Genomic DNA, 57,469 nt, shown 5'->3' with positions numbered 1-57,469 from the left:
TTTCAGAGCCCATTACGTGGCGTTTGGTGCTCACCTCAACGGCCATTCTTGGCGGCGTAGCGATGGTGATTTGGACAAAACAGCAACGCACCTCAAATCCGACAGCTCGGGGCACATAACCAAGGACTCAACATGAAGTTTCTCGATAAAATAACGAACGAATGGCAGCGGCAGTGGGCGGTGTCGTGGTTTCTGTGTGGTTCGTTGGCGTTGTTTGCAGGTTTTTGGTTTGCCACTGAGCGCGACACGCTCGATGTGGTAATGCTCGCGGTTGCGAATATTGGCTTGGTTTGTGTGGTGGCCTTGGCGTTTCGTAAAAACGTGACAGGAAATGGCCTTGGTATCATCGCAAATATCGGGGAGAGCGCGGTGCAGGGGCGGATGGGCGCTACGGGCCTAATGTTGGCACCTATGTTCTATTTGATGACCCATATTTATGGTTTGTTTTACTGGAAGAAGAATCAAGACAGTGATGGCAATATGCTTCCTCGTGAGGCCAGTAAAACGGTCTGGCTGATCACTTTGGTATTTATAACGATTGGTTTGGCAATTTTTCCGTGGTTAAACGAACAACTACAGGAATATAGCTTTATTGAGTCGGGCGGCGATGCCGCCATTAGCCTCCTCGGCATTGATATCAGCTGGTACACCATTAATGTGATTGCGTTTGTGTTGGGGGTAACGGCGCAAACAACCATGATTCTTCGCTATTCGTTTAGCTGGAGTATCTGGATTATCGTGAACTTTGTCTGGCTTTCAGTGAACCTAGCCAATCAAAACTATATCTTTGCTATTCAAACTATGGTCTATCAGGTGAACGCGTTTATCGGTCTGTACTCCTGGTGGCGATCTAGCAAATTATCCATTTCGCGCTAAACTAATTGCGCTTCGCCCGTTGTACTTGTTTTAGGTGAGCACCTAGGATAAGGAGACATGAGAAATGGGTTCTACGTCTAAAATAATAAATGCAAATGGCCGTTCGTTGATGTATTTGTGGGCTGGCATATTTGCAACACTCGTTGTTTTTGCAGGATTTGCAAAAACATTTTATCTGCACGGCATGTTCTTTAACTCGGCGTTATCAAATTTGTTAGTAATACACGGCATTACCATGACACTTTGGTTTGCAGTGTTTATTACTCAGGTTGGTTTAAACGTGCGCGGACGCAACGATTTGCATAGACGGCTTGGTGTGGCTGCAGGGGCATTAGCGGCATTAGTTGTTGTGCTGGGTATTGCGGTAACGATTGAGTCGGGTCGAAGGGGAGTTTCTCCGGCTCCAGATGTTCCCGTGTTGGCGTTTATGGCTGTTCCTTTATTTGATATTGCAATTTTTGCCGGCTTTGTTGCGGTGGCGCTTGCATATCGGCGACAACCTGAGGTGCATAAGCGGCTCATGTTGCTCGCGACACTGTCGATTTTAACGGCGCCCATTGCCAGAATTCCGTTGGACTTTATTCGAGAAGGGGGCCTGCCGGTATTTTTTGGAATCATGGTGGCGTTGGTATTACTTGCAGCAGTAATTGATACGATTCGATCGCGTAAATTACACAAGGTAATGGCTTGGGGCGTTGCGATTATTATCTTGTCGGTACCGTTACGGATTATGATTGCTACTACCGAGCCATGGATGCGAGCTATGGCCTGGTTAGTTGGCGGCTCTTAAGTTGAAATAGATGAAAGACAAGTGGTGAAGCATATAAAAACGGGAGCAATTCGCTCCCGTTTTTTCGGATAAATTCTATTAAGATCTGCGATTAGTACTCGAACATCGCCGAAATCGACTCTTCATTACTCACGCGGCGCAAGGCTTCAGAAAGCATTCCACTCAAACTTAATTGAGTTACAATTTCTAAAGATTTCATTGCGTCGGAGAGAGGGATTGAATCGGTTACGATAACTTGGTCGATAGCAGAGTTGCGAAGGTTTTCTACAGCGTTGCCTGAGAATACTGGGTGGGTGGCGTAAGCGAACACCCGTTTTGCTCCATTCTTCTTCAATGCTTCAGCTGCTTTACACAGTGTGCCGCCGGTATCAATCATGTCGTCAACCATTACACAATCGCGTCCGTTCACGTCACCGATGATATGCATCACCTGAGATTCGTTCGCTTTCGGCCGACGTTTATCGATGATAGCAAGGTCGGCGTCGTTCATTAACTTCGCCATGGCACGTGCCCTTACCACACCGCCGATATCCGGAGATACCATCACGGGCGAATCGAAACTTTGCAATTTCATGTGCTCAAGCAGTACTGGGCTACCAAACACGTTGTCCACGGGTACGTCGAAGAACCCTTGAATCTGTTCGGCGTGTAAATCGACAGTGAGTACGCGGTCTACGCCTACGCTGGAGAGGAAATCGGCAACCACTTTTGCAGTAATAGGAACGCGCGCTGAACGAACGCGACGATCCTGACGTGCATATCCAAAATAAGGAATGACGGCTGTGATCCGACCGGCAGACGCTCGGCGCAATGCATCAACCATAACAATGAGTTCCATAAGGTTGTCATTGGTAGGTGCGCATGTAGATTGGATAATAAAGACGTCTGAGCCGCGAACATTTTCGTTGATTTGAACACTGATTTCGCCGTCACTAAATCGACCAACATCAGCTTCTCCAAGCTTGATATATAGGCGATCAGCGATCTTGCGGGCTAGCTCGGGTGTTGCATTGCCAGCGAAGAGCTTCATGTCAGGCACGGTAAACCTCGACCAATTTGTATTTATGTGAGAGTAGGGCAGACGGATCAGGGGAGCTGTTTCAATGCATCCATTACCGGCGATTGATTCACTCCTCGTGCGACAAACCCCCGATAGCTATCGGGCAATGCGCGCAAAGCTTGCTGGGCCGCTGTTTCGGTGGAGAAACAGGCGAACACACAGGCTCCGGTCCCCGTCAATCGTGACGGTGCGTAGTTTAGCAACCACTTGTGTGCGCTGGCAACCTGTGGATACACAGAGCAGACCAAGTTTTCACAATCATTGTGAAACCCTTGCCAATTTTCTGGGGCGCTATCGATAGGCGCGGTGTCTCTCGGGAGATCCGGATGTTGGAAAATCTCAGCCGTACTGACATGCACACCGGGGTGCACCACCAGATACCAAGCTTCTTTGGGATAGGCTGGGGTAAAACTCTCTCCTACACCGCGTGCAAGTGCCGCTTGCCCATGCACGAAAATGGGCACATCAGCTCCCAATTGTAAGCCTAATTCCGCCAGTTTAGTTGGGCTCAACCCTAACTCCCACAACCGATTCAGAGCCAGTAACGTTGTCGCTGCATTCGATGAGCCGCCGCCAACGCCGCCGCCCATAGGTAAGTGCTTGTCGACGTGAATATGTACGCCCGAATTGTGTTTGCGATAGGGTACCAAGAGCTGCGCTGCACGATAGACTAAATGGGACTCGAGCGGAACATCATTGAGGGCAGGGGTTACATCAATGCTGTCGGCTGCAAGCACTTGAAAGTGGAGCTCATCCCCAAAGCTCAAGAATTGAAATAGGGTTTCGAGTTCGTGGTAGCCGTCGGCGCGACGACCAGTGATGTGTAAAAATAGGTTCAGCTTTGCTGGCGCCGGTAGCGTGTATACCTTGTTGGAACGCGTCATTCCACCAACACCTCGCGCCACTGGCTAATTTGGAAACGAATCCGCAACGGGTATTGCGTCGCTTCAATCATGTGCGGCATGGTAAACGAACGTCCATTGTGAACCACAACGCGGTAGTCACTCAGGGCAACTTGCCACACTTGTTGGTTCCAACTGGATTGACTGATATCCGCGCTATAACTGGCCAAAGCTCCGTTCTCATACCAACGGCGATTAGCGATTGATACTCCGGGTTCTAGTCCGATAATCGCTTCTGACATGAGGCGAAAGGGAATGGGCATGCCGGTATGGGTATAGAGCAGTTCATCGATATGTTCTGCGTTAAAAGTCTCACCTTCGAGATTGGTGAATACGCCACCGGCTTCGTTTTGTTCGAGGCGCGCAAGGGTGCCGCGCAACGGATGATACAAACGAAACGAGGTCGCTTCAGGGGTATGCTGTTGGCGCCACGTGTAGCGAGCTGCATCCCGTTCACCATCGGCATCATTAAAAAACGCAACGTTGCCTTGAATGTTCCAAAACACAATTTGTGATAACCAAGCTTGGTGGTCGGCATGTCGGGCTGGCTCTGCGGTATCCGTTGCCGGAGGTGTGGTAGCACAGGCACTTAGGAATGCGATACACAACGCTAAAAGCGGCAATCGAGACAACCGATACCATCGGCCAAAAGTTAAACGCATGTCGTTCGCCTGTTGATAAGAGTTTTAGGGATTTGTGGAGACATTTACCACAACCAATATTTAGTTGACCATGATTTCTAGTGTGCTTTCAATAGGCAGTCGCTTCGCTTACAATACGCAACCGGCGTTCGCCCTATTTTAGAGCGATTAAAGCCATCGATTCTTTAGTATAGACGCCGCCTATAGGCGTTTGGTTCCATACCGTGCAGCAGCATAAATTCGGTATGAGAGTCATCGTAGTTATTTACACAAGGGCATCGCACACAGCGTTCATGACAATTCTTGCGTTAGGTATTAATCACAAAACAGCGACCGTTGGAATCCGGGAGCAAGTTGCTTTTCAACCTGAGCAACTGGAAATGGCGTTGCAGTCATTAGTCCAGCAGGGGAAAGTGAGCGAAACCGTGATTGTGTCCACCTGTAATCGCACTGAGCTTTACTGTCACGCGGATGCTGCGGAATTGCAAAGCATTATTGAGTGGCTCGCGGCTTATCATCAAGTGTCTGCGGCAGAACTCAGTCAATATTTATATCATCATGCAGACGCGGAAGCTGTGGCACATCTGATGTCGGTGGCGTCTGGTTTAGATTCCCTCGTATTGGGCGAGCCGCAAATCTTAGGGCAAGTAAAACAAGCCTTTCAACAAGCGCGCCAAGCCGGTACGGTCGGCTCCGTTTTTGAACGCCTATTCCAGTCTGCATTTGCTACCGCCAAGGTCATTCGTACGGAAACCGATGTGGGTCAAAACGCGGTGTCTGTTGCTTATGCCGCGGTAAATCTTGCCAAGCATATTTTTAGTGCAGTGCAAGGCGCTGAAGTGCTACTCGTTGGGGCTGGTGAAACGGCCGAGCTGGTGGCACGCCATTTACGCGAACAGGGTGTGCGCAAAATTCGGGTGGCGAACCGCACGGTGGCACGGGCAGAGGAGCTGGCCCATCTGATTGATGGCGAGGCCTACGCGCTGAGCAGCCTGAAAGAGCTATTGCCGAAATCGGACATTATTATCTCTTCAACAGCAAGCCCAGTGCCGGTGATCGGTAAAGGGCTTGTTGAGTCGGCCTTGCGTCAGCGCCGTCATAAACCCATGCTGTTCATTGATCTTGCGGTACCACGAGATATCGAAGAGCAAGTGAACGATCTCGAAGATATTTATTTGTACACGGTCGACGATTTACAAAGCATTGTCAGTCGTAATTTAGAGCAGCGCCAACATGCTGCGACCGAAGCACGCGACATTATTTCGCGCTATGTGGACGAATTTACTGCGTGGATGCACAGTTTAAACAGCGTAGATTTGCTCCGTCAGTATCGTCAAACATGCGAGCAAATCGCTCATCGTCAGCGCGAGCGCGCCTTGGCACAATTGGCCGCTGGTAAAGCGCCGGAAGATGTGGTGAATGAGTTGACGCAACGTTTAACTAATACCTTGTTGCATTCGCCGACCTTGGCGATTCAGGATGCAGGCCGGCGCAAAGATTTTTCGGCGCTGGCGGCTTATCAGAAGCTATTTAACGAACCATCTCAGGATTAAACCATGCTTAAAGCATCTTTGGTCAGTAAGCTTGAAAGCTTGCTGGAGCGGCACGAAGAGTTGGAGTATTTACTCGGCTCGGCAGAGATTATTACCAATCAAGATAAGTTTCGGACGTTGTCCAAAGAATATGCGCAGCTAGAAGAGACGGTTACTTGTTTTCGTAAGTACCAAAAGGCGGGCGAAGATATCGAAGCCGCGCAAGAAATGCTTAAAGATAGCGATCCTGAAGTTCGTGAAATGGCGGCAGACGAAGCCAAAGAATCGAAAAAGTTGCAAGAAGAGCTTGCCGATCGCTTACAAATTCTATTGTTACCTCGGGATCCAAATGACGATCGCTCCTGTTATTTAGAGATTCGTGCGGGTGCTGGTGGCGACGAAGCTGCCATTTTTGCGGGCGATTTGTTTCGCATGTACAGCCGTTATGCAGAACGGAATGGCTGGCGCATGACGATGGTGAGTGCCAGTGAAAGTGAGCAAGGTGGATTCAAAGAAGTGATTGCCCATATTGAAGGTGACGGTGCGTATGGACGCATGAAGTTTGAATCAGGCGGTCACCGCGTGCAGCGCGTACCTGAAACGGAATCGCAAGGGCGAATTCATACCTCGGCATGTACCGTTGCGGTGTTGCCGGAAGTACCTGAAGCGGAAGCCATTGAAATTAATCCTGCTGATTTGCGTGTTGATACCTATCGCGCATCGGGCGCCGGTGGACAGCACGTAAACCGTACCGATTCTGCTGTGCGCTTAACGCACTTGCCAACCGGCGTTGTGGTTGAGTGCCAAGATGAACGCTCGCAACACAAAAACAAAGCCAAAGCGATGTCTGTGTTGCAAGCACGCTTACAGGCGGCAGAAGATGAAAAGCGGACGGCAGAAGAAGCCAGTACGCGTCGTTCATTGGTGGGCAGCGGCGATCGTTCAGAGCGCATTCGTACCTATAACTACCCGCAAGGGCGCATGACCGACCATCGAATTAACTTAACCTTGTATCGTTTGGATGAAGTGATCGCGGGAAATCTTAACCTCGTGCTCGATCCGATTGTGCAAGAACATCAGGCGGATCTCCTCGCTGCGCTTTCCGAGCAGGGCTAATGCCCATGCCGGCCCAGCAATTCACAATTGCAGAGGCACTGGCGCAGGGGCGAGCCCTTTGCGCCCAGTCGGGCACCGATTCAGCAGCATTGGATGCACAATTGCTACTGATGCACGTGCTCGATTGTGATCGCACCTATCTATACACCTGGCCCGATCGTGCGTTAACAGAGACGCAAGGGGCGCAGTATCAACACTTAATCGAACAACGTGGTCAAGGTGTGCCTGTGGCGCATCTTATTGGCATGCGTGAGTTTTGGTCTTTGCCCTTGCGCGTGAATAACAGCACCCTCATACCACGACCGGATACAGAAGTGCTGGTAGAACAAGCGCTGCAACACATTCATGGCGAACACGCAGACGTATTGGAGTTGGGCACAGGTACAGGCGCGATTGCCCTTGCGCTGGCCAGTGAACGACCACAGTGGTCAATTACTGCCGTGGATCGTGCTCAAGATGCGGTACGTTTGGCCGAGGATAACTGTAAGCGCTTAGGTTTTGCCAATGTACAAATAATGACGAGCGACTGGTTCTCTGCAATTGAGGCTTCGGCTCGTTTTCATCTGATTATTAGCAACCCCCCGTACATCGCCCATGATGATCATCATCTCAACGAAGGGGATGTACGTTTTGAGCCACATTCGGCGTTGGTGGCAGAACAGGGCGGATATGCAGATTTAGCCTATATTATTGAAACAGCGTGGGCTTTTTTACGGCCTGGGGGGTGGCTTATGCTCGAGCATGGGGTTTCCCAATCGGTAAAAGTTCGTGAATTTTTTCGCGAGCTTGGCTACGCTCACATATATACCGCACAAGATTATGCTAACTTGGACAGAGTAACCTGTGGTCAGCGACCGTCGAATGTTCCGAAGCCGTGAACGGACGCATAAAGGCAGACAATTCAGCGCAACGGAGCACGCGTCGGAAGGAGAGTAATAATTATTATGAACGACCATTTTTTGTTTGCTGATGAACCAGTGCAGGCGCAGGACGCGCTTAATGAGCGCTGGAAAATTATCATTGTCGACGATGAGCCGGAAGTGCATGCGGTAACGCGTCTGGCTTTAAGTGAATTTACCTTTCTTGGCCGCGGCTTGGAGTTTCATAGCGCGGAGTCGGGCGAAGAGGGCTGTAAACTAATGCGTGAGCATCCAGATGCCGCCATTATTTTGCTCGATGTGGTGATGGAAACCGACGACGCTGGCTTGCGCGTCGCGAAATTCATCCGCGAAGACTTGGATAATCATTTTACCCGCATTATTTTGCGCACTGGGCAACCGGGACAAGCGCCAGAACGAACGGTGATCATTAATTACGATATTAATGATTACAAATCGAAAACCGAGCTGACTGCGCAAAAACTCTTTACCGCTGTGATGTCGAGCTTGCGCTCGTACCGCGATATTATGTCGATTGAACATAGTCGTCGCGGGTTAGAAAAAATTCTCAATGCCTCTTCTGATCTGTTCTCCGAACAATCGATGGACCAGTTTGTTGCCGGCTGTGTACAGCAATTGGGCTGGCTCATTGGCGGCGCGCGGCAAGTGCTTTACGCGGAAGTAGACCCGGAGCATACCCACGAAGAATTTACCGTGCGAGCGGCGTTCGGTGAAGAAGCAGACATGGTGCTCAATCGCACCATTAAATCGGCGTTATCAAGAGAAGCCCTGATGCAACTAGAAGGTGTTGTTGAGCGCGGCATACCTTATTACAGCGACGATACGGTGATGATGTACTGTCCGAGCGGCTGTCGCCCTTGGGGCGGTTTGTTATGTTTAACCGGCTTAGCGCGACCGTTGGCAGATCGCGAAAAAGATCTGCTTCGCATGTTTGCCGAACATGTGCAGCTCGCGTTGAATAATGCGCTGCGCCAGGATGATCTGCGGCGTTTGTTGTTGGCTATGAACCGGCGCTTAATTCTTACTGAGACCGACATGCTTGAGCGTAATCCCGAGGATGCGCATCCAGCGGCACAAATTGCCGCGATGTTACTGCCGCACCTAGACGTGCGTGAAGATAAGCATGTTACTCTCGCTGTGGCGGCAAGCGTGATTGCGCGCATCGCTCGTCTGTTCTCCGTGCGGATTCGCCAAGGCAATGTAAACCCACGCGTGTGTTTTGAACGTGTCCGGCGTGCATTTGAAGGGCTTCGTGACAGCTCTAATTCGGTTACCCGCATGGTTGAGCAGGCGCTCGAAGAACGCTTTGAGCGTTTTGATGGTAGCGGCTTTCCTGAAGGCAAGCATGGCGAAGGTTTTGCCATTGACATGCAACTGATGGTGTTTGTTTCAGCGCTATATGGCGAATTACATCAAGGCGCAAAGCCCGAGCAAGCGTTAGCGAGCATTGAAGATGATGCCGTGGGTTGGTTTAGCCCACAGTTACGTGATGCGGTTCGTGCCCATCGCAAACCGATTATGGCCATTTTGCAAACGGAAGCGAGTTCCGACTTTTCCTGATTTTGATAAGAGAGCGTAGTACATGACAACTATTGATTCAGTGACTATTGGCGATATTCATGTGGCCAACGATGCCCCATTTGTTCTATTTGCGGGCATGAACGTATTGGAGAGCCGCGAGTTAGCCTTGGAAGTAGCCGAAGAGTTTGTGAGTGTCACGAAAAAATTAAACATCCCCTACGTGTTTAAAGCATCATTTGATAAAGCAAACCGCTCCTCTGTGCATTCGTTTCGTGGTCCTGGTATGGATAAGGGGATCGCGATACTTGCGGAAATAAAAGAGCGCTTTGGTGTTCCCGTGATTACCGATGTGCATGAACCCTATCAAGCGGCGCCAGTCGCCGAAGTTGCTGATGTGATTCAGCTGCCCGCTTTTTTGGCGCGACAAACAGATCTTGTGGTCGCAATGGCGAAAACTCAAGCTGCCATTAATGTGAAGAAGCCCCAGTTTCTCGCGCCTCATGAAATGCGCCATATCATCACGAAATTTAAAGAAGCCGGTAACGAGCGCATTATGTTGTGTGAGCGTGGCTCGTCGTTTGGTTACAACAACCTTGTTGTGGATATGCTCGGCATGGACGATATGAAGCTCATGGCACCGGTCATTTTTGATGCTACGCATGCCCTGCAGCGTCCAGGTGGTCGGGCTGATTCTGCCGATGGTCGGCGCGCTCAAGCGGCGCAATTGGCACGCTCAGGTATGGCACTTGGCATTGCGGGTCTATTTTTGGAAGCACATCCGGACCCAAATAAAGCCCTGTGTGATGGCCCATGTGCCTTGCCACTGTCCAAGTTGGAAGCCTATCTTAAACAAATGAAAGCTGTAGACGACCTTGTGAAGGGGTTTGACCAGTTAGATACATCTGCCTGATATTGCCCGACTTTGCTTGCTGATGCCCGTTGAGTAGGTTAAATTACGGCAGTGTATAAAACGACCGTTTAAAATAGAGGCGTCAGCATGGCAAAGGCACTGCGGACAAAAGATAAAATTATCGTTACGGCAGAAATGCTGTTTGCGGAACATGGTTTCGAGCAAACGTCGTTGCGACAAATCACCAGCGAAGCCAATGTGAATTTGGCGTCGGTGAATTATCACTTTGGTTCCAAAAAAGCCCTTATTCAAGCGGTTATGGCGCGTTATCAAGCGGTGTTTATGCCCGCCCTTGCTGCCCAATTGCAAGAATTAGCCCAGCGTTCTGAGCGCGCCGGTGTAACCTACCGTACCGCTGATGTACTCGCTTGCGTCAACGCCCCCTTATTTGCTCTAAAACAAGTTCGCGTGGATGGCCCGTTAATTTATTTGCGCTTACTCGGGTACGCCTACAGTGAGATACAGGGGCATCTTCGTCGCTTCACTATGACGCATTACGGTGATGTGGTGCATCAGTTCTTTGCCATGATTCAGTCGGCAAACCCGAATTTGTGTGCGAATACGCTATTCTGGCGCCTTCATTTTAGTCTGGGCGCTATGTTGTTTGCGCAAGTATCAGGGCAGGCGTTACGAGAGATTGCGGCCTCTGATTTCGGTGAAGATACCCACGCCGAAGAAACCCTCGCAAAACTACTTCCATTTGTAGCTGCGGGAATTGCCGCATCTGATCCACAGCCGTAGATTTAGACTATCTTTAATGGTGGAGACTGCTCGGATGCGTCTCTGCCTTTCCAATGGTTATTGTTCGGAGTGTCGCTATGTTGTTTTTGCTGATTTTACTCGTCGCCGCATTGGTCGTATTTGGCGTACCGGATATTCGCCGGAGCCTGATTTCGCGCCCAATTTTTAAGATTTTCAAGCGCATTCTTCCGCCTATGTCGGCAACAGAACGCGAGGCCATGGAAGCAGGCGATGTATGGTGGGATGCGGAGCTATTCTCCGGGCAACCTGATTGGCTTTCGTTGCTGGCCACCAAACCACCGGTTTTAAGTGCCGATGAGCAAGCATTTATTGACGGGCCGTTAGACGAACTTCTCACGATGCTGGATGATTTTGCCATCACCCAAGAGCATCGTGATCTCCCACCGCAAGTGTGGACATTTCTGCGCAAACATAAATTCTTTGCGATGATTATTGGCAAAGAATATGAAGGATTGGAGTTCTCGGCAGCCGCCAACTCTTACATCGTCACCCGAATAGCGACGCGTTCATTAAGCGCCGCGGTGACAGTGATGGTGCCAAACTCCCTGGGTCCCGGCGAGCTACTCAGCCACTACGGTACTCCCGAACAAAAGAAACGTTGGCTTCCTGCGTTAGCGCGGGGTGAAGAATTGCCATGTTTCGCTTTAACTGGGCCGGAAGCAGGCTCTGATGCAGGGAGTATTCCTGATCGTGGGGTCGTGTGTAAGGGCGAGCATGACGGTAAAGAAACCTTGGGTATTCGCTTGTCTTGGTCAAAACGCTATATCACCTTGGCCCCGGTTGCGACTGTCCTTGGATTGGCGTTTAAACTAGACGATCCCGATGGCTTGATTGGCGATAAAGAATCGCTCGGCATAACCTGTGCTCTCATTCCTACTTCCCATCCGGGCGTAAAGATTGGTGACCGTCATTGGCCATTAAATCAGGCCTTTATGAATGGCACGACATCAGGTAAAGACGTATTTATTCCGCTCGATTGGATTATTGGTGGACTTGATTATGCCGGTAAAGGCTGGCGGATGCTGGTGGAATGTTTGTCGGCAGGTCGCGGTATTTCGTTGCCTGCGTTAGCCACTGCAACATCTCATACCGCACAGCGTTATACCGGTGCCTATTCTTATGTACGGCAACAGTTTGGATTACCCATTGGTAAGTTCGAAGGGGTGCAAGAAGCTCTAGGGCGGATTGGTGGTTATAACTACAGCATGGAGTCTACTCGTCGATTAACGGTAATGGCTCTTTGCGAAGGGTACAGTCCGTCGGTGATTACCGCGATCACCAAATACCACCTCACGGAGATGGGTCGACAGGTGATGAACGACGCTCTTGATGTCCATGCAGGTAAGGGCATTCAAATGGGGCCGCTGAATTATCTCGCTTCGGGCTATCAAGGGATACCTATCTCCATTACCGTGGAAGGGGCGAATATTTTAACGCGTAACCTAATGATTTTTGGCCAAGGTGCCACGCGTTGTCACCCGTATGTGTTGAAAGAAATGGAAGCCGCAGCTCGGGAAGATGAAGAGCAAGGTTTGCGCGAGTTCGACGTGCTGTTGTTTAAGCATATTGGTTTTGCGGCGGGTAATAAAATAAGTACGTTCTGGCACGGAATTACCGGTGCCCGCTTTGCGAATGCCCCGGTGAGTGGTGAAACTTTGCGCTACTACCAACAACTCAGCCGTATGAGTCGTGCGTTGGCGCTTTGCGCGGATGTGTCGATGCTCACGCTAGGGGGCGATCTTAAGCGCAAAGAGATGATTTCGGCGCGTTTAGGCGATGTATTAAGCCATCTGTACATGGCGTCGGCGGTATTAAAACGCTTTGAAGATGATGGCCGTCAGCAAGCGGATCTACCCTTTGTGCATTACGCGGTGACCATGCACCTGCACCATATAGGTCAGGCATTTATGGGCTTCTTCCAGAACTTTCCGAAGCGATTTCTGGCGCTGAGTTTACAATTCCTCGTATTTCCTTTTGGCAATCGTTACAAAATGCCCGTAGACAGTATTACGCAGGAAATTGCCGATACCATGATGACACCGGGCATCACGCGCGAGCGTCATACGTTCTTGAGCTACTGGCGCGATGATGAAACTGACGTCACGGGTCACATGGAACTGGCGTTCATAGCAATGCACGAACTGGAACCTGTATATAAGCGCATTCAAAAAGCGCAGCGGGCAGGGGACCTCGATGGTGATCTGGCGGGCGACGCCTTAGCCGAGGCAGCATTAAAAAGTGAACTGGTGACAGAAGAGGAAGCGGAGAAATTGACGCGCTGTGAGCGTTTGCGTATTCGAGCAATTGCCGTGGATCGGTTCTGCCCAGAAGCGCTAAAAGAGGGTAAGTTCAAACCCCTTGATGCGCTTTCTGACGACTAGGCATTGGCGACAACATCATAAAAAAGCTCCCGACTAAGGGAGCTTTTTTGATCGAAATATCCGCTTTAATGACGGGTTTCGAATTTGGTTAGTATAGGATCTTGGGTTAACGGCAAACGCTCAGCCTCAATACTCATTAAGAGTTCATCGTGCGCGAGCGCGCCCATGGCACCACAACTACCGTTCTCGATATGGTGGAAGGCCGTTGCCAGCAATGGATCGCCACTATCGCCCCAGTCACCAACAATGGTATCGCTTGCCGCGCAGGTCACTGGCAAGCCATCAAAGTAATCGCCAAATCCCGCGGAGTTTACGGTTTGGAAGGTAATGGCGTAAATAATCTTGTCACAGATTTGAGTGGGCTGCTGACCTACGGGTTTACCGCAGGTAGGCGCACCAATGGTCACCACTTCGATATGGGGATCGAGTGAATTAATGACCAATTCTGATGAAGAACAGCTTTGTTGGGTTGTCAGTACGTAAACGCGATTCACGTTAAGACGTTCAATGCCTGGACCAAGATTAAATAGTACATCTTGATCATTGAAATTGTCGTTGTACTGGAAGGTGACAAAAACTTCGTTTTCCACCGTGTTCCATGCCGCTTGTGAGGCTAGCTGGTTGGCAACGCGCACCAAACCACCACTGTTGTAGCGCAAATCAATGACTAGTTCATCGACACCAATGAGTTGGTCAAAGGCGTTGTTCAGATCAACTTCAGAGCGTTGCAGGAAACTATCAAAAACGAAGTACCCTACGTCTTTGTTGTCTACTTGGAAGCGCTCGGTAGCCATAACGGTATTGGTTTCTACTTGGGTTTTACGCACAATTTCACTGCGCTCTGTGCCATCCGGCTCAACCCAATCAATACGCCGCTCAATGCCGTCTTCATTCGGACCGAATACATCGGTAAAGGTGGCCGTGCCGGCAGAAATACGGCTAAACCATTCCGCCATCGACACGTTTTCAACCGCTGTGATGCGATCGCCACGATTCAAACCGGCTTGTTCGGCGGGTGAGTTGGCATACACATACCGAATCTCAATCACCCCTTCATCGACATTGTCACGCCGTCCAAAACCAAACCCGAAAAACACCGCATCGACAAAGCGATCACGATATTCTTGTTCGGTTAAAATAAATGAAAATATATCTTGTGGCGCACGCAGAGCATCTAACATTGCGTAAATCGAGTTGTAGTTATTCGGATTCACATTTGTTGGCATATCCGTATTCCACAAATAGCTCCGCTCCATAAAGGTTTTCAAGCGCTGATTTTGCGCTGAAACAGAGCACTGGCCATTGTTTAGAAGTGGGCTTTCACCGGTAAATGCACTTTCTGTTCCACCGCAGGCCACCAGCAGAAACGGAAGGGCAAAAGCGAATCGTTGATAGTTACGCATAGGTCTACTCTCTACAGTACGGCTTTTTTAAGATACGATGCACAAACTTGCTCGGATTACTTTGAGCGCAAGACACAGCACCATACCTATTTGATAACGTCAGCTTAACATAAGTTCAGAATAGTTACTTTTATGCGGCTTGGGAATGCTTAATGTTGTCTTTAATTCGTAAAATTTTGTTTCAAAAAGAAGAATGTAACCAAGGAGAGCTCCCTAAATGGCCGGATTGATCATTGATATTCCCGGACTGCAATTGACCGAGAATGATAGAACCATGTTGCAGCATCCCGCGGTGGCTGGCGTGATTCTGTTTACCCGCAATTATGAGAGCCCAGCGCAGCTGATTGAGCTGACAGAATCGATTCGTAAAGCAGCGAATCGAGAACTCATTATCTGTGTCGATCATGAAGGTGGCCGGGTACAACGGTTTCGCGGTGAATTTACCCAAATTCCAGCGATGGCAAGCATACGCAAGGCCATTGCGAATCCTGCACAGCAATCAGTGATCGCCCGTGAATTAGGTTGGCTTATGGCGTCGGAGTTGCTCGTTTGTGGGGTTGATCACAGCTTTGCACCCGTCCTCGACATCGAAGGGGAGAGCACGGTGATTGGCGATCGGGCATTTTCAAGCAACCCTGACGAAGTGGTGCTTCTCGCCCACGCGTTTATTCGTGGCATGCACGAAGCGGGGATGAAAGCGACCGGGAAGCACTTCCCCGGGCATGGCACAGTGGTGGCCGATTCCCATGTGGACATCCCCGTAGACGAGCGCTCGTTAGATGAGATTTTGGCATTAGACGGCAAGGTGTTTGCCCACTTAGCGCCACACATTCAAGCGGTGATGCCAGCCCATGTCATTTATCCCCAGGTCGCCCCTGAACCGGCAGGATTCTCAAAACGTTGGCTGCAAGAAATCTTGCGCGAGCAATACGCCTTTGATGGTGTGATCATTAGCGATGATTTAATGATGGCCGGTGCCGTGGTAGCAGGAACCGTAACGCAACGGGCGGAAGTAGCAATCGAAGCCGGCTGTGATTTGCTATTGGTATGTAATGACCAAACGGCAGCACAAACGGTGCTTGATACGGTGACCTTCAGTGGCGACATTCAGCCCAGTATCGATGCGTTGCGCGGCAACGTAAGCAGCGACGGATTGGCACAACTACGTAAAAGCCAACGTTGGCAGGAAGCTACACAGCTGTTGGAACGCTTAAAAACACCTAGCTAAAACATGCGATGCACAAGCATAAAGCAGGCCCTTGGGCCTGCTCTTTAGCTATTCGCGGGCGTTTCGTATGGGATTGGATCTGTTAAACCAAGGGCAGCGAATGCTTGCAAGCGCTCCCGACAGGCGCTGCACTTGCCGCAGGCTTGTTCACGGCCGTTATAGCAGGTCCAGGTTTGGCTGTAGTCGAGCCCGAGGGATAAACCATCCCGTAGAATATCGATTTTTGATTGATACAGGTAGGGCGATACCACGGGGATGGCCTTGTAATTGGCAAGCTGGCTGACCTGATTCATAGCTTCGACAAAAACCGGTCGGCAATCAGGATAGATATCGTGATCGCCAGAATGAGCACCGTAATAGACCTCATCGGCGTCAATTGATACCGCATAACCAATTGCGAGCGATAATAAAATCATATTGCGATTCGGTACGACGGTTGCTTTCATATTGCCTTCTGCGTACTCCGCATCGGGCACATCAATGTCACTGGTGAGAGCGGAACCAGAAAGCAACTCGTTCACAGCGCGGATATCAACCACTTTATGGGATATACCTAGATTTTTGCAGACGTTCGCTGCGTAATCCAGCTCTTTGCTGTGGCGTTGACCATAATGAAATGAGAGAGCATGTACCTTTAATCCATCGGCAATGGCTCGGTTTAATACGGTAAACGAATCCATACCACCGGAGTAGATTACAACTGCAGATTTTTGCCCCATGCTTACACACTCTTGTATACTGTTGTCTTGCGCTCAGTGTACCCGAATCACCCAATTGAAAGAAAGAGCAGACCAACAGCGATAGGAGTTCCATGACAGATTTATCCCTTAGTTCAGCGGTGGCGAGCTACGCCTGCGGCGTATACCCGGTGAACGAGCTCTTTGAAACCATTCAGGGTGAAGGTGTGTACACCGGCCAACCGTCGATATTTTTACGCTTGCAAGGCTGCCCGGTAGGCTGCCCCTGGTGTGATACCCAACACACATGGAGCCTTGAGCAAAGCGACGCGGCTTCGTATGGTGAGGTGATTGCTAAGACAGAGCCAAGCCCGCGCTTCGTTGTGTTGAATGCCGACCAAATTCTTGAAAAATTCAAGCAGCGAGGCTTTACCGCCAAGCATGTCGTTATTACCGGTGGCGAGCCCTGCATGTACGATTTAAATCCGCTTGCAGAAGTACTCGAGGCGCAAGGTTATCAACTGCAAATTGAAACTAGCGGCACCTTTGCCATAAAAACCAGTGCCAATACGTGGGTGACTGTATCGCCTAAGCTCGATATGCCCGGCGGTTTAGTTGTGTTGCCTGAAGCGATGGCCCGCGCCAACGAAATTAAGCACCCCATCGCCATGGAAAAGCACATCGAAGCGCTTGACGAATTGCTTGCTCGTTGCCCGGTATCGAAAAACACGGTGATCGCGCTACAACCCATTAGCCAACGTCCTCGGGCCACCGAGCTAGCAATTAAAACCTGTATCGAACGCAACTGGCGCCTGTCAGTGCAGATGCACAAATATTTGGCGATAGAGTAAAAACAGCCTCGCTTATTGCGCTTTAAGCATGCGACACCTAGCCTAAGATATACCGATTTCATGGCGTTAACAGGGAGTGTGTCGCATGAATTTTTCATATCAACAGCGTCGTTCTATCCGTGGTCAGGGCATGACCGAATATATTGTGATACTCGCATTAGTAGTGGTGGCCGCTATTGGGGTCTATTCCTATTTTGGTAAAGCAGTGCGCCATCAAGTAGCGGGGGTCGCTCAGGAAATTTCAGGGCAATCTGCGTCGCAACAACTTAATCAAGCGCGCCAATCTGCCAATGCGGCGTCAAATCGAGCCAATCGCGAATACAATCTCAGCAACTATGATGATGCCACCAATTCGGGCAACTAAGGCTCAACATGGCTACATCTTGGTTGCCGCAGCCTTGTTGCTGACTGGCTTTGCGTGGGCTTTGTTTACGCTTACCAATCTTGCCCGAGGCACCCAGCAGCAAACCGAGATCCAACATGTGGCTGATCATACAGCCGCAGCTCTTGGCATTATTGCTGCTCGGGATCTTAATTTTAAGGCGGTGACCAACCGAGCCATGCTGGCTAATGAAGTTGCTATCGGACAGGCATTGGCGCTACTCAGTTGGTATGAGATGGCACGCATGACAAGTCAGCGATTGGCGGCATATAGCGCTTGGATACCCTATGTAAATACGGTTTCTGCGCATTTAGCTCGCACGATGCAACAATTGCGTGTACCGATCACGTCCGGCGTCAACGCTTATGTAAGATTTCAACAAATAGTGATTCAAGGGATTGAACACGCCCAATGGACATTTCATCAAGCGGCGTGGCTGAGTAGTGTGATGACTGCCCATCATATAGCCGAGTCGAGTCACTTGAAACTTGAGCTGTTCTTGCTAAATCACCAAACTTTAATTGACCTACAAACACTTTGGTTTCGTTTTCAGAGTCGAAAGGGCGGCACTGAGGCACAACAGGATTACCTGCGGATGGTACAAGATAGTCGCGATGGATTTACCCGAGCGCGCACCTATCGCTGGTTTGATACTGGGATGATTTACGCGCAGAAAGCCGGCGGTACGGACGCAAAGGCTAGGTTAGGTCAGGTTCATTGGCAATCTATCGATAGCTTGAGCCTACATCAACGCGCTTTATTCTGGCGCATCGAACACCGGCTCGGTGGCGGTGGTAGTTTTATCGGTAGTCGTCCGCCCATGAGTGGGCGCCCCGCGGGCTTTGGGGATAGTTATCAGCGCAATCGTCGAGCTAGTCATGAAGGAGCACGTCTGGCACGGAGTTCCGGAGGAGGCCATCGAATACCTCGTTACTATGAAATAAACGATGCGCGTGATACGCAGATTACGGTGGTCCTTCGCTCCCATGATGGAGATCTGAAGTGGGCTGCTAGTCGCGCCAAGGTTTATTTCTCTCGACCTCAGGCACTGTGGCCAAGGCCAGAGGGTATGCAGGAACGCGCAAATTTGTTTAATGCCTTGTGGCAATCGCGCTTATTGGCGGTGCCTGAATATGAGCTGCTTATTCTCGCTTCGCAAGTACATAGCCACAGTCCAAGGAGGGAAGAGGCGATATGAAACCAAGCCAAGGAGGGCAAGCTTTTATTGAACTGAGTGTCGTTATTAGCACAACGGGTATTTTGTTGGTGCTGTTTTTGCCACCTATCCATCAGGCGTTGCAGGAGCGCTACGTAGACGCTCAGCGCTTGCAGATCGAACTTGCTGAAGCGCCCTTACGCAAACGTTTTCAATTGCCTGCGCGCGATGAAACGTGGTGGCGCGAGCACAATTTAGAACCTTCTCAAGGTCGACTTAAAACACTCAGTAATGATGCAGATTACCCTTTTGCACAGGGGATTTCCCCAGTCTGGTCGCTGTTTGCGTGGCAATCAGAGTTCTCACTGCCCCTCGATACTGCGTATACAGCAACCCTCAGTGGTTTGGACAACGAGGGCTTGGCTAATGGTGAGGTATATCTTCAGTTTAGACGTATCCATCACGATTGGAGCCCCGAGCATGTAACGCAATTATCCGGCCGTCCACGTTCACTGACGGCCACTGCGGCATTACATGATCTCGGCTTTCATTACGTGCAACAGGTGGTGAGCTGGCTGCCTTTCGCTCGTGAGTTCGCGCCTAACCAACTTCAACTAGGGTATGTGAATTCCTTGGTAGTACCGAAGGATAGGACGTGTAGGGGGACTGAATGTTGAACCCGATATCCTACTTGGCCTGCTATCTCACCGGGCTTTCTTTGCTCTTGAGCAACGTGTCTTTGGCTGCGGACGAATACGCCGGATCGTCTCCTTATTATTTGCCAAACGGTAGCGCCTACGAGCAGGTACTAGCGCCAACCGAAACTTTTGGCCTATCGGTGCGCAGCTGGCGACTTCTCCAGCGCTGGGATGAAGCCGAGCGATTGCTGCGCAGTATCAAAGATTGTTTGACGGTATTAGACCAACAACTAAATCGACTCGATTGCATCACCGCGACCGATATTGTGACCTTGCAATACAGAGAAGGAGAGGTGCTTTGGAGTGAAAGTCATCTGGTCGATTCCGACGGTCTTTTTAGTAATGACCAGTCGCCATCGGTGGGCCTGCAAATGTGGCGCTCACAATGGCCGGGAACTGTGATGGAAACTCGTATTGAGAAGGGGCCGTTAATCTCCGTGTTTAAACGGTATGAGCGACTGTTTGATGATGCGAGTCCTTGGATGCTGTATGAGGTATTTCGCGGCGCTTTTGTGCTGCAAAATCGGCTTGTCAGCAATGGTCAGAAACTAACAGTACAAGGTTGGGCGTTAAGTTCGGGAATGATTCAATTGCTGATCATGTACGAGGACCTCCCATGAAGCTAGTGATGGGGAAAAAGTTTTGGTGGCCACTCGCGTTAGGCACGCTTGCTGCGCTCTTTGCGTGGTATTTGCTTGGCCAATATCGGACCGACTTAGAAACACGTTTTGTACAGCTTATGGACTCCCAAGAGCAGGGAACAGTTTGGATTGACGTCGTTGTCTCAAGAGTGCCGTTACAGGCCGGAGATACGCTGGAATTAGGCGTCCTACAATACCGAAGGATGGATGCGTCGATGGTGCCGGTAGGGGCTATTTATCCGGAAGAGCTGTCTATAGTGTTCGGGCAAACCATTACGCTTGCTGAGCACGAGCAGATTGCGCCGGGGCAGCCGTTGCAGTGGTATCAGCTTAGCGGCACGGACGATAATCCCGATGAGCTACTTCCGGCGAATCACACCCTACTTACCCTGGCCATTCAGCCAGAAGATAGTCATATCGGACTTTGGTCAGTCGACAACTATATCCAAGGGTATCAGCAATGGGATTCCCGTATGCGCAAAGTTGGCCGCCCCTTTCTTATCTACGCACTAGACGGCGAGCGGTTGCCCAGAGCAGATGAATCCATCACTCCTCGCCATGTCACTCTACTGCTTTCTATTCACGAGGCGTTGCAGCTTGCTAGTGCCGCGACTCAGGCGCCGTTGCGTTGGTTTCTAGTTCATCGGGATGAACAACACTTACCAACAATGGTGACACCACCTCAATATATTCAACGTTTGGTACCTCAGGGGGAAGCATGTTTAAACGCTTGCTAGCGAGCATGTATTACGTGGTCTGCATCAATGGGCTGATAGCAATCCTCCCCGCACAGGCAACCGAACTGGACACCACGATTTGGTTGGAACTGGGGCAAATTCACATCGAGGCTTTAGCGCATGAACCGTTGCGAATCGCTATTGCGGATCCTGAGGTTGTTGACGTTCAACTTAATGATGCAAACGAGTTCGTGTTTCTACCGACGGATTTAGGTCAAAGTGATGTATTTTGGTGGCTACCGACCGAACACATAGTAAAACGCCGCGTTCAAGTTCTCCCGGCTGGAAGTAAGGGGTTGGTAGACTTTCTACGCGCGGAGGGCGCACCTGAAAATCAACTTCAGATGGTTTGGCAGCAAGGGGCTTTGGTGCTGGAAGGGAGGGTAACCGAGCAACAATTTCAAGCGTTGCAGGGGTTACAAAATCGCTATACCTATTTAGATCTCAGTGCACTAACGGTGACAGCGGCAGCCATCGAAATGCTGGAACTTGAAGTTTATGTGGTCGAGCTGAGTCAGCGCTTCCTTCGTAACACGGGGATCGCGTGGGATGGCTCGATGCAGGGACCTAGATTCCGGATACTCTCAGATTTGTTCGGTCACGCTGAATTAGGTCCATTGCACAACGAGTTTCCTGCAACTTCAGCGCGTCAAAGAGGATATTTAGGGTGGGCAGGTAGCCTAGAATCGACGCTACAACTACTTCAAGAACGTGGTGAAGGACGTGTTCTGGCCAAACCACGGTTACGTGTTGAAAGTGGTGCCGCTGCAGATTTTCTTGTGGGAGGAGAACTACCGATTCCGCAAGTAAACGCACAAGGTCTAACCGATGTGACCTTTAAGCCCTATGGCATTCGCTTGCAGATTGCGCCCACACTTCTTTCATCCGGTTGGATTCGAACTGAAATTGCTTCCGAGGTCAGCCAACCGGATTCATCGGTTGCCGTGCAAGGAATTCCAGGGTTGCGCAGTCGAAGAGCATCGACGCAAGTTACAAGTGCGCACAACGACACCGCCGTGATTGCGGGTCTCATTAGCAGGGATGAGTTTTCAGGGGGACGAGGTTTACCCGTACCGAATTCGGCAGCCGCGCGGAGCGGGCTAACCGGTGAGCGTTCGACACAGCAGTTAGACACGGAACTCGTGGTGTTTGTGACCGCACGGCGTTTAGCCGCTTACGAAGCTGAACAAGCTGAGATGCGTGATGCGTGGCAAGAGTTAAGGCGGCGCTTCACCACGGTTGGCTGCAATGGAATGGTATTTTCGTCGGAGCAGGGAGCACTATGATGGAACCTTCTGAATCGATTTTAACGGCGATGTTAGCCCACATTGATCAGCATATTCAGCAGCATCATATTTCCTTGGAGCGCATGTCGGATGATGCAATTGCAACGCTTTTTACGCAGCTTATTGAACAACGTATGGGCGGGCACTCAGGGGCAGCGGATTTAGTGCAGCAAGTGTTGGATCAAATGTTAGGGTTTGGACCGATTTCACCGCTTCTAAGAGACAATTCGATATCGGAAATCATGATCAATGGTTATGAGCGAGTGTTTGTTGAATCGGCCGGACAGGTACGACAAATTCCCTCGGAGTTTACCGACGATCATGCATTGCGCCAGGTGATTGACCGTATGTTGCATCCGCTTGGAAAGCGAGTGGATGAGAGCAGTCCTATGGTGGATGGGCGGCTCCCCTGTGGCTCGCGAATCAATATAATTATTCCGCCGCTCGCAGTGTCCGGTGCTACCGTTACCATCCGTAAATTTAATCAGCAACAATGGGATCTTTCGGATCTTGTAGCGCTCAAGAGTATGTCGTCGGAAGTAGCTCAAATGCTGCAATGGGCGGTTCAGCATAAGCAAAATATCGTGCTTTCCGGAGGCACCGGTAGCGGAAAGACTACCCTGCTGAATGCGCTTGCCCAGTCGATCTCAAGCCAGACTCGGGTGATTAGTATTGAAGATGCAGCTGAACTTCTGCTTCCTTTGCAACACTGGGTTCGCTTGGAGTCACGTCCTGCAAATCAAGAGGGAATAGGGGCAATATCGATTCGACAACTGGTGATGAACGCTCTGCGCATGCGCCCCGATCGAATTATCATTGGGGAATGTCGAGGCGGTGAAGCCCTCGATATGCTGCAGGCAATGAATACGGGGCATGCGGGATCGATGACAACCTTGCATGCAAATTCGCCCAGGGATGCATTGCAGCGCTTGGAAACCATGGTTCTCATGGCCGGATTCGAATTACCTATTGCAGCCATACGTCAACAAATTAGGTCGGCAATACAGTTTGTTGTGCAAATTGAACGCACCGGAGATGGTGTGCGTCGCGTCACCTGTGTTACCGAGATCACCGGCATGATCGGTGATGTGATTCAAACATCGGAGATTGTCTGCTATCAGCCAAGACAAAATCGGTATGAGTTCAGTGGCGAAATGCCGAATTTCGCAAAAGAACTCAACCTAGAACAACGCCAGCAATTACAACGAATGCTCGCGATTGAAGATGCGCGAGAGCCCTGCGATGTTGCCTGAATCGGTGTTGGCATGGCTCACTGCCGGATTGTTTGCTCTTGCGGCTATCACGTGGGTGTATTGTTTTATTTTATTAAGTGCGCGTATTCAACATGATTATCAGCAGGAATATGTGCAAAAACTACAGCGTAATCTTACGGAGCTATGGCTCTTTATTCCTTTACAGCAGTTGCTGGCGCTATGGCTTCTCACCAGCCTGTGTGTTGTGGTCATTTTATTTGTTCTAAATGTGCACTGGGGATGGATTTGTGGTGCCTTGCTGCTGGTTACTGTGACGCCGGGGTTGCTTCTGCATGGGTTACGCCGCAGCCGGCGGCACACATTTTTAAAGCAATTACCCGACGCGCTGATGCTCTTGGCCAATTCGGTGGCCACGGGTGCCAGTTTACAGCGCAGTGTTGAGTTTGTGAGCCGTGAAATGCCGCCGCCGTTAGGGCAGGAGTTCTCACTGGTAGTTCGGCAATTGCGCCTCGGACAGTCTATTCCGCTGGCTCTACAGAGCTTGCACCAACGGATGCCAAATGGCGATGTGCAACGGGTTATTCTTACTCTGGAATTAACCCAACAAGTTGGCGGACAACAAGCGAGAATTTTGCGCCGTTGTGCGCAAAGCTTGCGCAAGAAGCTGAGCTTGCAGCAGCGCATTGAAAGCATTAGCGCACAAGGACGATTACAGGGCAAAGTCATGTCGTTTCTGCCACTCCTTTTGGTGGTTGTGTTCGCGTGGATGGAAAGTCATGCCATGAGCATGCTGCGGGAACACCCGGTTGGATGGGCGCTGATATTTTTATTAGTGCTGTTGCTAGTTCTAGGCCAATGGTGGATTGCCCGATTGGTGAAAATTACGGTGCCTTTATGATGACGCTGTTACTGATGACCGTGTTTGTGGGGGCCAGCTGCTATTGTTTGATCTTGACGACATTTATGCAGCATCAGCGTGCTCGCGTTCAGCAACGTCAGCACATTGAATCGGTTTATTTTGCGTTACCGACGGGTCTTGATCTAGTCGCACTCCAATTAGCCGTAGGCGCCGGACTGGTAACCGCGCTCCAACGCATCGGTGAGTTTTTTCCGACGCAGCCCTTAGGGCAGGAATTCGCACGAATCTGTCGCCAGATACGTTCGGGCACGTCTTTAGAACATGCGCTCAAGCAATTTCGTGAACGCATCCCGGGGCCGCAAACAGCACTCTTTGTCGGCGTTCTATTGCAAGCACAACAGCAAGGCGGCGCTATCGTGGATTTATTGACACAGCAAGCGGATAGTTTTCGTGCCGACATTGCAGAGAACGTGGAACGTAAGGCACAAGAGTTGCCTGTAAAATTATTAATGCCCTTGGTTGCTCTTATTTTTCCAGCAACTCTTATTCCGGTTGGCGCTGTACTTGGCGCCAAATTAGTTTGGGGCCTGTAGTGTTGGCGACCACTCCATATCAAATTTTCTATGCGAGCACTTGGTACGCACGTTTATGGGGATGGCATCGAAAAGGGCTATGTCATGGGGTTTGGTTGTATCCCTGTGCCTGCGTACACACATTTGGGATGCAGGAAATGCTGACATTGATTTGGCTCGACGCTCAGGGTGAGGTGCTGCGTAGGGATTTACAAGTGGCACCTCACCGTGTGGTCTTTTGTCGCGGAGCACAAAGCGTATTGGAAATTTCTGGGAAGGCAACATCAGCCCAGTGTGCAGCCATTGACGTGGCACTTGAGGTTTCGCGGGTCGTTAACTTCTGTAAATGAGCAAAGGAATGCTGATGAACTTAAATATTTTACGATGGAGTGGTTTGATTGCTTGTGTCTTTTTCCTCGCAGGTTGTGCGAGCACGGGAAACAAAGTTATCTCGTCACAGCAACCTATCGACACCCTAGAGAGGGCGGCGCGACTTGCTTATGACGCCGGTGATTTTTTATCGGCGGAGGCCTATCTGCACCAACTACTGGAGCATGAACCGCGATTCGCGGAAGGTTGGTTTTTACTTGGAAATTTACATTTGCGGCAGCATCGTTTTAGCGCCGCCCAGCGAGCTTATGAATATACACTCAACCTCGCGCCAGATCACGCTTTGGCGTGGCATAACCTAGCCATTACCCAGCTTCGCATTGCCACGGCAACCTTGATTGAATCACGGCAACAAGGGCCTCTGCATCAGCCTGAATTGCTCGAATGGCTACTCAATCTCCAAGGCGCCGTCAGCTATGAGTTGTAGCAAAGAGCTACGCGGCTTTGGCTTGATTAGTATTATTATTGCCATGTTGGCAATAATGACGGCTGCGCTGGCGTATATCGGATTTATCCATCAACGTATTCAGCAACAGCATAGCGAAGCCTTAGTAGAAACATTGCATCGAACGCGGTTGAGCGCCGTTCATTACTTCCAAACCTATGGGATATGGCCAAATCGTGACGAGCTCACCCGTCTCACTCATGTAGGCGAGTACGTGCTTGATGTCGAGGTTCGTTATTCGCCGTCGTATCTCATTCGTGTGCTTTTGCCCAATGCCGAGCGCAGTCACAAAATACAGTCGAATTTACCAGGTACGGTTGCTCAAGGCCCTTGGTTAGATATGCAAATGCCGACTGCAGACACGCTCGAGAGCCTTGCTACTAGTCCATTCCTTATGCGATGGCCGTTACACAGTGCAGCACCATCGGTTATGCAGACAGATTTAGCCATGCGTGGGCATCATATAACTGACGCAGGCATGGTTGCTGCCGGCGAGATTTGGAGCAGAGGGTGGCAAAGTGAGGGTGCAGAGGCGACAGCAACGCAGGCTAGCCTCAGTGAATTAAATTCAGTGGCTACCCTCACTCTGACAAACACGCAACTTCATGGCAATCATGGATCCATCGGTGAGCTGCGGGGTAACGGTGGAGTATTTATGGGTGTTGATGTGGCGCAGCAGCTACAGGCAAGGTTTTGGCAGCAAGCGCAGCTGCAGAGCAATGAAATGACAGGGGGGCAGGGCGACACACGGCTATTAATGACGCAAGTAACCGATGCCGAGGCGTGGCAGGGAATGTCGCTTGAAAGCCAAAATTTGTCATCGCACGCGCTGCAGCTAGATAGCCTGCAATCGCACTTCTCCAACGTGGACGAGATTCATGCTGAACAATGGCAATCACAAGCCTTGATAAGCCTGGCAAGCGACGCTTCTAATGTGCAGACGGTTGAAGCCCTCCTATCGACGATGACAACGGCCCGTGAACTCTATGTGCAACATGGAGTGGGTGATGTGCTGGATACACACCTTCAATCAGCCATTGGTTTATACCAGCAACTAGACGCCTGCTGGTATGGTCATGGCTGGTGTCGACCTGCCGAAATTCCGGAATTGTCCTCGATTCAATGTGTCGATTGCACGCAAACTGCCGCGGAGGGTTTATTTCAAGGGCGAGTGGAGTTTCATGTAGGGACTTGTTTGCACGGTTGTCGCCTGACTATCGATGCAGACTGGGCCACGCAAGCGACTTGTGTGCCAAACACTATTGATATTGCGCAAAGCGGTCATGGTCAGTGCGCATTTGAGCGTTTTTTGAGTGCTGGTGAACGGCTAAGTGAAGTGGCCACGATAGCCGTTTCTAGTGACAAAAACGTGAGTGTAAAGCAGGTTATTAGCGCGGATATCGATTGGCACACCCCTTTACAGTGCCAAGCCACAAACTTTATGTTTGCAATTCAAGGGGCTAACCCGGAAGCGAATGGCCTGATAACGCTGCCGCTCACCGACGCTGGCATGATGGCGAGCAACGAAGACGTTGGTGGTATCAACTGTAATAGAGACTATCACTTCAGCCACTGGCGCTGTTCGGTATCGGGGTTTTGCAGCGAGCAGGGGACATGGCAGCAGGTTTCTGGCGAATGTATCTGCAACTATGCCGATTAATCTCGAATCTAACGCACCTTATGCTTCATCATGCGCTCTTTCTCGCGGGCCCACTCGCGGTCTTTTACTGTATCGCGTTTGTCGTGGTCTTTCTTCCCTTTGGCAAGATAGATTTCCAGTTTAACCCAGCATTTTTTCCAGTACATGGCGGTTGCCACGATGGAGTAGCCTTCGCGTTCTGATTTACCGATCAGGGTATCGAGTTCGCGCTTCTTTAATAGCAGTTTGCGTGTGCGATCCGGGTCGCAGACCACGTGCGATGAGGCCTGATTCAATGGCTGAACTTGGGCCCCAAGCAGGTAGGCCTCACCATTTCGGATGATCACGTAACTGTCAGAAATATTTACCTTTCCTGATCGAATACTTTTCACTTCCCAACCTTCAAGCTGCACGCCTGCCTCGAACTTATCTTCGAGGAAGTATTCATGACGGGCTTTTTTGTTGAGTGCGATTGTGCTTGGCAGTTTCTTTTTTGCTTTCATGGCGCGTATTATACGCATCAGTAGCGCACAGAAAAGAAAAATCACAAAAGATGCAGGGAAAGCCTAGAAAGGTTAGAATGCGGCACTTTTCCACAGACGCAAACTTTCGACCGAAAAGAGTAGTTGCCCGATGCCACAAATAGAACGCAGCGCCTTAGTTTCCTATAGCTGTCGACAGATGTTTGATTTAGTCAATGATGTTGCCGCCTATCCGGAGTTTGTTCCCGGGTGTGTTGCTGCGCGCATTCTTGAAGAATCTGAGCAGCACATGATTGCCGAGCTATCCATTAGCAAAGCGGGCATTCGGCATGCGTTTACCACGAAAAACACCTTAGTGAGCGAGCACCGTATTGATATGGAGCTGGTGCAAGGCCCGTTCAAACGCTTAACCGGCGGTTGGACATTTAAGGAGTTGGCGCCTGGCGCGTGCAAGGTTACGTTGGAGCTGCAGTTTGAATTTTCGAGTAAATTGCTCCATTTTGCCTTCGCAAAAGTATTTAATGAAGTAACCTTAAGAATGGTCGATGCTTTTGCGCAGCGCGCAAAGCAAGTTTACGGAACGGATGCAACAACGTCGGGCTAATTGCGAATGACTGATACCATGATTAATGTTGAAGTGGTGTATGGCACTCCTGAAAAGCAGAAAATTCTGAGTGTTTCTGTCGCTCAGGGGCTTACTGTTGCCCAAGTCATAGAGCAGTCTGGCATCAAGAAATACTTTCCCGAAATCGATCTCGATAAACAAGCCGTTGGTATTTGGAATAAAACCTGTAAGCTAACGGATGTACCTCGGCAGGGCGATCGAATTGAAATATATCGTCCCCTCATTGCTGATCCGAAAGAAATACGACGCCGCCGTGCTGAGCAAGCAAAAGCTGAAGGCCGTGCGGACAAAGTTACTGGTGGGCGGCCGGATCGAAAACGACGCGAAGCAGATACGGACCCCACGACGAGCGATGAGTCTTAAGATATGAAGTTGTTTGTGATGCGCCATGGTGATGCCCTGCCTTCGAAATTTGAGCACGGCAAGCTACAAGCGGATGAAGCACGAGAACTGAGTGCCATGGGTCGTGAAGAAGTGGTGCGGGTCACAGAGTGGCTTCAGCACAACTACCCAAAAATCGATTTAGTGATCGTGAGTCCTTATATCCGCGCGCTGCAAACCTGGCAACAGGTTGAAGCGGAAATTGCGGCTGAAGTGGTCGAGATTTCATCTGAAGTTACTCCAGAGAGTGACCCTGAGGCGTTTGCAGGTGCTTTGTTGGCGCGATTACAAATCGAACCTGCGGAAACCGTGTTAGTGGTTTCCCACATGCCATTTGTTTGTTATTTGGTAAGTTACTTAGATACCTCGGTACAACCTCCCTTGTTTCCTACCGCAGGCATTGCCGTGATTGATGTTGAACCCTTGGCGATGTTAGGGCGTTTAGAGTCATTGCAAGCCCCGACTGCACGTGTTGATGGCTTGCTTAAGTAAGCCGTTACTCAGGCACTCGCAACAACACCAATAATGCGCCCTGACCACCCCATTCGAGGGGGGCCTGATGAAAGGCGCGTACATCGGGATGTTGCATCAGCCAAGCGGGGACTTGCTGGCGCAAGATGCCGTGACCAATCCCATGAATCACATTTAAACAGTTTAATCCTTCATGCATACAGACTTGAATAGCCTCAACGATTTCACGGCGGGCCTTAATTCGTGTGTAGCCATGTAAATCGAGCACCATACCTGGGGCGAAGTCGCCACGGCGTAATTGTTTTGCAAGATAGGGTGCATCGCTATCGGCAACCCAAGCTAAGGTGCCTTCCGGTAATGCGGGCAAAAAATCATCGGAGAATGGATCTGTGGCGGTAAGCCGTGCTTGTGCTTGAGCATTGCGGCGACGCGCAATAGCCGCTCCATCGCTTTGCTTTACCGGCTTATTTTGTACGCGATCATCTTCAATGGGCTGAATATCACCGATAGCGTCACGGAAAAGGGCGCGATCCTCGTCACTTATGTGTAAGGATTTACGTGCTTTTTTTCTAGATTTCGGTGAGTTCATAGTGAATTATTGATGATGCTCCTGTTCAGGTAGGTATAATAGGGAATTAAGCGGGTGAAAAATACCCTTTGCCATTGAAATACGACCCTTCGTTCAAAAAGGAGCGCCTTGTGACCCACCAAGTTTCTCAAGTCACCGATGATTTACTCACCATCGCCGATTGGCAGCGCTATATCACGTCAGCGCTACATGGTGCTGATGTGTATTTTGGTCACGGTGCCGCAGACGGTTGGGAAGAGGGCTTGTTGCTCCTTTCCGAAGTGACGTCTTTAAGCTTTGATGAGCTTCATGCAAATCGCGATTGTCGCTTAACCTTTGAAGAAAAAAGCCAGTTGGCTGCTTTGGTGGCACGTCGTATTCGCGACAAAGTGCCGGCGGCGTATTTAGTGCATAAATCATGGTTCGCAGGATTACCTTTTTATGTGGATGAGCGGGTATTAGTGCCGCGTTCGCCTATTGCCGAGCTGATTGAGCAGTCCTTCCAACCATGGTTAATGCAAGAGCCTGAACATATTCTCGATCTCTGTACCGGTTCAGGCTGTATTGCAATTGCCTGTGCCTATGCGTTCCCTGATGCTCGCGTCGATGCAGTGGATATTAGTACCGATGCATTGGCTGTTGCGCGCATGAACATTGAAGAACATGCCTTAAGTGATCGGGTCGAAGCCATTGAATCTGATGGTTTTGATGGCCTGCAAGGGCGTGTGTATGATTTGATTGTCACCAATCCACCCTATGTGGATGCAGAGGATATGGACGATTTACCGCCAGAATACCACCATGAGCCTGAATTAGGGTTAGCGGCAGGTAACGATGGCTTAGATCTCGTGCGCAAAATACTACGGGATGCCCCGCAACACCTGAACGAAGGCGGTATTTTAATCTGCGAAGTAGGTAATAGTATGGTACATATGCAAATACTATGGCCGGATGTACCTTTTGTTTGGTTAAGCTTTGAACGCGGTGGTGATGGCGTTTTTGCGATTAACAAAGAGCAGCTTGAACACCACGCGGCGTTATTTGTAGACGCAAACGACGCGAGCAATACATAAGAATACACTGATAGTCAGTGACGGGAGCACAGATGAGCGCCAACACCTTTGGGGAGTTATTTCGGGTAACTACGTTCGGCGAGAGCCATGGTCCGGCTTTAGGTGCGGTTGTGGATGGCTGCCCACCGGGGATTGCCATAGATGAAGCGCTTATTCAGCGGCAACTAGATCGCCGTAAGCCCGGAATGAATCGTTATACCACGCAACGCCGTGAAGACGATGCAATTAAAATCCTCTCTGGCGTATTTGAAGGGAAAACAACCGGAACGCCTATCGGTTTGCTCATCGAGAACACCGACCAACGCAGCAAAGATTATTCAGACATAAAAGATCTGTTTCGCCCCGGTCATGCAGATTACACCTACGCCCATAAATTTGGCCACCGGGATTACCGAGGTGGCGGCCGCTCTTCAGCACGAGAAACAGCTATGCGTGTGGCAGCAGGGGCAATCGCTCAGGCATGGTTGAGTGAGCAGGGCATTTCTATTCGCGGTGCGATGGTGCAAATGGGCCCTATTCGGGCCGAGCAATATCAATGGGATTCTGTGAACGACAATGGTTTTTTCTTTCCCGACCCGGATAAGATCGATGCTCTTGATGCCCTGATTCGTGACTTAAAGAAAGACGGCGACTCCATTGGTGCTCGTATTCGTGTTGAAGCTCATGGCTTGCCTGCAGGTCTCGGAGAGCCGGTATTTGATCGTTTAGATGCGGATTTAGCAAAAGCGTTGATGTCGATTAATGCTGTGAAGGCGGTAGATATCGGCGACGGTTTTGCCGTGGTTGAGCAACGCGGTTCAGAGCATCGGGACGAGATGACACCCGACGGCTTTTTATCGAATCATGCGGGGGGTGTGTTAGGGGGAATTAGTACTGGCCAACCATTAACTGCTGAAATTGCTTTAAAACCCACATCTAGTATTCGCATTCCTGGGCAAACCATAAATGCCAAAGGAGAACCTTGTGAAGTTGTCACCAAGGGTCGCCATGATCCCTGCGTGGGTATTCGTGCAGTGGCTATTGCCGAGGCCATGATGGCTCTTGTGGTGATGGACCACATGTTACGTCAGCGCGCCCAGAACGGTGATGTGGCGGTATCCACACCGACCTTGCGCTAGTTTAGCGGGTCGGCTATGTCTCCATTTTCTGCGCAACAAGAACCTGCGTTTGCACGCCAATGTCGCCGCTTAAGTTGGTCTTATTTCGGCTACTTTGCAGTGCTGGCGCTGCTCGTTCCCTATCTAGCGGTTTACCTTGATGGTTTAGGATTTGATTCTCGCCAAATTGGTGAACTGATTGCGCTGTCCACGATTTGCCGCATTATTGGCCCGCCAGTATGGGCTGGGCTGTCGGATCGTGCTGGCAAACTGCTCCCGGCGATTCGCCTTGGCGTATTTGCGTCCTTCGTTTTACTGCTGTTTATGACTCAGGTTTCAAGTTATTGGAGTGTGGCCATTGGTCTTGGGCTGATTAGCTTTTTTTGGTCCGCTATTTTACCTCAGTTAGAAGTGGTGACCTTAAGCTCCCTAGGTGCCCAGCATCAGCTTTATAGTCGCATCCGTTTGGGGGGCAGCTTAGGCTTTATTGTGGTTGCGTTATTTGCTGCGGAACTGCTTGCTTGGGGCGGCTATCAGGCCTATCCATGGTTTGCCGCAGGCTTGTTAATTCCGTTGGCGCTCATGAGTTTGCGCTTGGCGGAGCCTACCCGAGAGGTGGCCACAGCCGAGGAAGCACCGAGTGATGCATTCTTTCGCCGTATTCGCCGTAAACCTTTTTTGCTTTTTATGTTTTCCAGCCTTTGTTTGCAGATGAGCTTTGCGCCCTTTTATGCGTTTTTTGCGTTGTATTTGGACCAATTAGGCTATGCGCCTATGGCCATAGGTGCCCTGATTGCCCTAGGGGTGGTGGCAGAAGTTGGCATGTTTATGATTGCAGGGCGCTTGTTGGTCCGTTTTTCGGTATCGCGAATCATTGCGGTATGCTTAGGTATTACCGCATTGCGCTGGTGGCTGCTTGGCCACGTCGCGGACGTCATCCTGTGGTTGTTGTTGATTCAGCTGATGCATGCGTTTAGTTTTGCTTTACATCATAGTGCGGCGATTCGTTTCCTTCATCAGTACTTTCCGACTGCCCAACATAGCCGCGGACAAGCGTTGTATGTAAGTATAGGGATGGGTGGCGGTGGCGCCATGGGGGCTTGGCTTGCGGGCTTATCGTGGCAGCAAGGCGATGGTGCGACTACCACCTTTATGGTGGCAGCGGCCCTTACTTTTGTAGGGATGCTTGCTGCGCTTGCCATGCCAAGAGAACCAAGAGAACCACGAAAATCGAGGGTGCGAGGGAGTGCGCCAGTAAGCTGATCGTTCAAGTGCCTTGTATCCTCGTTAGATGGCGTGGATTCAGGCATGGATGGCAGCGATAATGGGGAAAAACTAAGACAAGGTGATTTCATGAAGCGATGGTTTAAACACAGTCTCCCGTACGGAGCCATGCTTGCTCTGAGTGTCGGCCTCAGCGCACCTCTTGCCGTGCAGGCAGATCAAGCGCGTCCATTAGCGCTTACCGATATTATGCAGTTCCGCGAAATTGATCAGCGTCAGATCAGCGATACCGGCAATACGCTCGCGTTCGCAGCGGTACCTGATTACGGCGATCGGGAAGGCATGGTTGTGCGCGTAGCTGACGGAACTACCATTTCTATCGCGAGTGCCCATGAGCCTAAATTAAGCGCGGATGGCAACTGGGTGGTGTTTACCCGGCAACCAACCTTATTGCAGCGCGAACAGGCACAATCACGTGAAGAAGAACGTGCGCTATATCATCATGCGGTATTAGTGGATGTGCTCAATGCGAGCAAACGCGAATTTAAGCAAGTAAGTCAGTCTGCGTTTACGGGCGATGGACGCTTCTTGGTGTTGCAGCATGATGAAGATTACAGCAAAGAAAACGGGAGTGAAGAAGGTCGTCTATTACGTTTGATCGATCTACGCACCCATGAGCAAACACTGATTAATAATATAACGCACTTTGCAGTGGCCCCAGAAGGCTCGCGTTTGGTCTATCAGCAGCAAGCGGTAAACAAAAGTGAGTCTGACTCTGAAAAAGAAAAAGAGAATCCCAGTATCTCATTGGTTATGTACGATACAGCACAGCATCGCGGTACGGTGCTGAAAGAAGTGACCGATGAACAACTCAGCAACTTTAGCTTCGCGCCAAATGGCCAGCGTCTCGCATTTCACGTTTCCGCCAAGGAAAGCGATTACCAAGAAACTCCGCAAGCGCTTTGGCTGTGGTCTGCCGGTGAAGGAACGCAGCAGTTAAATGTTGCGAGAGAAGGCTTTATTCTGTCTGAACACTCGCCGCAGCGGTGGAGTGATGACGGCGAACGCTTGTTTGTGGGGCATCGTCCAGCACCTGAGAAAAAAGCGGAGTCTGTGGGCCGTCCTGAAAGTGCCGAAGATTTGTATAACCTAGATCGACTCTTAGCCGATCGCCGCTTGCAGGTGTGGCATGGTGACGACGATATGATTATCCCTCACCAACGCCAATCGCAACGAAATTTAAACCGTGCTACCGCGCTGTCGGTCTGGCATTTAAACGACGATAAACTAGTTGTTCTCGGTGACGACGTACGCGAAGCCATGTTTGCAACGGATCATCCTACCGCGTTACTCGCCCGTGATTCGCAACCTTATAGCCGTGCGATTACATGGGATGGGTTTTATCACGATCTTTATTACGTGAGCCTAAACGATGGTTCACGACAAAAAGTGGCAGCGGGTTTGCCATCTTTCGAGCGCGGCTCGTTATCACCTGATGGTCGTTACGTAGTTTTTGTCAGCGATTACAAATTACATGCATTCGACAGCGAAACCGGCTCTACCTATCAAATTGGTAGCAACGTTGAAACCTCATGGGTTGATGAGGAGAATGATCGGCCGATGCAAGCGGTGCCTTATGGTGTCGGTGGCTGGCATGCAGATGGAAGTGCGGTGTGGGTATATGATCGCTTTGATATTTGGCAGGTGCCAGTAGCGCGCAATGCCCAAGATCAAGCGGTGAATCTGACTCAGATCGGTCGCGCAAACAATCATCAGTACCGAGTGTTAGATACAGACGATTTAGATGTTATTAATATTGCTCAACCGGTACTCTTACGCGGCTATAACGAGCAATTGAAAACCTCTGGATTTTATCAATTAGCGCTAGCCGAAGACGGCTCAGCACAGCTAGAAACCTTGGTTGAAGGTGAGAAAACCTGGCGTTTTATTGCCCGCACAGAAGATAAATCACAGATTTTTTACACGGAAGAAGATTTCCGTACCTTCCCTGATGTTTGGGTGGCGGATGCGCCGCTACAATCACCGCGCCAACTCACAGAGGTGAACCCACAACGTCACGAATTTATCTGGGGTAATGCGGAGCTAGTGGAGTGGGAGTCGACCCACGGTGAGCCGCTGCAAGGTATTCTCATAAAACCAGATAATTACGATGCAAATCGTCGTTATCCTGTATTGGTGTACTACTACGAGAAATTCTCTCAGCGTTTGTACAACTGGAACCAGATGCGCGTGAATCATCGTCCGAATTTCCCATTTTATCTGGGACAGGACTACGTGGTATTTCTGCCTGATGTGCATTTCCGCATCGGTGCGCCCGGACCGAGCGCAACAGAATCTTTGTTGCCCGGCGTTGAGAAAATCATTGAAATGGGTGTTGCCGATCCGGATGCGATTGGTCTGCACGGGCATAGCTGGTCAGGATATCAAACTGCGTTTGTCGTGACCGAAACAGATATGTTCGCTGCGGCAGTTGCAGGAGCGCCAGTTTCCAATATGACCAGTGCTTATAGCGGTATTCGCTGGGGTTCAGGCTTGGCTCGTCAATTCCAGTACGAGAAAGGGCAAAGTCGGTTAGGGGTGAGTATGTTTGAAGATCTCGACCCTTACATTAAGAACTCACCGGTGTTTTTTGCGGATAAAATCAACACGCCTATGTTGATTCAATTCGGCGATAAAGACGAAGCGGTTCCTTGGGAGCAAGGAATTGAGTATTATTTAGCATTGCGTCGCTTAGATAAGCCGGTGGTCATGCTGCATTACGAAGGTGAACCCCATCATTTGCAGCAGTTCGCGAATAAAATTGATTACACCATTAAGATGCTGGAGTTCTTCGATTACCATTTGAAGGGTGAAGAAGCGCCAAATTGGTGGACCGAAGGCTTAGAGTTTCAAGTGTATGATTAGGAGCAACTTCGACTGATGTCGAAATCGAGCCAACAGCAACAAAGAATGCAGGCGGATCATGTGATCCGCCTGTTTAACAAGTGCTTCTTAGAATCGGAACACACCGTGCTAGTGCGTGGCGAGGGTGAACCGATCTATCAGCCCGCATCAAACCGATCGCAGTATCATCAGGTGGTATTTGCCCATGGCTTTGTACGTTCAGCCCTGCACGAAATTGCCCATTGGACATTAGCCGGGCGTGTGCGCCGACAGTTACTAGATTATGGTTATTGGTATGCTCCCGATGGCCGCACGGCGGAACAACAAGCGCGTTTTGAACAGGTTGAAGTCAGTCCGCAAGCCATTGAATGGTTGTTAAGTTTAGCGGCAGGCGTATCCTTTGAAGTGAGTGTGGATAATCTTGCTGGGGGTGAAGTCACGGATCGGGTGAAATTTACCCGTGCGATAGTGGCACGAGCCACCGAACGCATGCGGGATGGCTTGCCACCGCGCGCGGAGCGGTTTATGCAAGCCCTCTGTGCAGAACGAGGGTTCGACATGCTGACCCAGGACGATGTCACCCGTGCCGGTCATGAGCTTATCGCCAATGAAGTCGCCAGAGCCGCCCTTAAAGACGAAGTCGCAGCCTCATTAATGGAGTCAGCAAAGAGTGCATGAGTTTAAGCTCGCGTTAGTTATTAACCCCTATGCAGGAATTGGCGGTGCTGTTGCTTTAAAAGGCAGTGACGGTGCTGCTGTGCGCGCAGAAGCTTTGGCACGGGGCGCAGAATTAAAGGCCGGCAAGCGCGTTGCTACCGCATTGGCCTTTCTAAAACCGTTTCGCGATCGTATACGCTTTCTCACAGCCGCAGGTGATATGGGGGCTGCAGTGCTGGAGTCTCTTGGTTTTCATTACGATATTGTATACGAACCTGCGCAACAGCAAACGGAAGCAGAAGACACTCGCGCTGCGGTGACCTTGCTTGCCCAGGAACATCCCGATCTCCTAATTTTCGCGGGTGGTGATGGAACCGCGCGGGATGTCGTGACAGGTTTAGGCGATAACGAAATACCGGCGATTGGTATTCCTGCAGGGGTGAAGATTCACTCAGCGGTGTATGCGGTGTCGCCATCGGCTGCTGGCAAGGTGCTCTATGCACTTCTCAATGGCGAACTAACCACACTCCGCGCTGCAGATGTGATGGACTTAGATGAAGAGGCTTATCGCAGCGGTAGAGTAAAGGCCAAACGCTTCGGTGAATTGCAAGTTCCTGGAGAGCTTGAATACATGCAAGCAGTAAAAATTGGTGGCCGCGAAAGTGATGATTTAGTGCTTGCGGATATTGCTGCGGATGTCATTGAAAGCATGCAGCCAGATGCATTGTATTTGATGGGGTCGGGGTCTACCGTGGCCTTTATTATGGAAGAGCTAGGGCTTACGAACACGCTGTTGGGTGTCGACGTTATTTGTAACGAAACAGTCATTGCCTCCGATGTGACTGGCCGACAATTAGAAGCTCTGATATTAAATGCCCGCGAAAAAGGGCAAACGATTTATATGGTCACCACCTTAATTGGTGGGCAAGGCCATATATTTGGACGGGGCAATCAGCAATTTACGCCTCTGGTGTTACGGACGGTGGGACGTGAACATTTAATCTTGGTTGCCACCAAGGCTAAATTACAGGCCTTACAAGGGCGTCCGTTACGCGTTGATACAGGTGAGCCAGAACTCGATCAAGAATGGGCGGGCTTTATTGCCGTGGTCTCAGGCTACCACGACCGCACCATGATTGCGGTCGAGGAAGCCTAAGCGGGGGATTTAAAATTGCGAACGCGGCATGTGTACGACGATGCCGTCGAGCTCTTCACTCATGGTAATTTGACAGCTTAACCGACTGTTCTCTTTTGGTTCACGAGCCACATCGATCATGCTTTCTTCAATGTCGTCAGCCGGTTGTAATTTGTTAAGCCACTCAGGATCGACATACACATGACAGGTGGCACACGACATCACGCCGCCACACTCACCAATAATGCCATCGAGCATGGCATCTGTTGCGGCTTCCATTAAACTTTGCCCCACTGGAACCTCTAATTCGTATTCGCCGCCTTTGGCATCAATAAATACAGCTTTTGGCATTGCTATGATCCTATTCGTGATTAATCTATTAGTGATGCATATCTTGCGATATATCAATTTACGGAGCCGAACCCCGACACACATTTATATAAGCCGATGATATACTTATACGCACTTGGCAACGAATCCTATCATAAAAGGAGCAATCATGGGATTGCATGAAAAGCATGAATACTTCGTATCTTGGGAAGAACTGCACCGCGCTACCCGAGAACTTGCGCGCCGGCAATTACCCGCAGAGCAATGGCGCGGCATTATTGCTGTGAGTCGAGGTGGTCTCGTGCCAGCAGCGATACTCGCGCGTGAGTTGAATATTCGCTTAGTGGAAAGTGTTTGTGTGCGCAGTTATGCGCACCAATCACAAAGTGCCAAACCGGAAATGCTGAAAGATGTATCCTGCAGTGAGGATGGCGCAGGCTTTATCGTGATCGACGATTTAGTGGATACCGGCAATACCTTGCGCTTTTTGCGAGAGCGCCTACCGAAAGCGAAGTTTATCACTGTGTATGCCAAGCCCGATGGTTTGCCGTTAGTGGATGAATACGAAGCGGATATCGACCAAAATACTTGGATACACTTCCCGTGGGATATGCGTTTGCATTATGTGGATCCGTTGGCCGGTGAAGACCGGTAGTTACGAGAGAACTTAGAAAAACGCCATGGTTCATTCGAGCCATGGCGTTTTTTGATGCGTTCAACGGGTTATTTGATTAGGACTGGTTTTGAATAAAGCCAAGCACATCGCTAATTGCGAGAGTTGATTTCTCGCCAGTACGGCGATTTTTATATTCGACGGCTTTTTCATCGAGGTTGCGCTCACCAATGACAATGGTGTGCGGGATGCCGATGAGTTCCATATCGGCGAACATCACACCAGGACGCTCTTTACGGTCATCAAATAGCACTTCGATACCAGCACCTTTGAGATCGTTATAAATGCGCTCTGCGGCTTCCTGGACGCGTGCAGACTTGTGCATGTTCATGGGCAGTACAACCACTTGGAACGGCGCCATGGATTCTGGCCACTGAATACCGTTGCTATCGTGATTTTGTTCGATCGCTGCCGCAACAATGCGGGAAATGCCAACACCGTAACAGCCCATAATGAGGTTCTGGTGCTTGCCGTCTTCATTCAATACGCCAACTTTCATTGCGTCACTATATTTGGTACCGAGCTGGAAGATATGTCCCACCTCAATTCCGCGCGCAATATTTAGGGTACCTTCGCCATCAGGGCTAGGGTCGCCGGCACGCACATTGCGTAAATCAGCAACTTCGGGTAGAGGGAGATCACGGTTCCAGTTAATGCCGAAGAAATGGAATCCATCTTCATTAGCACCGGCACCAAAATCATTGAGGACGGCTACGCTGCGATCAACAATACATGGGATTGGGAGGTTTACTGGACCAAGCGAGCCAGGACCTGCGCCAATGGCCGCACGAATCTCTTCGTCGCTGGCAAACAACAATGGGGAGCCCACTTGCGGTAGTTTCGCTGCCTTAATTTCATTGAGCTCGTGATCGCCACGGATAATTAATGCGACTAACTTGCCTGACGGCTTACCGTCATCGTCAGCGCCGTGCACAACTAAGGTTTTCACGGTTTTCTCAATGGCGATATCGAACTGTTCTACTAAGGCTGCGATAGTCTTGGCGTTAGGTGTGGCTACTTTTTCCAGCGTCTGACTTGGCTCTGCTAAGGTTTCTGCACTAACGGCTTCGGCTAATTCCACATTTGCCGCATAATCAGAACTATCGGAGAAGGCGATATCGTCTTCACCCGAACTTGCAAGCACGTGAAACTCGTGAGAGACACTTCCGCCAATAGAGCCAGTGTCGGCGATAACCGGACGGTAATCCAAGCCTAATCGGGTAAAAATATTGCAGTAGGCTTGATACATTTTTTGATATGTATCTTCTAAAGATGCTTGCGTCGTGTGGAATGAGTACGCATCTTTCATAATGAACTCGCGCGAACGCATCACACCAAAACGTGGCCGAATCTCATCACGAAACTTCGTTTGGATCTGGAACAAATTCATGGGCAGCTGCTTGTAGCTGCTCACTTCTTTGCGTACTAGTTCACTAATTACTTCTTCGTGGGTTGGACCGAGAACGAAATCCCGCTGGTGTCTATCTTTAAGGCGCAGTAACTCAGGGCCGTAATCTTCCCAGCGACCTGATTCTTCCCAAAGATCCCCGGGCTGTACCATAGGCATCAACACTTCGATTGCGCCGGCGGCTTCCATTTCTTCGCGCACCACTTGTTCAACCTTACGCAAAACACGTAGCCCAGTTGGCGTCCAGGTATATAAACCGGATGCGACTTTACGTACCATGCCGGCACGGAGCATAAGCTGATGACTAATAACCTCAGCATCAGCTGGCGTTTCTTTAAGGGTTCCGAGAAGGTACTGACTAGTGCGCATGTCGTGGATACTCGTCCTGATGTATTCAATAAAGGCCGCATTTTAGCAGGCTGAAAGATAGCCAACCAAGTCTTTTCGGCCTAAATCTGAATTGTTCGAATTTATTCGATCGAAAATACGTAATTTTTCTCGTTGTGCACGCGCCATTTTATATTGAAATGGTACAAATGCATGCCGTAATCTTTATCCATGTGCGCATCTTTCTGATACGCGGGCCGCGGATCTTGCGCTAACACTTCGGTAATAAACTCACGCAGCTGTGGATATTCAGATTGTTGCTGCATAAAGGCTTCTGCAGCGTCGCTGAAGGCTATACCCAATCCAGTATCTGGCCGCTCGTCGGCAAAGCCTCCCAATGCCCCTGGATGCGCATCGGCGTAAGGTAGATAGGGCTTGATATCAAGTACCGGGGTACCATCGAGCAAATCTAACCCACGCACATGTATGCGGCTCTTGCCCTCTTGCTGTTCGATGCGAACTACCTCGACCACCGATAAGCCCATGGGGTTCGGACGAAACGTCGAGCGTGTCGCAAATACCCCTTTGCGCTGATTTCCCCCTAAACGAGGAGGGCGGACGAGAGGGCTCCATCCCTTATCTGCGGTTTCATGAAACACAAACTGAATCCACACATGGCTAAACGCATCTAATCCACGCAAAAAATCCGGATGGGAAAACTCTGGGAGCATCTCAATCACGCCATAGGCGTGCTTCACTAATCCCGGTTGGCGGGGAATCGCAAATTTTTGTTTATACGGCGAGGAAACCATGGCGATCGTTTGCATGTTCCAGTGCTGATGCTCTGACATAAGGCAATTTCTGTGCTAATTAAGATTAGTGTATTTCACCACAACGCCGTGGATTACGCCATCTTATCAGGCTTTGCATTTGGAAAAGAAATTAAAGATCAATTGGTTATGAAACTGGCATGAGGATTGCTTATATTTCTATTGAGTGTTTTATAGAACAACTTATAAAAAATTTGGGTATCCATGTATACAAACGCATTTTTTAGCGACACGCGACGCTATTAAAAGCGTTCATGACAATAACCAGCGTGACGCTGGACACCATCAGGAGTGTAATCACAATGACAACGGCAACAACTCATAATCACGAAATGCGCGGACATTTCTTCAAACATATAGCCTTTATGGCGTTACTGCTCGGCGGACTTTTAATTGCCGACAGCGCTATTGCCGCCGAAAAAGAAGTAACTCATAGTATCGACTTGGCAGGTATTGAACGTATTGAAATTCACAATGGGGTTGGGACGGTACACATTCGTCGCGCCCAAGGTGAGACGGCTGAGTTAAAAGTTGAGTTCGAAGGCAAACGCAGTGGGTTGATGCGACGCAAAAAAGATGTGTCGCGTATGGATGTTGAAATTCGGACGCGCGGCGATCGGCTGAGTATCTCTTTTCAAGAAAATAACGTCGAAGCCACCATGTACCTTACTTTGCCAGACCCATCTGTACTCGATATCCATGTTGGCGTTGGTGTCATTGACGCAGAAGTAGGGGAAAGCTCTGTCACTGCGAGCATGGGCGTGGGTGATGTGACCATTCGCGGCTTGGTTGACTATGCAGGTGATATTTCCGTGGACGCCGGTGTTGGTGCTGCTCGCATTACGGGTGGTGACAATGTATCTAGTTCGCGGGCGATTGTGTCGGAAAAGGCGTCTGGCCGGGGAAAGGGAACATTTCCAATTAAGGCCGATGTAGGGGTTGGCGACGTGAAAGTGATTTTAAATTAAACGCTGGAAAAGTGACTGAAATAAAAAGCGCATCGACTGTTCACAGTGGATGCGCTTTTTTAATACGTTTACCAATAAACGAATGGTTTATTTAATCAAGAAACTCTCTAAAGATTTGCCTTGATTTAGTGCTTTTTGAATTGGCTTAGGCATACGGCCTTGACCTGTCCAAGTTCTGCGCTCACCATTGCTCATCGTGTATTCATACTTAGGTGGCTTTGGCGCACGCTTACGTTGTGACCGTTTTACCGGGGCGCGGCCAGAAGCACCAAGAATATCTTCCGGGTTTAAGCCAGCGGCTTGAATATCTTTGCGAATCCGTTCAATGTCTGCCAGTTTAGCGGCTTCTGCACGCTTTAGCTCAGCTTCTTCTTCCTTGCGTTGTTCAATCACGTTATCTAGCTTCACAGCTACTTCTTGTAACTCGGCTACTGATAAGTCTTTCGTTGCTGCATTCAAGCGACGCGCATGGGTAAGAATATCTGTAAATTCGCTCATTTAAGTTCCTATTAAAATTTCTGCTTTCAGGGTGAACTATAAATATTGATTCATGGGATGATTACATCCGCACGCTTTTATTTTACAACATATAGGTTTAAATAGTTCAATAATTTATATGTAAATTTTATATTTAGCTATTTTACGCAATTGCGTATGAATTGAGCTGGTTCTTTTATTTTTAACTGCGCATATTTTTCCGTTATATCATCGCTGTAACAACCTGTGCCCACAAATGCGTAACCTCATTATTCGTGCTATGTTTTTATCAAGCAATAATTGGTTTGGGTAGGCACCGTCTATTCATTTAATGGGACCAGATGATTTGGAGGTGCAGAGTGTCTGTATTTAAGCAAAGCGTGTGGCTAGGTTCGTTAGCTGGGGTTTGTCTTTTATTTTCTCTGCAAGGTTTTGCATCGGATTATCAGCGGCAGTTGGTATACCAATGCCTAAATGCGTGGGCGACCGCTGAAAAGATTCAAACCGAGGATGCAGAAATGGCTCCGGAGCAACGGCGATTGAGATCGCGATATGAAACGGCAGAGCGAGAGATTCGAGAACTGGATCGGGAGCTGGAGCACAAACAACGACGGGCGAATAATTGTGATCGCCAATACAGTCCGGTTTTTTGTAATCACCTAGATAATGAAGCGCGAATTGTTCGAAATGAGCGGCGTGATATTGTTGAAATTAGCAATCGGCTTGCAGCAGAATTGAATAGAATTAATGACCGAGCCACTGAATTAAAACCCCAACTGACCGCAGCTGCTGAGCTTGCAGACGCCAGTTGTGGCGAGGCTTTAGAAATGAGAGTGCCAAACTCTATATTTCGACAGCAATGCCGACATGTTGATTTTGAGCCAGGCAGTTCAATTCTAGAAAAGCTTCAAAGTAGAAATATGTGCGAATAGCGGTTGCTTCAAAATTGTTCTTTACGTTTTCAAGCAACCGCGTTGGTTTTACATATTCGGGTAATTCGGACCGCCAGTGCCTTCTGGGGTTACCCAGCGAATATTCTGGCTTGGGTCCTTAATATCGCACGTTTTACAGTGAATACAGTTCTGCGCGTTAATTTGGAAACGCTTTTCTCCGGAATCACTGGTCACCACCTCATACACACCCGCAGGGCAGTATCGTTGGGCTGGCTCATCGTATAAGGGCAAGTTCACGTCAATTGGAATAGACGCATCTTTTAATTGCAAATGACAAGGTTGATCTTCTTCGTGGTTAGTATTGGATAGATATACCGACGAATTACGATCAAAAGTGAGTTTGCCATCAGGTTTCGGATACTCAATTTTTGCCGCCGCGTCAGCTTTTTGCATGCCGACGTGATCCGGCTGTGTATCTTTGAAGGTAAACGGCAATTTACCACCGAACCAGTTTTGGTCGATGGTGTTATACGCACCGCCACCCCACATGCCCCATTTATGAATGACAGGACCAAAGTTACGCGAGCGATACAGTTCATCATAGACCCAAGAGTTTTTAAAACGCTCTGTATAATCGGTGAGATCGCTCCCGAGCTGTTCGTTACTCAGGGCTTCAAAAATGCTTTCTGCAGCCAACATACCACTCTTCATGGCGGTATGATTGCCTTTGATTTTGGCAAAGTTTAACGTGCCGGCGTTACAGCCCACCATAAGTGCGCCTGGCATGGTCATTTTTGGTAGCGAATAGAAACCACCTTTGGCGATGGCGCGTGCGCCATAACTTACACGCTTACCACCACTCAGATATTTCTGAATCTCTGGATGCGTTTTGTAACGCTGAAACTCCGCAAAGGGGTTCACGTGTGGGTTGGTGTAGTTCAAATCGATGATTAAGCCAACGAATACTTGTCCGTTTTCTGCGTGATATAAATAACCGCCACCTGTGGCGTTATCCTTTAATGGCCAACCGGCTGTATGAACAACGAGCCCAGGCTTGTGTTGTTCAGCGGGGATATCCCAAATTTCTTTAAAACCAATGGCGTAATGTTGCGGCGTGGCATCTTTATCAAGCTCGTACTTGGCAATTAGCTCTTTTCCTAAGTGACCACGGCAACCTTCAGCAAATACAGTGTACTTGGCCCGTAGCTCCATACCCGGCATGTAGCTGTCTTTGGCTTCGCCGTCAGCACCCACACCCATATCACCGGTGATAACACCTGCAACAGCGCCGTTGTCATCATATATGACACTAGCGGCGGCGAAGCCGGGGAACACTTCAACGCCCATCGCTTCGGCTTGCTCCGCCAACCAACGACACACGTTGCCCATACTGACAATATAGTTACCGTCGTTATGAAATGTTTTCGGCACCATAAAGTTTGGCATTTTGCTGGCACTAGTGTCGTTTTTGAGCATGTAGATATCATCACCGATAACCTCGGTGTTGAGAGGCGCACCGCGCTCTTTCCAATCAGGGAACAATTCATTCAGTGCTTTTGGTTCAAGCACGGCCCCAGAAAGAATATGCGCACCTACTTCCGAGCCTTTTTCGATGACGCATATTTGTAGATCTTGTTCTTTTTCCTGAGCGAGTTGAGCGAGTCTGCAGGCGGTACTTAAACCGGATGGGCCAGCACCGACGATCAAGACATCGAACTCCATACTTTCGCGTTCCACAGCTTGGTCCGCCATAGTGAAAACTCCTACATAGTTCTTCGAAAAACTGACAATTAGCTTATTTTAACAGGAATTACGCCATCTGGCTGCGTCAGTAATTGAGTGAGTTCATCCGCTGGGAGCGGACGACTGTAATAAAAGCCCTGACCGATAGTACAACCGCGGGCGATTAAGAAATCGGCTTGTTCCTGAGTTTCTACCCCTTCAGCAACAATACCTATGTCTAAATTTCTAGCGAGGCTCACAATGGTTTGCGTAATCGTTGCGTCATCTTTGTCATCGGGAAGATCTTTAACAAATGATCGATCAATTTTTAGGGCGTTAATCGGGAAGTGTTTGAGGTATGACAACGACGAATAACCCACACCAAAATCATCGATGGCTAACGTAATGCCGTTATCACGCATATCGTGCATAAATTGAGTATGGGCGCTGCTATTCTCAATAAGTACTTGTTCGGTGAGCTCCAGCTCTAAGAAAGCCGTTGGAATACCGGCACTCTTCACGGCAAACAGAATTTGCTCGGTCAGATCGGGCAGTTGGAAGAGGCGACCGGAAATATTCACGGAGACGCGTAAATCATTAAAACCAAGATCGCGCCAGCGGGCTAGTTGACGGCACGCGGTTTGCAAAACGAATTCGGAAATTGGCACGATCAGTCCTGAATCTTCGGCGATAGGAATGAAGCGATCGGGGCCAATCATACTGCCATCATCTTCAATCCAACGCACGAGGGCCTCAACGCCAATCACTTTGCGCGTGGTCATATCAACTTGCGGCTGGTAATAAACCACTAATTTATTCTGTTCAATGGCGTAGCGTAACTTCTTCGACAGATCCAGTCGTTCGCTGAGCTCATCATGAAGTTCTTGGCTATACACATGCCAAATATTCCGGCCTTTATCTTTTGCTCGGTACAGTGCGGTGTCTGCGTGCCGCATAAGTTCCTCGGCGTCTTCTTCACCGGTTTGGGTTAATGAAATCCCAATACTACCGGTGACAAATATTTCATAGCCTTCCACATGAAACGCGGTATCGAGGGCAGCAATCACTTCGTCAGCGAAGTCTTCTAAATCTTTTTGCTCTTGTAAGTCGCTTACTAAAATTGCAAATTCGTCACCACCGAGCCGCGCAAGCAAGGAGCGCCCAACATGCAATTCGGATAACCGTGCTGCCACTTGTTTGAGTAGGGCATCACCAATGTTGTGTCCGAGGGTATCGTTAACTTCTTTAAAGTGATCGAGATCGATCAGAAGCACACCAATTAACTCTTTCTGTTCACGCAACCGCATGATTTCAGACTTCAGGTGGGCGATAACTGCATTGCGATTTGCTAAGCCGGTGAGAGAATCGTGCTCTGCAAGGTAGGCGACGCGTTTTTCAATCTTTTCACGCTCTTCGATTTCGTCATAAAGCTCTCGATTGGCTTCTTTGAGCATGCGCTCACGCACACGACTCACTCCGAGCAAGTACAACACAAAAGTCATGAGGGTGGTGACGAGAGCACCAGAAATAAGCACCAACAGGGGAAGTTTGCTACGCATGCTTTGCAGGCGAGCTGGAGAGGGCCAGAGCTCCATGTGCCAGCTTTCACCGAACAATTGGAATACGCGATCAGAGCCCCACTGAACCCGCAAACTATCATCATTGGCGTAATTAAATAGAATCCCACCGTCCGATTGACGCATCACCCGAAATTGAGAGCCTTCGACAATATGGCGGCCGACAATGAGGTGAAGGAGACGATTGGTATCTAGTAGACCCGCATAATATCCATTCGGCTCCGTTTCTAATTGGGGAACAATTAACAGCAGATCTGCAGGGTGCTCGCCCATACCATCAGCGGAGATGAGATAGCGCACCCCGTGATTAAATTTAGGCAACCAAAGCTGGATGTCTTGAGGAACCTGCGACGGTGTTTGCACAGCAGGATAGCGAGCGCTAATGTCGCCGGTTGGCGTAATCCAATACAAGGTGCGGAAATGACGATAATAGGAGGTGATGGTTTCACCTTCAGACACCCACGCTGGGCCATTCAGCCCTTGTCGACTTATCCAGGTGAATCCGAACATATGAGACTGCAGTTCACGGCGTACTTCAAGCTGCAGTGAATAAAGCTCGGCATCCAGTTGATCGCGAATATTGACGTTATCTGCATAGCGCAACGAGAAGGTCAGAAGTAGTGTAAGCACTACTCCTGTTAGCCCGGCAATAATGGCTTCCCTGTGTTTTCTCAGTTTGCGCATGTTGTTATTATCATTATGTTTGTTTGAGCCATTTCCATCATTACGCAAATAAAGAAAGAACGCAATCGTGCATCACGTTCTTTAAGTTTTTTACGCAAATAGCAGCTGTTAGTCTCTCGTTTACGACAGTTCAGCGCGGTTTTTAAAATAGGCGAGCGCTTCTGGGTTCGCCAGAGCGTCGGTATTTTTCACGGTTTCTCCGTGTACAACTTGCCGAACAGCTAACTCAACGATTTTTCCGCTGATTGTCCGAGGTATATCGGCCACTTGCAGAATAACTGAAGGAACATGTCGCGGCGTTGCATTGGCGCGAATCACACGTTTGATTTCATGACGTAATTCATCGGTTAATTCGATGCCGTCCCGAAGTTTTACAAACAAAACGATGCGCTCGTCGTCTTGCCAGCGCTGACCAATGGCAATGCTCTCAAGTACCGCATCTACTTTCTCTACTTGCCGATAGATCTCTGCAGTACCAATGCGCACGCCGCCGGGGTTAAGCACCGCATCGGAGCGTCCATAGATAATCACGCCTTGCTGCGGGGTCAGTTCCGCATAATCACCATGGGCCCAAATATTGTCGAAGCGATCAAAGTAAGCGCTGTGGTATTTGCTGCCATCGCTATCGTTCCAAAACCCGGTAGGCATACAAGGAAAGCTCTGTTCGCAGACCAATTCGCCTTTCTCAGCAATCACCGGCTCGCCGGCGTCATTATAGACATTGACGGCTAAGCCGAGGCCTCTGCATTGTAGTTGCCCTCGGTAGACCGGCAGGTTCGGATTACCAAGTGCAAAGCACGAAACGATATCAGTGCCACCAGAAATGGAGCTTAAGCACAGGTCTGGCTTGATATCGCGATAAACATAATCGAAGCTTTCAGGCGCCAGTACAGAGCCGGTGGTGAGGATGCTACGAAGTTGCGATAGCTGGTGGCTTTGTCGTGGTTTTTCACCGGCTTTTTCTAATGCAGCTAGATACTTGGCACTGGTTCCAAATACGCTGATACCTTCGCGATCAATAAGATCGGGCATCGCCGCTGGAGAAGGGTAGAAAGGAGAACCATCAAAGAGCGCTAAACGTGCACCTAATGCGAGTCCAGAAACCAGCCAATTCCACATCATCCAGCCACAGGTGGTGAAGTAAAAGAAGGTATCATCGCGCGTAATATCGGTGTGTAACGCTTGTTCTTTGATATGTTGCAGTAATGTTCCGCCAATACCGTGCACGATACATTTAGGGACGCCGGTCGTGCCGGAGCTAAACATAATATAAAGCGGATCGTTAAACCGGCGCGGCACAAAATGGATGTCCTTCGCGTCGGAAATTAAATAATCGTTCCAAGCCACTGCGTTAGTAATGGTGTGGGCGTCTGGGGTAAAGGCAATGACGACTAAGGTTTCTAGGGTGGGCAACTGTGCCCGAATTCCGTTTACTTTGTCGCTTATATCAATGGTTTTGCCGTTGTAATAATAACCGTTCACGGCGAGCATCACTTTGGGCTCAACCTGTCCAAACCGGTCTAATACCCCTTGCTCCCCGAAATCCGGTGAACAGCTCGACCACACCGCACCCAAACTGGTGGTGGCTAACATGGCAATAATGGTTTCAATGCAGTTGGGTAACATACCTGCAACTCTATCGCCAGCGACTACCCCTTGCTGCTTGAGCGCTGCCGCGAGTTGAGCGGTACGTTGATATAGCGCTTGATAGGTGATCTCGGTTCGCTCGCCAAGCTCGTTGGTAAAAACAACGGCAGGGCGGTCATCGCGATAGCGTAAAAGATTCTCTGCGAAATTTAACGAGGCCTCGGGAAACCATTGTGCGCCTGGCATTTTGTGGCCATCGCGCAGAATCGTATGTCCTTTTTCTCCGATGACATCAAAATGATCCCACAGGAACGACCAAAACTGCTCTTTTTCACTCACCGACCATTGATAAAACGAGTGATAGTCACCGGCAAATGAAACCCCATATTGTTTTTCGATAGCACGCATAAATTGGGTCATTTGCGTTTTTTCGATCGCTTCCGGCTTGGGGGCCCATAATTGGGTTGCATTCGTTGTCATCACGGCTCTCTTTTTATTATTCGTTGGAGGATGAAGATGTCGTGCCTGTGGCCAAGCGCGCTAGGCTCACGTTAGAACGGGGCTTGTTGCCAAGGGCCGCACAAATATCATGGCCCGCTGTAATCACAGCGTCCAAATCTATACCGGTCTCGATGCCCATACCCTCAAGCATGTAGAGCACATCTTCAGTGGCAACATTACCACTGGCACCTTTGGCATAAGGACAACCGCCAAGACCAGCTACCGCACTATCAATCACATGCACGCCCATAGGTAAACAGGCCGCAATGTTTGCTAACGCCTGGCCGTAGGTATTATGGAAGTGCAGGGCCAGATGGTGCATAGGTACTTCTTTGGCAACCGCCTCTAACATGCGTTGGGCCGCTAACGGGGTTCCAACGCCAATGGTATCACCAAGGGATATTTCGTAGCAGCCCATGTCGTAGAGCGCTTTGGACACACGCACTACATCGGCGATGGGCACTTCACCTTGATAGGGGCAACCGAGCACACAAGAAACATAACCGCGCACGGGAATGTCTTGGGCTTTCGCCGCCGCAATCACAGGGGCAAAACGCTCTAGTGATTCAGCGATAGAACAGTTAATATTTTTTTGACTAAAGGCTTCTGATGCCGCGCCAAAAATAGCCACTTCGTCGGCCTGAGCTTCCATCGCAAGCTCAAATCCTTTCAGATTCGGGGTGAGCGCGGTATAGCGTATACCGGCGTGGCGTTTTATAGCCCGCATCACATCACCACTGTCCGCCATCTGTGGCACCCATTTAGGGCTTACAAAACTGCCCGCTTCGATCGTTTGATAACCGGCGCCACTTAAGGCGTTAATCAGGGCGACTTTGGCGTCGCTCGACACCGCTTTTTCATTTTGTAGACCATCGCGCGGGCCTACTTCAACGATGCGAACTTGCGTTGGTAATGCCATAGTTACTCCGCAGCTGTGAGGCTAATGAGTTCCGCGCCATCGCTTACGAGTTCGCCGGCGGCAAAGAATACGTTGTCGACACTGCCGTTAAAGGGCGCGCGAATGGTGTACTCCATTTTCATGGCTTCCATAATCACTAAAGCTTGGCCTTCCGTGACGGTATCGCCTGCTTTTACATTGACAGCGACTATAGTGCCATTCATCGGCGCTGTCAGTGCTCCGGCCTCTTCTTCGTGAATCAGTTCCGCAACTGCATCATAGCGACGGGCGTCGAAACGGCCATAATCACTAAACAAGGTAAGGGCAGTACCCACTTCAGCCACTTCCGGCGTAAAGCGCTTATTGCCAACCGCAACAGCGCCATGGGGCAGCAGGGTAATTGTCCGGTCTGCGTCGGCCCAATGAATGGTATTCCCGTCTTGGGTTAAATTCATTTTCACCGGGGTGTCTGAGTTATTTGGTAGCAATTCAATGTGTTGCTTGGCCGCGGCATTCACTCGCCAACCGCTCGCCTGACTCCAAGGGTCTTGGCCATGGTTTGCTTGTTGCTGGCGAATGATATGTGCAGCAAGTACTAACAGTGCGTCCTGTTCATCAAGATCAGGAGCCTGCGCGAGCAATGCATCACCATATTGTTCGATAAAGCGGGTGGTCACTGCGCCGTCACGAAATGCTTGATGATCCGCAATGCGATACAAATAATCCGTATTGGTGGTCACACCCGCGATACGGGTATCGCGTAGTGCATGGCGAAGACGGCGGAGGGCTGAATCGCGATCTTCATCCCAAACGATAAGCTTGGCAATCATCGGATCATAAAATGCAGTCACATCGTCCCCTTGAATAATCCCGCTGTCCCAACGGCTGTAGGGGGAATTTTCAGGATGACGCAAGAAGGTGACGTTGCCGGTACTCGGCATAAAATTTTCATTAGCATTTTCTGCGTAGATTCGCGCTTCAAAGGCATGGCCATCTAGCTCGATATCATCTTGTTCGAGCGGTAACACATCGCCCGCAGCAACACGAATTTGCCAATCCACAAGGTCGATACCGGTAATCATTTCAGTGACCGGATGCTCTACCTGCAAGCGCGTATTCATTTCCATAAAGTAGAAGTCTTGGCGCTCATCAAACAGGAATTCCACGGTGCCCGCGCCAACATAGTCGATGGCTTGCGCGGCGCGCACGGCAGCTTCGCCCATTGCTTTGCGTAACTCAGGCGTTAAGCCTGGTGCGGGGGCTTCTTCAATCACTTTTTGGTGGCGCCGTTGCACCGAGCAGTCACGCTCTGCTAAATACAGGGCGTTGCCGTGTTGGTCGCAGAACACTTGAATTTCCACATGGCGAGGCTGCGTTATAAACTTCTCCACCAACATTTTATCGTTGCCGAATCCTGCTTTGGCTTCACGCCGAGCAGACGCCAAGGCTTCATGAAATTCACTGGCGGTTTCCACCACGCGCATGCCTTTACCACCGCCGCCATATGCGGCTTTTAAAAGCACGGGGTAGCCAATTTTTTCTGCTTCAGCCGCGAGTAAGTCATCGCTTTGGTCGTCGCCATGATAGCCCGGGACCAAAGGCACACCGGCTTCGTGCATAATTTTCTTAGCTGCACTTTTCGAGCCCATTGCGGCAATTGCGGCGACCGGAGGACCAATAAAAATCAGGCCGGCGTCGCTTAAGGCGCTCGCAAAGTCTTCGTTCTCAGAGAGAAATCCATAGCCAGGGTGAACTGCTTGGGCGCCTGTTTCTTGGGCTGCTGCAATAATGCGTTCGGCGCGCAAGTAAGATTCGCTGCTTGCGCTACCGCCGATGTATACGGCTTCATCTGCTTGAATCACGTGCTGAGCATTACGATCCGCATCTGAGTAGACAGCAACGGTTTTGATGCCCATTTCGCGCGCAGTTCGTATCACCCGACATGCAATTTCACCTCGGTTTGCGATCAATATTTTTGAAATTGGCGTTACTGTGGTCATCTTATTGTTTTCCGTCTGATTGTTTGGATTGCCATGCAGGTTGCCGCTTTTCTAAAAATGCGGTTAGCCCTTCTTGGCCTTCTTCAGAGACGCGAATCTGCGCAATGCGACGTGCGGTTTCTTGCACGAGCGCTTCATCAAGCGGGTGTTGGCTGACGTGCGCGATTAACGATTTACACGCTTGTAGCGCCGCGGGTCCATTATTCAGTAAGGCATCGATCAAAGGTTGCGCGGTCGCTAAAAGATCCTCGTCACCGTCCTCTAATACCGCAGTGACTAAGCCGTGTTGCAGGGCTGTTTTCGCACTAAAACGCTCAGCAGTGAGCATATATCGACGCGCTGCTGGCTCGCCAAGCGCTCGCACCACATAAGGACTGATCACGGCTGGAATTAATCCAATTTTCACTTCCGATAGACAAAAACTTGCACGCGCGGTGGCGATAGCCATATCACAGCAGGCGACCAGGCCAACAGCCCCGCCAAATGCAGCGCCATTGACAAGAGCGAGGGTAGGCAAGGGGAGATGATCCAACTCCCACATGAGCGCACCTAGTTCACCCGCATCGGCGACGTTCTCATCAAAGTTCTTCTCTGCCATCGAACGCATCCAGTTTAGATCCGCGCCGGCAGAAAAGTTTTTGCCTTGCGCTTGTAACACTAGAACACGTGCTTTTGGGCTATCTGCAGCTTGTTTTAGGGCTGCCCGTAACTGTGTAATCATGCGATCGTCGAAGGCGTTATGCACATCGGGACGATTCATGGTCAGCCAAGCAATACCTTGGGCATCGATAGACAGCTCTACATAGTTGTTTGACATGGTTTGCTCCCTTACATCCGGAACACGCCAAAGCGTGTGTCGGCAATAGGTGCATTGAGTGCGGCACTAATACTTAAACCCAGTACAGTACGAGTTTGCGCAGGGTCAATAATGCCGTCATCCCATAGTCGACCAGAGGCGTAGTAGGGATGGCCTTGATGTTCATAGGTGTCAACAATCGGCTGTTTAAAGGCTTTTTCTTCATCGGCAGTCCAAGTTTCACCCTTACGTTCTTTGCCGTCTCGGGTCACTTGTGCCATGACGCCTGCCGCTTGTTCTCCACCCATGACCGAAATGCGCGCGTTTGGCCACATAAACATCAAGGTTGGATCGTAAGCGCGTCCGCACATGCCGTAGTTACCGGCACCATAGCTGCCGCCAATCAGCACGGTAAATTTAGGCACTTGGGCACAACTTACTGCGGTCACCATTTTCGCCCCGTGCTTTGCAATACCTTCCGCTTCGTATTTTTTACCGACCATAAAGCCGGTAATATTCTGTAAAAATACCAAGGGGATTTTACGCTGCGCGCACAGCTCTATAAAGTGCGCGCCTTTTTGCGCTGACTCCGAAAATAGAATGCCGTTATTCGCGATAATACCGACCAGATATCCATGAATTCGTGCAAATCCGGTCACTAGGGTATTGCCGTAATTTTGCTTGAACTCATCAAAATCAGAGTCATCGACAATACGGGCAATCACTTCTCGAACATCGTATGGCTTACGCAAATCGGTTCCAACAATGCCATAAATTTCCTCGGCAGCGTAGCGCGGTGGTTTCACCTCAGCCACGTCAAGGTTGGCTTTTTGCGGACGATTTAAACGAGCCACGGAGCGGCGCGCGAGGTCGAGTGCATGCTCATCGTTTACAGCAAAGTGATCAGCGACGCCGGAAATCCGGGTATGGACATCGGCACCGCCTAACTCTTCGGCGCTGACTTCTTCACCGGTGGCAGCTTTTACGAGGGGCGGGCCGGCAAGGAATATAGTGCCTTGTTCCTTCACGATAATGGATTCATCGGCCATGGCGGGAACATAAGCGCCGCCGGCGGTACATAAACCCATGACCACAGCGATTTGCGGAATGCCTTTCGACGACATATTGGCTTGGTTGAAAAAGATCCGTCCGAAATGATCCCGGTCAGGGAATACTTCGTCTTGACGCGGCAAATTAGCACCGCCGGAATCGACCAAATAAATGCAGGGAAGGTGACAGCGCTCGGCAATCTCTTGGGCGCGCAAGTGCTTCTTCACGGTCAGTGGATAGTAGGTGCCACCCTTTACGGTGGCATCATTGGCCACAATCATACATTCCACACCACTGACGCGGCCAATCCCGGCAACGACGCCTGCGGCAGGCACGTAATCTTCGTACACGTCCCATGCGGCAAACTGGCCGATTTCTAAGAATGGGCTTCCGGCATCAAGCAGCCGCTGAATGCGATCCCGAGCAAGCAATTTGCCTCGGGAAACATGGCGCTCTTGATAACTTTTACCGCCGCCTTGTTTGATTTGGTCTGCTTTCTCGCGTAAGTCGGCGAGAACCTCCTGCATGGCCTTCTCATTGGTGAGAAAGCCCTCATCGCGGGTATTTACTTTACTGGAGAGGATTGCCACAACGAGGCTCCTTTTGCATTAATCGTTTATTTTGATTCGGCAAAAATTTCGCGACCGATCAGCATCCGGCGAATTTCTGAAGTACCAGCGCCAATTTCGTATAGCTTAGCATCTCGCAGCAAACGCCCGGTTGGGTATTCGTTGATATAGCCGTTACCCCCTAATAGCTGAATGGCATCAAGGGCAAGTTTAGTGGCTAACTCAGCAGCATAGAGAATGGCGCCTGCGGCATCTTTACGGGTGGTTTCACCGCGATCGCAGGCTTTCGCAACGGCGTAAACATAAGCGCGGGCAGCATTCATCTGAGTGTACATATCGGCAACTTTGCCTTGTACCAATTGGAATTCGCCAATGGCTTTACCAAACTGCTCACGTTCGTGAATATAAGGGACAACGACATCCATACAGGCCTGCATAATACCAATGGGGCCCGCAGCAAGTACGGCACGCTCGTAATCAAGACCGCTCATCAGTACTTTCACACCTTGGTTCAGTTCTCCCAAAATGTTTTCAGCGGGTACACGGCAATCTTCAAACACGAGTTCACATGTATTTGAACCACGCATGCCTAACTTATCAAGTTTTTGCGCAGTACTAAAACCAGGCATATCTTTCTCAATAATAAAGGCGGTGATTCCTTTTGAGCCAGCTCGGGGATCGGTTTTCGCATAAACAACCAGTACGTGGGCATCGGGCCCATTGGTGATCCACATTTTGTTGCCGTTTAGAATAAAGTGGTCACCGTCTTTCTTTGCGGTAAGTTTCATGCTGACCACATCAGAACCTGCATTTGGCTCACTCATCGCAAGTGCGCCTACATGTTCGCCGCTGATTAACTTTGGTAAGTACTTGTGCTTTTGTTCTGTGGAGCCGTTAATTTTAATCTGGTTGACGCACAAGTTGGAGTGAGCGCCATAGCTAAGGCCTACTGACGCCGATGCGCGGCTAATTTCTTCCATGGCAATCACATGCTCAAGGTAGCCCATTCCGGCACCGCCAAACTCTTCAGGGACGGTAATTCCGAGTAGGCCCATATCACCAAACTTCTGCCATAAGTCAGCGGGGAACTCATTCTTTTCATCAATTTCAGCTGCGCGTGGGGCTATTTCATCACGGGCAAACGCATTGACATGGTCTCGTAACATGTCGGCGGTTTCGCCCAAATCGAAATTAAAGGTTTTGTACGTGCTTAACATAAATACTCCTGAAAATTAGTTCGCGCTGCTGGCTGTTTTGGTTGCAAGTTCGGTGCGACAACCGGTCTCGACGGCACTTAATTCGTGTAATACGACTTTGATATCTTCTAGTTGTTGGCGCAGGGCGCTTTTCTTCTCTTCAATTAAGGCAAGCATGGTTTGCAACTGATTGACGCTGCTGCCATCACGTTCATACATATCAAAAAGAGTTTTAGTTTCCGCAAGGGTAAAGCCGAGTCGCTTGCCGCGCAGAATCAGTTTTAATCGTACCCGATCTTTTTGTTTATAGATGCGAGTTTGACCACGTCGCTCTGGAATGATGAGACCCTGATCTTCGTAAAAACGAATACTTCGGGTAGTAATGTCAAATTCACGGGATAGATCACCAATGGTGAAGGTGTCTTGAGTTCGACGAACTCTCTCGGGGCTCATTGCAAATTCTTCGCTCATAATGGTCGCACCTTGCCATGCCTTATTGTTACAAGGTAAGCTATCATGAAGTTTACGTTAACGTAAAGTGCGCTAGGTGAATTGACCTAGCTGTGAGGCGGGCAGGTGGAAGCCTTCATTTACGCCCACCTCAAGGGCTCTGTGGCCCATAAATTAGCGATCGAGCGTGTTATTCTCCACAATAACGCCCTCGACACCCATCACGTCCTTACTTTTGGACGCTTTGATCTAGCTGGAGATACAACCTATGAGTTCTGATGCAATTGTAATTGTCAGTGCGACACGTACGCCAATGGGCGGCTTTATGGGCGAATTAAGCCCCGTAAC

56 protein-coding genes (2 of these 56 cut by a window edge) are annotated in these 57,469 nt (G+C 49.8%); 36 read left to right on the top strand and 20 right to left on the bottom strand.

All coding sequences use genetic code 11. From position 1 onward, the window contains the following. The 3 genes from HXZ99_RS03940 to HXZ99_RS03930 form a co-directional block, all read left to right on the top strand. Positions 1-119: the end of a DMT family transporter gene (locus tag HXZ99_RS03940; protein ID WP_194755951.1), read on the top strand. It extends 751 nt beyond the left edge of the window; the window shows 119 of its 870 coding nt (coding positions 752-870); its start codon lies off the left edge, out of view; the stop codon is at positions 117-119. Between the two features lie 13 nt (positions 120-132). Continuing rightward, a complete protein-coding gene (gene pnuC / locus HXZ99_RS03935) occupies positions 133-876 on the top strand; it encodes a nicotinamide riboside transporter PnuC (protein WP_194755950.1) in 744 nt (247 codons plus the stop codon). Between the two features lie 64 nt (positions 877-940). Then, positions 941-1,666 carry a hypothetical protein gene (locus HXZ99_RS03930; RefSeq protein WP_194755949.1) on the top strand — a complete coding sequence of 242 codons (726 nt, stop codon included), beginning with the start codon at positions 941-943 and terminating at the stop codon, positions 1,664-1,666. A gap of 91 nt (positions 1,667-1,757) precedes the next feature. On the opposite strand, the gene HXZ99_RS03925 is transcribed toward HXZ99_RS03930, so the two are convergent. Genes HXZ99_RS03925 through HXZ99_RS03915 form a run of 3 tightly spaced genes read right to left on the bottom strand, consistent with a single transcriptional unit; the run spans position 1,758 to position 4,290 of the window. Continuing rightward, complete coding sequence (locus HXZ99_RS03925) at positions 1,758-2,705, bottom strand: ribose-phosphate pyrophosphokinase (RefSeq protein WP_194755948.1); 948 nt, start codon at positions 2,703-2,705, stop codon at positions 1,758-1,760. Between the two features lie 47 nt (positions 2,706-2,752). Beyond that, positions 2,753-3,610 (bottom strand): 4-(cytidine 5'-diphospho)-2-C-methyl-D-erythritol kinase, encoded by an 858-nt coding sequence (gene ispE, locus HXZ99_RS03920; RefSeq protein WP_194755947.1) that lies wholly within the window; start codon positions 3,608-3,610, stop codon positions 2,753-2,755. Then, complete coding sequence (locus HXZ99_RS03915) at positions 3,607-4,290, bottom strand: outer membrane lipoprotein LolB (protein WP_194755946.1); 684 nt, start codon at positions 4,288-4,290, stop codon at positions 3,607-3,609. Before HXZ99_RS03915 ends, ispE begins: the two co-directional genes overlap by 4 nt. Positions 4,291-4,562: 272 nt before the next feature. Here HXZ99_RS03915 and hemA point away from each other — a divergent pair, with 272 nt between their 5' ends. The 7 genes from hemA (at position 4,563) to HXZ99_RS03880 (ending at position 13,390) form a co-directional block, all read left to right on the top strand. After that, complete coding sequence (gene hemA, locus HXZ99_RS03910) at positions 4,563-5,822, top strand: glutamyl-tRNA reductase (protein ID WP_194755945.1); 1,260 nt, start codon at positions 4,563-4,565, stop codon at positions 5,820-5,822. Positions 5,823-5,825: 3 nt separating this feature from the next. Further along, positions 5,826-6,917: a peptide chain release factor 1 gene (prfA, locus tag HXZ99_RS03905; RefSeq protein ID WP_194755944.1), complete on the top strand. Its 1,092-nt coding sequence runs from the start codon at positions 5,826-5,828 to the stop codon at positions 6,915-6,917. 5 nt (positions 6,918-6,922) lie between these two features. Continuing rightward, positions 6,923-7,795, top strand: coding sequence for a peptide chain release factor N(5)-glutamine methyltransferase (gene prmC / locus HXZ99_RS03900; RefSeq protein ID WP_194756061.1), 873 nt, complete (start codon positions 6,923-6,925; stop codon positions 7,793-7,795). A 66-nt stretch (positions 7,796-7,861) separates the two neighbouring features. After that, entirely contained in the window at positions 7,862-9,376 is a 1,515-nt protein-coding gene (locus HXZ99_RS03895; protein WP_194755943.1) for a DUF3369 domain-containing protein, read from the top strand. A 22-nt stretch (positions 9,377-9,398) separates the two neighbouring features. Further along, complete coding sequence (kdsA, locus tag HXZ99_RS03890) at positions 9,399-10,247, top strand: 3-deoxy-8-phosphooctulonate synthase (RefSeq protein WP_194755942.1); 849 nt, start codon at positions 9,399-9,401, stop codon at positions 10,245-10,247. An 87-nt stretch (positions 10,248-10,334) separates the two neighbouring features. Continuing rightward, complete coding sequence (locus HXZ99_RS03885) at positions 10,335-10,988, top strand: TetR/AcrR family transcriptional regulator (RefSeq protein WP_194755941.1); 654 nt, start codon at positions 10,335-10,337, stop codon at positions 10,986-10,988. Positions 10,989-11,065: 77 nt separating this feature from the next. Further along, entirely contained in the window at positions 11,066-13,390 is a 2,325-nt protein-coding gene (locus tag HXZ99_RS03880; protein WP_194755940.1) for an acyl-CoA dehydrogenase, read from the top strand. 65 nt (positions 13,391-13,455) lie between these two features. Here the strand turns inward: HXZ99_RS03880 and HXZ99_RS03875 are convergent, their stop codons facing one another. After that, on the bottom strand, positions 13,456-14,793 hold the full coding sequence (locus HXZ99_RS03875) for a S41 family peptidase (RefSeq protein ID WP_194755939.1): 1,338 nt from the start codon (positions 14,791-14,793) through the stop codon (positions 13,456-13,458). A gap of 217 nt (positions 14,794-15,010) precedes the next feature. On the opposite strand from HXZ99_RS03875, the gene nagZ reads away from it, so the two are divergent. Then, positions 15,011-16,021, top strand: a complete 1,011-nt coding sequence (gene nagZ, locus HXZ99_RS03870) for a beta-N-acetylhexosaminidase (RefSeq protein WP_194755938.1) — start codon at positions 15,011-15,013, stop codon at positions 16,019-16,021. A 44-nt stretch (positions 16,022-16,065) separates the two neighbouring features. Here the strand turns inward: nagZ and queC are convergent, their stop codons facing one another. After that, on the bottom strand, positions 16,066-16,740 hold the full coding sequence (queC, locus tag HXZ99_RS03865; RefSeq protein WP_194755937.1) for a 7-cyano-7-deazaguanine synthase QueC: 675 nt from the start codon (positions 16,738-16,740) through the stop codon (positions 16,066-16,068). A gap of 92 nt (positions 16,741-16,832) precedes the next feature. Here queC and queE point away from each other — a divergent pair, with 92 nt between their 5' ends. The 12 genes from queE to HXZ99_RS03805 all read left to right on the top strand — a co-directional run bounded on the left by queE (position 16,833) and on the right by HXZ99_RS03805 (position 27,589). Then, positions 16,833-17,549, top strand: coding sequence for a 7-carboxy-7-deazaguanine synthase QueE (gene queE, locus HXZ99_RS03860; protein ID WP_194755936.1), 717 nt, complete (start codon positions 16,833-16,835; stop codon positions 17,547-17,549). An 85-nt stretch (positions 17,550-17,634) separates the two neighbouring features. Further along, positions 17,635-17,913, top strand: a complete 279-nt coding sequence (locus tag HXZ99_RS03855; RefSeq protein WP_194755935.1) for a Flp family type IVb pilin — start codon at positions 17,635-17,637, stop codon at positions 17,911-17,913. Then, complete coding sequence (locus HXZ99_RS03850; RefSeq protein WP_194755934.1) at positions 17,888-19,129, top strand: hypothetical protein; 1,242 nt, start codon at positions 17,888-17,890, stop codon at positions 19,127-19,129. Before HXZ99_RS03855 ends, HXZ99_RS03850 begins: the two co-directional genes overlap by 26 nt. After that, a complete protein-coding gene (locus HXZ99_RS03845; protein WP_194755933.1) occupies positions 19,126-19,764 on the top strand; it encodes a hypothetical protein in 639 nt (212 codons plus the stop codon). Before HXZ99_RS03850 ends, HXZ99_RS03845 begins: the two co-directional genes overlap by 4 nt. Next, a complete protein-coding gene (locus HXZ99_RS03840) occupies positions 19,758-20,405 on the top strand; it encodes a hypothetical protein (RefSeq protein ID WP_194755932.1) in 648 nt (215 codons plus the stop codon). Before HXZ99_RS03845 ends, HXZ99_RS03840 begins: the two co-directional genes overlap by 7 nt. Next, positions 20,402-21,163, top strand: a complete 762-nt coding sequence (locus tag HXZ99_RS03835) for a CpaB family protein (protein WP_194755931.1) — start codon at positions 20,402-20,404, stop codon at positions 21,161-21,163. The genes HXZ99_RS03840 and HXZ99_RS03835 overlap by 4 nt, the downstream gene beginning before the upstream one ends. Further along, entirely contained in the window at positions 21,145-22,449 is a 1,305-nt protein-coding gene (locus HXZ99_RS03830) for a pilus assembly protein N-terminal domain-containing protein (protein WP_194755930.1), read from the top strand. Before HXZ99_RS03835 ends, HXZ99_RS03830 begins: the two co-directional genes overlap by 19 nt. After that, positions 22,446-23,702 (top strand): CpaF family protein, encoded by a 1,257-nt coding sequence (locus tag HXZ99_RS03825; protein ID WP_194755929.1) that lies wholly within the window; start codon positions 22,446-22,448, stop codon positions 23,700-23,702. Before HXZ99_RS03830 ends, HXZ99_RS03825 begins: the two co-directional genes overlap by 4 nt. After that, entirely contained in the window at positions 23,674-24,561 is an 888-nt protein-coding gene (locus HXZ99_RS03820) for a type II secretion system F family protein (RefSeq protein WP_194755928.1), read from the top strand. Before HXZ99_RS03825 ends, HXZ99_RS03820 begins: the two co-directional genes overlap by 29 nt. Beyond that, positions 24,558-25,115 carry a type II secretion system F family protein gene (locus HXZ99_RS03815; protein ID WP_194755927.1) on the top strand — a complete coding sequence of 186 codons (558 nt, stop codon included), beginning with the start codon at positions 24,558-24,560 and terminating at the stop codon, positions 25,113-25,115. The genes HXZ99_RS03820 and HXZ99_RS03815 overlap by 4 nt, the downstream gene beginning before the upstream one ends. Positions 25,116-25,458: 343 nt before the next feature. Then, on the top strand, positions 25,459-25,911 hold the full coding sequence (locus tag HXZ99_RS03810; protein ID WP_194755926.1) for a tetratricopeptide repeat protein: 453 nt from the start codon (positions 25,459-25,461) through the stop codon (positions 25,909-25,911). Beyond that, positions 25,901-27,589, top strand: coding sequence for a hypothetical protein (locus HXZ99_RS03805; RefSeq protein ID WP_194755925.1), 1,689 nt, complete (start codon positions 25,901-25,903; stop codon positions 27,587-27,589). The genes HXZ99_RS03810 and HXZ99_RS03805 overlap by 11 nt, the downstream gene beginning before the upstream one ends. 8 nt (positions 27,590-27,597) lie before the next feature. Here HXZ99_RS03805 and smpB read toward each other — a convergent pair whose 3' ends face one another. Continuing rightward, complete coding sequence (gene smpB, locus HXZ99_RS03800; protein WP_194755924.1) at positions 27,598-28,071, bottom strand: SsrA-binding protein SmpB; 474 nt, start codon at positions 28,069-28,071, stop codon at positions 27,598-27,600. A gap of 130 nt (positions 28,072-28,201) precedes the next feature. Between smpB and HXZ99_RS03795 the strand changes: the two genes are divergently transcribed. From HXZ99_RS03795 to sixA, 3 genes are read left to right on the top strand one after another with little or no spacing between them, the layout of a single operon-like run. Further along, a complete protein-coding gene (locus tag HXZ99_RS03795) occupies positions 28,202-28,654 on the top strand; it encodes a type II toxin-antitoxin system RatA family toxin (RefSeq protein WP_194755923.1) in 453 nt (150 codons plus the stop codon). Between the two features lie 6 nt (positions 28,655-28,660). After that, complete coding sequence (locus HXZ99_RS03790; RefSeq protein ID WP_194755922.1) at positions 28,661-29,038, top strand: RnfH family protein; 378 nt, start codon at positions 28,661-28,663, stop codon at positions 29,036-29,038. 3 nt (positions 29,039-29,041) lie between these two features. Beyond that, entirely contained in the window at positions 29,042-29,548 is a 507-nt protein-coding gene (gene sixA, locus HXZ99_RS03785) for a phosphohistidine phosphatase SixA (RefSeq protein WP_194755921.1), read from the top strand. Between the two features lie 4 nt (positions 29,549-29,552). Here sixA and smrB read toward each other — a convergent pair whose 3' ends face one another. After that, positions 29,553-30,116, bottom strand: a complete 564-nt coding sequence (gene smrB / locus HXZ99_RS03780) for an endonuclease SmrB (RefSeq protein ID WP_194755920.1) — start codon at positions 30,114-30,116, stop codon at positions 29,553-29,555. A 110-nt stretch (positions 30,117-30,226) separates the two neighbouring features. Here smrB and prmB point away from each other — a divergent pair, with 110 nt between their 5' ends. The 6 genes from prmB (at position 30,227) to HXZ99_RS03750 (ending at position 38,206) form a co-directional block, all read left to right on the top strand. Beyond that, on the top strand, positions 30,227-31,168 hold the full coding sequence (gene prmB, locus HXZ99_RS03775; protein ID WP_194755919.1) for a 50S ribosomal protein L3 N(5)-glutamine methyltransferase: 942 nt from the start codon (positions 30,227-30,229) through the stop codon (positions 31,166-31,168). A gap of 32 nt (positions 31,169-31,200) precedes the next feature. Continuing rightward, positions 31,201-32,286, top strand: a complete 1,086-nt coding sequence (gene aroC / locus HXZ99_RS03770; protein WP_194755918.1) for a chorismate synthase — start codon at positions 31,201-31,203, stop codon at positions 32,284-32,286. 15 nt (positions 32,287-32,301) lie between these two features. Further along, positions 32,302-33,528, top strand: a complete 1,227-nt coding sequence (locus HXZ99_RS03765) for an MFS transporter (RefSeq protein WP_194755917.1) — start codon at positions 32,302-32,304, stop codon at positions 33,526-33,528. Positions 33,529-33,618: 90 nt separating this feature from the next. Beyond that, positions 33,619-36,414 carry a S9 family peptidase gene (locus HXZ99_RS03760; RefSeq protein WP_194755916.1) on the top strand — a complete coding sequence of 932 codons (2,796 nt, stop codon included), beginning with the start codon at positions 33,619-33,621 and terminating at the stop codon, positions 36,412-36,414. A 15-nt stretch (positions 36,415-36,429) separates the two neighbouring features. Next, positions 36,430-37,071 (top strand): elongation factor P hydroxylase, encoded by a 642-nt coding sequence (locus tag HXZ99_RS03755; RefSeq protein ID WP_194755915.1) that lies wholly within the window; start codon positions 36,430-36,432, stop codon positions 37,069-37,071. After that, positions 37,064-38,206 (top strand): ATP-NAD kinase family protein, encoded by a 1,143-nt coding sequence (locus HXZ99_RS03750; protein WP_194755914.1) that lies wholly within the window; start codon positions 37,064-37,066, stop codon positions 38,204-38,206. Before HXZ99_RS03755 ends, HXZ99_RS03750 begins: the two co-directional genes overlap by 8 nt. Positions 38,207-38,215: 9 nt before the next feature. On the opposite strand, the gene HXZ99_RS03745 is transcribed toward HXZ99_RS03750, so the two are convergent. Further along, positions 38,216-38,536, bottom strand: a complete 321-nt coding sequence (locus HXZ99_RS03745) for a 2Fe-2S iron-sulfur cluster-binding protein (protein ID WP_194755913.1) — start codon at positions 38,534-38,536, stop codon at positions 38,216-38,218. Between the two features lie 148 nt (positions 38,537-38,684). Between HXZ99_RS03745 and gpt the strand changes: the two genes are divergently transcribed. Then, positions 38,685-39,170: a xanthine phosphoribosyltransferase gene (gpt, locus tag HXZ99_RS03740; RefSeq protein ID WP_194755912.1), complete on the top strand. Its 486-nt coding sequence runs from the start codon at positions 38,685-38,687 to the stop codon at positions 39,168-39,170. A 76-nt stretch (positions 39,171-39,246) separates the two neighbouring features. Here gpt and HXZ99_RS03735 read toward each other — a convergent pair whose 3' ends face one another. Both HXZ99_RS03735 and tsaA read right to left on the bottom strand, forming a co-directional pair. Beyond that, on the bottom strand, positions 39,247-40,965 hold the full coding sequence (locus tag HXZ99_RS03735) for a proline--tRNA ligase (protein ID WP_194755911.1): 1,719 nt from the start codon (positions 40,963-40,965) through the stop codon (positions 39,247-39,249). A 101-nt stretch (positions 40,966-41,066) separates the two neighbouring features. Further along, complete coding sequence (gene tsaA / locus HXZ99_RS03730; protein ID WP_194755910.1) at positions 41,067-41,774, bottom strand: tRNA (N6-threonylcarbamoyladenosine(37)-N6)-methyltransferase TrmO; 708 nt, start codon at positions 41,772-41,774, stop codon at positions 41,067-41,069. A 281-nt stretch (positions 41,775-42,055) separates the two neighbouring features. On the opposite strand from tsaA, the gene HXZ99_RS03725 reads away from it, so the two are divergent. Beyond that, entirely contained in the window at positions 42,056-42,721 is a 666-nt protein-coding gene (locus HXZ99_RS03725) for a hypothetical protein (RefSeq protein ID WP_194755909.1), read from the top strand. Positions 42,722-42,808: 87 nt separating this feature from the next. On the opposite strand, the gene HXZ99_RS03720 is transcribed toward HXZ99_RS03725, so the two are convergent. Then, complete coding sequence (locus HXZ99_RS03720) at positions 42,809-43,219, bottom strand: H-NS family histone-like protein (RefSeq protein WP_194755908.1); 411 nt, start codon at positions 43,217-43,219, stop codon at positions 42,809-42,811. 338 nt (positions 43,220-43,557) lie between these two features. On the opposite strand from HXZ99_RS03720, the gene HXZ99_RS03715 reads away from it, so the two are divergent. Further along, positions 43,558-44,130, top strand: coding sequence for a hypothetical protein (locus HXZ99_RS03715; protein ID WP_194755907.1), 573 nt, complete (start codon positions 43,558-43,560; stop codon positions 44,128-44,130). A 48-nt stretch (positions 44,131-44,178) separates the two neighbouring features. On the opposite strand, the gene HXZ99_RS03710 is transcribed toward HXZ99_RS03715, so the two are convergent. The 9 genes from HXZ99_RS03710 to HXZ99_RS03670 all read right to left on the bottom strand — a co-directional run bounded on the left by HXZ99_RS03710 (position 44,179) and on the right by HXZ99_RS03670 (position 57,142). Then, on the bottom strand, positions 44,179-45,813 hold the full coding sequence (locus HXZ99_RS03710; protein WP_194756060.1) for an electron transfer flavoprotein-ubiquinone oxidoreductase: 1,635 nt from the start codon (positions 45,811-45,813) through the stop codon (positions 44,179-44,181). Between the two features lie 68 nt (positions 45,814-45,881). Further along, entirely contained in the window at positions 45,882-48,074 is a 2,193-nt protein-coding gene (locus HXZ99_RS03705; protein ID WP_194755906.1) for a putative bifunctional diguanylate cyclase/phosphodiesterase, read from the bottom strand. 120 nt (positions 48,075-48,194) lie between these two features. Beyond that, complete coding sequence (locus HXZ99_RS03700; protein WP_194755905.1) at positions 48,195-50,141, bottom strand: acetoacetate--CoA ligase; 1,947 nt, start codon at positions 50,139-50,141, stop codon at positions 48,195-48,197. A 16-nt stretch (positions 50,142-50,157) separates the two neighbouring features. After that, on the bottom strand, positions 50,158-51,081 hold the full coding sequence (locus HXZ99_RS03695) for a hydroxymethylglutaryl-CoA lyase (RefSeq protein WP_194755904.1): 924 nt from the start codon (positions 51,079-51,081) through the stop codon (positions 50,158-50,160). 2 nt (positions 51,082-51,083) lie between these two features. Beyond that, entirely contained in the window at positions 51,084-53,060 is a 1,977-nt protein-coding gene (locus tag HXZ99_RS03690) for an acetyl/propionyl/methylcrotonyl-CoA carboxylase subunit alpha (protein WP_194755903.1), read from the bottom strand. Position 53,061: 1 nt separating this feature from the next. Beyond that, entirely contained in the window at positions 53,062-53,877 is an 816-nt protein-coding gene (locus HXZ99_RS03685) for an enoyl-CoA hydratase-related protein (protein ID WP_194755902.1), read from the bottom strand. 11 nt (positions 53,878-53,888) lie between these two features. Next, on the bottom strand, positions 53,889-55,496 hold the full coding sequence (locus tag HXZ99_RS03680) for a carboxyl transferase domain-containing protein (protein WP_194755901.1): 1,608 nt from the start codon (positions 55,494-55,496) through the stop codon (positions 53,889-53,891). 26 nt (positions 55,497-55,522) lie between these two features. Continuing rightward, positions 55,523-56,692, bottom strand: coding sequence for an isovaleryl-CoA dehydrogenase (locus HXZ99_RS03675; RefSeq protein ID WP_194755900.1), 1,170 nt, complete (start codon positions 56,690-56,692; stop codon positions 55,523-55,525). Positions 56,693-56,707: 15 nt separating this feature from the next. Next, positions 56,708-57,142 carry a MerR family transcriptional regulator gene (locus HXZ99_RS03670; protein WP_228517532.1) on the bottom strand — a complete coding sequence of 145 codons (435 nt, stop codon included), beginning with the start codon at positions 57,140-57,142 and terminating at the stop codon, positions 56,708-56,710. Positions 57,143-57,389: 247 nt separating this feature from the next. On the opposite strand from HXZ99_RS03670, the gene HXZ99_RS03665 reads away from it, so the two are divergent. Further along, a protein-coding gene (locus HXZ99_RS03665) for an acetyl-CoA C-acyltransferase (protein WP_194755899.1) crosses the window boundary here: on the top strand, positions 57,390-57,469 show its beginning. 1,102 nt of this gene lie beyond the right edge of the window; the window shows 80 of its 1,182 coding nt (coding positions 1-80); its start codon is at positions 57,390-57,392; the stop codon falls past the right edge of the window.

This window comes from Aliidiomarina indica, from assembly GCF_015354615.1.
In the GTDB taxonomy this organism is placed as follows: domain Bacteria; phylum Pseudomonadota; class Gammaproteobacteria; order Enterobacterales; family Alteromonadaceae; genus Aliidiomarina; species Aliidiomarina indica.
This window is presented reverse-complemented; position numbering and strand designations above follow the sequence as displayed.

Excerpts from the sequence above, each read along its gene's own strand:
- pnuC (WP_194755950.1), top strand. The coding sequence starts at position 133 with ATGAAGTTTCTCGATAAAATAACGAACGAATGGCAGCGGCAGTGGGCG.
- HXZ99_RS03930 (WP_194755949.1), top strand. The coding sequence starts at position 941 with ATGGGTTCTACGTCTAAAATAATAAATGCAAATGGCCGTTCGTTGATG.
- ispE (WP_194755947.1), bottom strand. The coding sequence starts at position 3,610 with ATGACGCGTTCCAACAAGGTATACACGCTACCGGCGCCAGCAAAGCTG.
- HXZ99_RS03915 (WP_194755946.1), bottom strand. The coding sequence starts at position 4,290 with ATGCGTTTAACTTTTGGCCGATGGTATCGGTTGTCTCGATTGCCGCTT.
- hemA (WP_194755945.1), top strand. The coding sequence starts at position 4,563 with ATGACAATTCTTGCGTTAGGTATTAATCACAAAACAGCGACCGTTGGA.
- prfA (WP_194755944.1), top strand. The coding sequence starts at position 5,826 with ATGCTTAAAGCATCTTTGGTCAGTAAGCTTGAAAGCTTGCTGGAGCGG.
- prmC (WP_194756061.1), top strand. The coding sequence starts at position 6,923 with ATGCCGGCCCAGCAATTCACAATTGCAGAGGCACTGGCGCAGGGGCGA.
- HXZ99_RS03895 (WP_194755943.1), top strand. The coding sequence starts at position 7,862 with ATGAACGACCATTTTTTGTTTGCTGATGAACCAGTGCAGGCGCAGGAC.
- kdsA (WP_194755942.1), top strand. The coding sequence starts at position 9,399 with ATGACAACTATTGATTCAGTGACTATTGGCGATATTCATGTGGCCAAC.
- HXZ99_RS03885 (WP_194755941.1), top strand. The coding sequence starts at position 10,335 with ATGGCAAAGGCACTGCGGACAAAAGATAAAATTATCGTTACGGCAGAA.
- HXZ99_RS03880 (WP_194755940.1), top strand. The coding sequence starts at position 11,066 with ATGTTGTTTTTGCTGATTTTACTCGTCGCCGCATTGGTCGTATTTGGC.
- HXZ99_RS03875 (WP_194755939.1), bottom strand. The coding sequence starts at position 14,793 with ATGCGTAACTATCAACGATTCGCTTTTGCCCTTCCGTTTCTGCTGGTG.
- nagZ (WP_194755938.1), top strand. The coding sequence starts at position 15,011 with ATGGCCGGATTGATCATTGATATTCCCGGACTGCAATTGACCGAGAAT.
- queC (WP_194755937.1), bottom strand. The coding sequence starts at position 16,740 with ATGGGGCAAAAATCTGCAGTTGTAATCTACTCCGGTGGTATGGATTCG.
- queE (WP_194755936.1), top strand. The coding sequence starts at position 16,833 with ATGACAGATTTATCCCTTAGTTCAGCGGTGGCGAGCTACGCCTGCGGC.
- HXZ99_RS03855 (WP_194755935.1), top strand. The coding sequence starts at position 17,635 with ATGAATTTTTCATATCAACAGCGTCGTTCTATCCGTGGTCAGGGCATG.
- HXZ99_RS03850 (WP_194755934.1), top strand. The coding sequence starts at position 17,888 with ATGATGCCACCAATTCGGGCAACTAAGGCTCAACATGGCTACATCTTG.
- HXZ99_RS03845 (WP_194755933.1), top strand. The coding sequence starts at position 19,126 with ATGAAACCAAGCCAAGGAGGGCAAGCTTTTATTGAACTGAGTGTCGTT.
- HXZ99_RS03840 (WP_194755932.1), top strand. The coding sequence starts at position 19,758 with ATGTTGAACCCGATATCCTACTTGGCCTGCTATCTCACCGGGCTTTCT.
- HXZ99_RS03835 (WP_194755931.1), top strand. The coding sequence starts at position 20,402 with ATGAAGCTAGTGATGGGGAAAAAGTTTTGGTGGCCACTCGCGTTAGGC.
- HXZ99_RS03830 (WP_194755930.1), top strand. The coding sequence starts at position 21,145 with ATGTTTAAACGCTTGCTAGCGAGCATGTATTACGTGGTCTGCATCAAT.
- HXZ99_RS03825 (WP_194755929.1), top strand. The coding sequence starts at position 22,446 with ATGATGGAACCTTCTGAATCGATTTTAACGGCGATGTTAGCCCACATT.
- HXZ99_RS03820 (WP_194755928.1), top strand. The coding sequence starts at position 23,674 with ATGCGCGAGAGCCCTGCGATGTTGCCTGAATCGGTGTTGGCATGGCTC.
- HXZ99_RS03815 (WP_194755927.1), top strand. The coding sequence starts at position 24,558 with ATGATGACGCTGTTACTGATGACCGTGTTTGTGGGGGCCAGCTGCTAT.
- HXZ99_RS03810 (WP_194755926.1), top strand. The coding sequence starts at position 25,459 with ATGAACTTAAATATTTTACGATGGAGTGGTTTGATTGCTTGTGTCTTT.
- HXZ99_RS03805 (WP_194755925.1), top strand. The coding sequence starts at position 25,901 with ATGAGTTGTAGCAAAGAGCTACGCGGCTTTGGCTTGATTAGTATTATT.
- smpB (WP_194755924.1), bottom strand. The coding sequence starts at position 28,071 with ATGAAAGCAAAAAAGAAACTGCCAAGCACAATCGCACTCAACAAAAAA.
- HXZ99_RS03795 (WP_194755923.1), top strand. The coding sequence starts at position 28,202 with ATGCCACAAATAGAACGCAGCGCCTTAGTTTCCTATAGCTGTCGACAG.
- HXZ99_RS03790 (WP_194755922.1), top strand. The coding sequence starts at position 28,661 with ATGACTGATACCATGATTAATGTTGAAGTGGTGTATGGCACTCCTGAA.
- sixA (WP_194755921.1), top strand. The coding sequence starts at position 29,042 with ATGAAGTTGTTTGTGATGCGCCATGGTGATGCCCTGCCTTCGAAATTT.
- smrB (WP_194755920.1), bottom strand. The coding sequence starts at position 30,116 with ATGAACTCACCGAAATCTAGAAAAAAAGCACGTAAATCCTTACACATA.
- aroC (WP_194755918.1), top strand. The coding sequence starts at position 31,201 with ATGAGCGCCAACACCTTTGGGGAGTTATTTCGGGTAACTACGTTCGGC.
- HXZ99_RS03765 (WP_194755917.1), top strand. The coding sequence starts at position 32,302 with ATGTCTCCATTTTCTGCGCAACAAGAACCTGCGTTTGCACGCCAATGT.
- HXZ99_RS03760 (WP_194755916.1), top strand. The coding sequence starts at position 33,619 with ATGAAGCGATGGTTTAAACACAGTCTCCCGTACGGAGCCATGCTTGCT.
- HXZ99_RS03755 (WP_194755915.1), top strand. The coding sequence starts at position 36,430 with ATGTCGAAATCGAGCCAACAGCAACAAAGAATGCAGGCGGATCATGTG.
- HXZ99_RS03745 (WP_194755913.1), bottom strand. The coding sequence starts at position 38,536 with ATGCCAAAAGCTGTATTTATTGATGCCAAAGGCGGCGAATACGAATTA.
- gpt (WP_194755912.1), top strand. The coding sequence starts at position 38,685 with ATGGGATTGCATGAAAAGCATGAATACTTCGTATCTTGGGAAGAACTG.
- HXZ99_RS03735 (WP_194755911.1), bottom strand. The coding sequence starts at position 40,965 with ATGCGCACTAGTCAGTACCTTCTCGGAACCCTTAAAGAAACGCCAGCT.
- tsaA (WP_194755910.1), bottom strand. The coding sequence starts at position 41,774 with ATGTCAGAGCATCAGCACTGGAACATGCAAACGATCGCCATGGTTTCC.
- HXZ99_RS03725 (WP_194755909.1), top strand. The coding sequence starts at position 42,056 with ATGACAACGGCAACAACTCATAATCACGAAATGCGCGGACATTTCTTC.
- HXZ99_RS03720 (WP_194755908.1), bottom strand. The coding sequence starts at position 43,219 with ATGAGCGAATTTACAGATATTCTTACCCATGCGCGTCGCTTGAATGCA.
- HXZ99_RS03710 (WP_194756060.1), bottom strand. The coding sequence starts at position 45,813 with ATGGAGTTCGATGTCTTGATCGTCGGTGCTGGCCCATCCGGTTTAAGT.
- HXZ99_RS03705 (WP_194755906.1), bottom strand. The coding sequence starts at position 48,074 with ATGCGCAAACTGAGAAAACACAGGGAAGCCATTATTGCCGGGCTAACA.
- HXZ99_RS03700 (WP_194755905.1), bottom strand. The coding sequence starts at position 50,141 with ATGACAACGAATGCAACCCAATTATGGGCCCCCAAGCCGGAAGCGATC.
- HXZ99_RS03695 (WP_194755904.1), bottom strand. The coding sequence starts at position 51,081 with ATGGCATTACCAACGCAAGTTCGCATCGTTGAAGTAGGCCCGCGCGAT.
- HXZ99_RS03690 (WP_194755903.1), bottom strand. The coding sequence starts at position 53,060 with ATGACCACAGTAACGCCAATTTCAAAAATATTGATCGCAAACCGAGGT.
- HXZ99_RS03685 (WP_194755902.1), bottom strand. The coding sequence starts at position 53,877 with ATGTCAAACAACTATGTAGAGCTGTCTATCGATGCCCAAGGTATTGCT.
- HXZ99_RS03675 (WP_194755900.1), bottom strand. The coding sequence starts at position 56,692 with ATGTTAAGCACGTACAAAACCTTTAATTTCGATTTGGGCGAAACCGCC.
- HXZ99_RS03670 (WP_228517532.1), bottom strand. The coding sequence starts at position 57,142 with ATGAGCGAAGAATTTGCAATGAGCCCCGAGAGAGTTCGTCGAACTCAA.